Genomic DNA, 54256 nt, shown 5'->3' on the forward strand with positions numbered 1-54256 from the left:
CGGTGGAGAGCAGCACCGACAGAATCAGTGCAATCGGAATGGTGCGTTGCGGGTTCTTCACTTCGCTGGCCACCGAGATGATCGGCGTGAGACCCAGGTACGCGAAAATCACCCCGCCAGCGGACACCGCCATTTCAATGCCCGACAGGCCGAACGGCGCAAAGCCTTGGGTATGGAAATTCTCTGGCTTGAAGAAGGTGAACAGCACGCCGATCACCAGCAACGGCACGATGAACTTGAACACGCTGACCAGGTTATTGGCCATGGCGAAGGTCTTCACGCTGCGGTAGTTGAGGGCGAAAAACAGCGAGAGCAGCGCAAACTGCACGAACCAGCCGAGAACGGTGGGGTTGCTGGAACCCACCTGCGTCAACTCGGGAAACCAGGCCGCGGCGTATTGGCGCGAGGCGACCACTTCAATCGCCACCAGGCTTGAAAACGCGATCAGCGTGATAAAGCCCATCAGGTAGCCCAGCAGCGGGCCGTGGGAGTAAACCGGATAGCGCACCACGCCACCGGCGCGGGGCAAGGCCGCCCCCAGTTCGCAGTACACAATGCCCAGCAGCAATACGGCGAAGCCGCCCAGCAACCAGGAAAAGATCCCCGCCGGCCCGGCGATGGCAGAGACGTGACTGGCCGCGAACAGCCAGCCCGAACCGAAGATCGCTCCCAGTCCGATAAAGGTGAGGTCGATCAATGAAAGCTGTTTCTTGAACTTGCCTTGGGCTGACATGGCGGCGCCTTCTTGTGGGTTATTGGATAGGCATGCAGTGGCCATACAGTGAACCCATCAACGGCGCCGCGATTGATGTTTTGCGCAGGCTGCGATGACGAAATCAGCACAGTTTCGAGCGCTCGACACGCAGGCGGCCATGGGGCAATCTGCTCGCCAGGCACCGCCCGCCGGGCGTCTGGCCTATCCGCTGAAAGCAGGAGAAAGCGTCATGATGCAGAGCGCGTTCGCAACCCTGTGCCAAGGGAGCGAGTCCGACCGTCCGCACACCATCGAAGAATTACTGGCCGGGGTCGGGCTGCTGTTGCCGATGCTGGACGTGATTCCCAATGCCGCGATCTTTATCAAGGATGTGCAGGCGCGCTACGTATTGGCCAACCGCACCCTGGTGCAACGGTGCGGTTTGAAGCACTTGCAACCGTTGCTCGGGAAAACCAGTGCCGAGGTCTTTCCCGCGCAGTTGGGGCCCGGCTATACCGAACAGGATCGACGGGTGCTGGAGCAGGGATTTGTGCTGGAAGACCAGTTGGAACTGCACCTCTACGGCACCCGCGAGCCGGGTTGGTGCCTGACCCACAAATGGCCGCTGTACAGCCGCGACGGCGCGATCATCGGCCTGGCGGGCATCTCGGTCGACCTGCAAACCGCCAGCGAAACCCACCCGGCTTATCAACGGCTGGCGGCGGTGGACGAGTACATCCGGGCGCATTTCAATCGGCGTGTCACCCTGGGTGAATTGACGCGGATTGCCGGGATTTCAGTGGCGCAGTTGGAACGCTACTGCAAGCGCGTATTCCACCTCACGCCGCGCCAGATGATCCAGAAGGTACGCCTGGAGCATGCGCACCGGCTGCTGCATACCGAGCTGCCGATCACTGACGTGGCGTTGCAGTGTGGGTACACCGACCACAGTGCGTTTACCCGGCAATTCAAGGCATTGACCGGGTTTACGCCGCGCCAGTATCGGCAGGCGACCAGTGGGCAGTGATGTCTGATTGGATCTACGTGAATGTCATGAGCAGCGGTGGCGCCAACAAGGGGGGCGCCAACGCTCTTCGCAGTTGCGCAAATGTGGTCAGTTTTATCCCTGCCGTTGGCGCGACTTATCAAGTCATCCAGTCCGTGCCCGTGAGTGGCTGCGTGCTGGATATCACCGACAAAAGCACCGGGCGCTCTCCTGATTCGTTCAGAAGGGAAGCGGTCATCGGTGGGTGTTAGCCTTGACTGGACGGGCGCGTGCCTGCTGTTAAACATAGGCGTCTTCAAACGATCAGGAGTCCAACGAGATGGAATCGGGTATAGAGTTATCTTTCGACGTTACCGAACAAGAACGCCAGGCCATTCTCCAGCCGCTAAGGGATTACAACATCAGCCATTGCGGTAAGAACCCGTTTGAGACCTTCGGGCTGTTGTTGCGCGACCCCGTCAGCCAGGAAGTGGTGGGTGGCCTCTATGGTCAAATTTCCTATGGCTGGATGTTCATTGAACTGTTGAGCGTGCCTGAGTCAATGCGCACCCAAGGCACGGGTTCACACCTGATGCGCTCGGCTGAGGCGCTGGCACGGGAGAAAGGCTGTGCGGGGATCTGGCTGGATACCTTCAGCTTCCAGGCGCCCGGCTTTTATCGAAAACTGGGCTTCAGCGAGTTCGGGCATATCGCCGACTACCCGCCAGGGCACAAGCGCCACTTTTTCCAGAAGCATCTGGGCTGAGGGCTAGCGGGTCACCGACCGCCAGGTCACCAGGCCGTCCAGGCCATGATCGGACTTCAAGTACCGAAGCACATTCTGCGCCTGGGCCTTCTCTTCAAACGGGCCGACAAAGGCGTGAGGTGCCTCATCGAGCACGGTGGGTACATCGAGCGCCTGCAACTGCGCAACCAGCTCGCCAAACGCTGTGTCGGTATCGGCGGTAAGGCGCACGACCCAGCCGCTGCGATGTTTCAGGGGGATGGGCTCTACCTCGGCGCCACAGTGCTTGCAGTGCGCGGCGGCGGCTTTGATCGGGCTGGAACAGGCAGGGCAGGGGCGCAGGTCTTCGTGTACCAGGGCGTCCACACCGGTCTTGGGAACGCGTGGCATCAGCAGGAGGACGATCAGCGGGATCAAGGGCACGAACAGCCCTATCGCAAACCATCTTGGCCCTGATCTGCCGCGCTGGCTGGCGATGTAGGCGGTCACGGCGGTGAGTGCCAGCCAAAGGGAAAGGTAGATGCTCATGTGCACGTCCTTGTCTTGATTCAGCGGGAGTGATAGCGACGCTGAGCCTGTTCAGCCCAGCGTCGCCATCGGCAGTGCAAACAACAGGGATGCCGCCAGGTGCTTACTGCGCCTTGGCGTTCTTGATGTCCGCAATCACCTGCTTGGCAATCGCCTGGACCTGCTTCTGGGTCATGGCAGACGCCACGCCTTCCCAGGCTGATGACTCGGTTTCATAAGTCCGTGCGCCCAGCGGTGCACCGGATTTCAAGTCGGAAAAGTCAGCCTTCGAGAACACCCAGGCATTACCCACCAATGCCCCCGCAGCGTAGCGGCTGCCGGCCGTCAGGTAACGGAACTTGCTGACGTTAATGGTGATGCCCACCCCGTCGGCACTGCCGGTGTTGATGGTGGGTGTTTCCTTGAGGCTATAACCGGCTTGTTGCGCCTCGGTTTGCAGGGCCGCGCCCCATTGTTGCTTGAGCAGTGGCCAGTCCTGGTTTTGCTCGACAGTGGTGTTGCCCTTGAAGCTCACGACCAGGTTTTGTTTAGCCGATTCCGGGATGGCCAGGGTGTCTGCACCACCGCTTTTTACCTTGGCTGCACAGCCACCCAGCATCGAGAGGGCAACAGCGAACGACAGGGCGTAAAGCGCCTTGGAGGTTTTCATTGAATTTCCGTATCCACAACAATTGAGAAAGGGGACCCACCGTATCGGATGGGGCGGCTACGATGCTTGAACCTCCCGGCGTCTGGCAAGCGATGACTGCCAAATGCCCTCTAACACTTCAAACACCCACAAACTTTATTGGATTGCAGCAACAATTTTTCTTGTTGGACACCTCCCTCCCCAAGCAGCAAAGATGCCGCCACTGACGCTCGACCTTCCAGGTCAACAATAAAAAATCGAGCCGGGCTGCACGCCGTTTTCTTGCAGTGAACCCTTTGTTCACTACCTGCTTTACTGGCGCCGCAGCGCGCACTTAAGGACCTCACCACCATGCAAACTGTTGTGAACCTATGGCCGCTGATTGGCGTACTCGTCATCGTGGTCGGCTTTGTGTTGCGCTTCAATCCGCTGCTGGTCGTGACGGCGGCGGCGATTGCCACCGGGTTTGCCGCCCACTTCCCGCTGGAAAAGATCCTCGCCACTATGGGCGACGGCTTCCTCCAGACCCGCGCCTTGCAATTGATCCTGTTGTTGCCCCTGGCTGTCATTGGCTTGCTGGAGCGTCATGGCTTGCGCCTGCATGCGCAAAACTGGATCGCGCGTTTTGAGCGGGCCACGGTCGGGCGCTTGCTGATCATCTATCTGTTTGTGCGTGAATCCACAGCGGCCATGGGCCTGACGAGCCTGGGCGGGCACCCGCAGATGGTGCGCCCGTTGCTGGCGCCGATGGCGGAAGGCGCGGCGGAAAAACGCTATGGCAAACTCCCCGACAAGCTTCGCCACAAGGTCCTGGCCATGTGTGCCGCGACCGATAACGTAGGGCTGTTTTTTGGCGAGGATATCTTCGTCGCCTTTGGTGCGATTGCGCTGATGCACACCTTCCTGCTGGGTTCGGGGATTGACGTCGAGCCTCTGCACATTGCGGTCTGGGGCATCCCGACGGCGATCTGCGCCTTCATCATTCATGCCATCCGCTTGCACCGTTTTGACCGAATGCTGACCCGAGAGCTGTCACCGGCCAAGCAAGCGGAGGCGGCGCAATGATCATTTCCATTGAATACCTGTACTGGCTGGCCGGCGTGCTGCTGGTCATCACCTCCGGGATGATCCTGATGGATCGCACCCACCCCAAGCGCTGGTCGAGTTCGTTGTTCTGGCTGCTGTTTGCCATTCCGTTCCTGGTGGGGGAGCGTCTGCCCTCGGTAGTGGTCGGCGTGGGCGTGGTGGTGATGGCGCTCATCGCGGGCCTGGGCGGCGTAGGCCGCGGCGCGCATGCCCAGTTGCATGACAAGGCCGCACGGGCCAGCGCTGGTCGCCTGGGGCATAAATTGTTTATCCCGGCATTGGCTATTCCGTTGACCACGGTGATTGGCTCGGTGCTGCTCAAGCACACCGAAATCGGCGGCGTGCCGCTGCTGGACCCGAAGAACACCACCTTTGTTTCCCTGGGCATCGGCTGCCTGATTGCACTGGCGCTGGCCTGCTGGCTGACGCGGGACACCCCGGTGCAAGCCCTTCGCGAATCCCGGCGCCTGACCGAAGCACTGGGCTGGGCGATGGTGCTGCCGCAGATGCTGGCGATGCTCGGGCTGTTGTTCAACGAAGCGGGCGTGGGCACGGCGGTGGCGCACATCACCACCACCTACATCAACCTGGATTACAAGCTGGTAGCGGTGATGGTGTATGTGTTGGGCATGGCGCTGTTTACCGTGATCATGGGCAATGGCTTTGCCGCCTTCCCGGTGATGACCGGCGGCGTGGGTGTGCCGGTGCTGGTGGGTATCTACGGCGGTAACCCGGCAGTGATGGCCGCCATTGGCATGTTCTCCGGTTACTGCGGTACGTTGATGACACCCATGGCGGCCAACTTCAATATTGTCCCGGCAGCGTTGCTGGAGCTGCCGGATAAAAACGCGGTGATCAAGGCGCAGATGCCGACCGCGTTGATGATGCTGGTGGTTAATATTGTCCTGCTCTACCTGCTGATGTGAGGCTGTAATGCGCACTGTACTGCTGACGGGTTTCGAACCGTTTGACCAAGACCTTATCAACCCGTCCTGGGAGGCGGTACGCCTGTTGGAGGGTGTGCAGTTGGGCGCTGATGTGCGGATTGTCGCGCGGCAGTTACCCTGCGCTTTTGCCACGGCGGGCGAGCGCCTGGCTCAGCTGTTGGCCGAACATCGCCCGCAGATGGTCATTGCTGTCGGGCTGGGCCCCGGGCGCAGTGATATTTCCATCGAGCGGGTCGCGATCAACCTCAACGACGCGCGGATCGCGGACAACCTGGGTCAGCAGCCTGTCGACACGGAAGTGGTGCCCGGCGGCCCTGCGGCCTACTTCGGTACCTTGCCGAGCAAGGCCATGGTGAGGGCCGTGCGCGAGGCCGGCATTGGGGCCAGCGTGTCTCAAACCGCCGGCACTTTCGGGTGCAACCAGGTGTTCTACCTCTTGCAGCACGCACTCGCCGGGTCAGGGGTACGTAGCGGTTTCATCCATGTGCCGTGGCTGCCCGAACAGGTGGCGGGCCGCGTACCCGAGCCGCCCTCGATGGCATTGCCGATGCAGGTTGAAGGGTTGCGGATTGCGCTGCTGACGGCCTGGAATACCCCGGTGGATATCACTGAAGCGGGTGGGCAAGTCAGCTGAGGTTTTCGGCTTCGCGTACCGGGAAAAACAACGCGAAGCACGTCACACCGTCCTCGCTGCTGACGCTGTAGCGCCCGTTGTGCAACTGCATGATGGTCGCGACGATGGACAGCCCCAGCCCATTGGAATGCGCCGAGCGTTCCCGGGATTCATCCACCCGATAAAACCGCTCGAACAGCCTCGGCAAGTGCTCCGCCGGAATGGTTGCCCCGTGGTTGGTCACCGTCAGGCTGATGCCCTCGGCGCCGGGTGTGGCCTGGATCAACAGCTCGGAACTCGGCGCACCATATTTGATGGCGTTGGCGCACAGGTTGGCCAGAGCGCGGCGCAACAGCATCGGTTCGGCCCAGATCACGCCTTCGCCCTGGGCAAGGATGCGGATGTCGACATCGCCCGCCAGGCCTTCGAAGTAGTCGGCCATGCGTTCCACTTCATCGGCCGCATCCAGTTCCTGGCGTTGGCGCAGGGCGCTGGCGGGGTCGGTACGGGCCAGGAACAGCATGTTGTCGAGCATGCGCGCCAGGCGTTCAAGCTCTTCGACGTTGGAGGCCAGCAGTTGCTGATAGGCCTCGACGCTGCGGTGTTGCTGCAACGCCACCTGGGTTTCCCCCAGCAAGTTGTTGATGGGCGTGCGCAGTTCGTGGGCCATGTCGGTGGAGACCTGCCCCAGTTGCACAAAACCCTTGGCCAGGCGTTCGAGCATGGTGTTGAACGAGTCAATCATCGGCAGCAGTTCTTTCGGTGCACCCTGGCTGTCGAGGCGCACGGCGAGGTTGCCGACGCCGATGCCCTGGGCATGCACCGCCAGGCGCCGTAACGGTAGCAAGCCGCGATGCACCATCAGGTAACCGACCACCGCCAGTACCAACGCGGCGATGCTGGCGAGGATGTAGACACTCAGTCGGTAGCTGGCAAGCACGGCGGTGCGCTCGGTCATCAGCCGCCCGGTGGTGACTTGCAGGCTGCCCAGATCGCCCGAATCGATGGTGGCGGCCAGGGTGGAGAAGGGCACGCCATTCACCCCCGGCAAGTGCTGCACGTCGGCGAACTCCAGGGTGTGGTCCCTGGGTACCGGTGTCACGGTGGGCATGTCGATGTTGCCGGGGTTCACCTCCAGCAGCGGCTTCTGCCCGGGCGCGGCGATGCTCAGCACCGACTCGCGGTTGCCGAGCATGTTCTGGAACAGCTCCGGCTTGGTCTTGATCAGGTCCAGGGTGTTGCTGTCGTTCAGCAGGTTGCGCAGTTGGTCGACGCGGTAAATCAGCGCGGCATCGTCCCGGTGGACCAGCTCGCGCTCAAGGTCGCGGTACAGCGCCACGCCAAGGGTCGCCAGCAGGGCGAACGCCAGCAAGGCAAAGATCAGCGCCAGGCGCAGTGTCAGGGAATAATGCCGAGGTTTGCTCATGGCTGCGTATCAAAGCGGTAGCCAATGCCGCGCACGCTGTGGATCAGCTTGAGCTGGAACGGGTCGTCGATTTTCAGGCGCAGGCGGCGCACGGCCACGTCGACCACATTGGTGTCGCTGTCGAAATTCATGTCCCACACCCGCGAGGCGATCAGCGAGCGCGACAGTACCTGGTCCTGGTGGGTGGCGAACAAGTGCAACAAGGCGAACTCCTTGTTGGTCAGGGTGATGCGCACACCGCCGCGGGTGACGCGGCGCTTGAGCACGTCGATCTGCAGGTCGGCGATCTGCAGTTGTTCTTCTTCACGGCTTGGTCCGCGCCGGGTCAGGGTGCGCAGGCGCGCCACCAGTTCGGCGAAGGAAAACGGCTTGATCAGGTAATCGTCGGCGCCCAGTTCCAGGCCCTTGATGCGGTCGGCAATGTCGTCCCGGGCGGTGAGGAACAGCACCGGCGTATCGGCTTCCTTGCGCAGGCGACGCAGCACTTCCCAGCCGTCCATCTTCGGCATCATCACGTCCAGCACGATCACGTCGAACGGGGTTTCCAGGGCCTGGTGCAAACCGTCCACACCATCGCGGGCGAGGCTCACGGAGTAACCCTGTTCCTGCAGGCCGTTAAGCAGGTAGTTGCCCGCCTTGGGCTCGTCTTCGACTACGAGGATGTTCATGGGAGTTGCCCTGGTGATGTGCCGGTGTTTCGTGGCGTAAGTGTAGCCCTATCAATTGTCATTGGGGCAGCCGATGCCCTGTACTTGATAGTCCAGCACGTGTTCGCGGCCCTGGCTGTCGAGGTAGTCGAGGCGGGCGGGGACGATGCCGCACTGGCCGTAGGTGTCGGTGCTCGACAGCACTTTGGCCACGTCCATGTGCATGAAGAAGCCGGGCGTGTCATGGATGACCGGGGTGGTATCGGCAAACGCCGAGCCGGTGGCGAGGAGGGCAGCAAAGCCGAGGATAAACAGTTTCATGGCGGTATCTCTCTTTAAGGGTTGGCTGCCGGTATCCGGCAGTGAGTTCACAGTAACCAGGCGACACAAACAGCCAACCAACAGGATGATGACAAGATCGTAATGAAGGGATCAGGGCTGGCGGCCGGAGGCTTCGAGGATCAGGTCGGTGATTTCTTTGGCGTGGGAAACCAGCGACAAGTGGCTCGACGGCACTTCGATGGTGGTGGCGTTCATGCGCTTGGCGAGAAAGCGTTCCAGGTCCGGGTTGATGGTCTGGTCGTTGCTGGACACCGCATACCAGGACGGCTTGGTGTGCCACGCGGCGTTGACGGTGCGGCCGCTGAACAGGGTCTTGGCGATGGGTTGTTGTACGGCGTACAACTCCATGGCCTTGGCGCGGGGTACGTCGGCGGCGAAGTACTTGAGGAAGGCGTCCTGGTTCAGGGTCAGGTAGCCGTCGTGCTCCACCACACCGGCCCGTACGGGTGTGCTCGGGTACTTGGCGGACAGGGCGACGAAGTCTTCGTTGGCGTCCGGTGCGCGGGCGGCGACGTATACCAGGGAACTGACCTTGGGGTTGGCCCCGGCGTCGCTGACCACGGTACCGGCGTAGGAATGGCCGACCAGCACGGTAGGACCGTCCTGCTGATCGAGTACGCGGTTGGTGGCAGCGACGTCATCCGCCACCGAGGTCAGCGGGTTTTGCACGGCGGTTACATGCAAACCGGCGGCCTGCAGGCGGGTGATCACTTCGGACCAGCTGGAACCGTCAGCCCAGGAGCCGTGTACCAGCACTACGTTATTGGCTTTCACTGGTGCAATCGGGCCTGCGACGGCAGCGCCGGTACCCAGCATCAACAGGCTGGTGGCGATCAGGCAGAGTTTGCTTGCAGGTTTCATCGGGCGGGCTCGCTTCTTTATCAGTGGGAAGTTGGGTCACCCGCGGTGGGTGACTGACGACTTCACTGTATGAAGTGAGGGGGCTGGCAACACTGACAGCTTAATGACAAGTTTGTAATGCAATGGGCAGCCTGGGAGCTGCCCTTGTTGGGCTGCGGCCCATCAGACCGTACGGGCTGCCTGCAGGCGTTCAGCGCCACCTTCCGCCATGCCGCGTTCGTGCAGCCGATCGGCGCCACCCTCGGCGAGCAGGTGGGGTGGCTGGTCTTTGACCGTGGCGGCGTGGGTGTTGGCCGACGCCATGGATGACAGCCCGAGGCCCGCGACGACAGCGAGGCCGAATACCAGGGATGACGCTTTCAAGAGATTGAACATGATGAGGCTCCTACGCGTGAGTCAGCCGGATTGGCTGGTGGTCGTAGTTAATCGCCGGGGTGTATCTGCCATGTGTGCCCAGGCGTGGCGAAATGCGGGTTCGCGTATCCAGGCAGGGTTCCCATACAGTCCGATACAAACCACGGGAAGGTTTACAGCGTTTGGGGCGATCCGTAGATTGCATCGGGCAAGTGGTTCGTCAGCACCCAAGACCGGGTGACGAAAACATGAGGAAGCCGAGCAGTGTCCACCCGCGATTCAGCTGTATTCGCCAACCGTTACCGCGCCTTCCTGTTCGATATGGATGGCACGCTCCTGAACTCCATTGCCGCCGCCGAACGGGTATGGGCGACCTGGGCTGAACGCCATGGACTGGATGTCGCGGCCTTTCTGAAGACCATTCATGGCGCCCGGGCCATCGATACCATCACCCGTCAGGCATTGCCCGGGGTTGAGGCGCAGGTAGAGGCGCAATGGATCACCGAGGCTGAACTCGAGGATGTAGAAGGGGTGGTGGCGATTGCCGGTGCGGTGGAATTTCTCAACACCCTGCCCGGCGATCAATGGGCGCTGGTCACGTCCGCACCCAAGGCACTGGCTCTGCGCCGCATGCAGGCGGCCGGAATCAATCCACCGGCGGTGTTGGTCACCGCGGAGGATGTCGCCAGCGGCAAGCCGGATCCAGCCTGTTATGTGCTGGGTGCCCAACGGTTGGGAGTACCGGTGCAGGACTGCCTGGTGTTTGAAGATGCCAGCGTCGGGATTCGTGCCGCAGAGGCGGCGGGGGCCGACGTGATGGTGGTGACCTCGACGCACCATACGCCTATGGTCACGGAACACCCCTCGATTGCCGGGTACGAGCATTTACAGGTTTTGCGGGACGAAGCCGGGCTGTTGCACCTGCAGCGCCTGACGTAAAAAAGGCCGATCCGGTTAACCGGATCGGCCTTCTTCATAAACGGACGGTTCCACAGACGGTCAGGACGAGGCTTTCCGGCGATCACTGCGAGGGGCGCGCCGACATAATTTTCGATGAATGGCTGCCTGGAGGGGCTGGAGACAGAAGACGAACAAGTACGCGCCCAGGAACAGCGTCAGGTCCAGCCAGGAGTAGGCATTATCGGAGATGCCCTCCATTTCGTACCGCACGGCATACTCCAGCCCGAAAAAGACCACGGCGATCAGCCCGGCGATCGTCCAGGACTTGGATAAAGAAGGCTGTTTATCAGGACGCCTCATCAACGTGCTCCTTGGCGCGCTGCAGACTGTAAAAGATTTGTCACGAGATTCGGCTCTGGAAAACTCAACAAGTTCCATTTGTATGCAAGCTGTTTCATGCGTAAAGGGCACCCAGCGGCTATTACTGTGAAGGGTTCCTGCCGTCCGTCATGCAAAGGGAGTACGCCTTATGTTCGTTCAGTGGTTTCTTGCCGCCGTCCATTTACTGGCATTTGCCATGGCGTTGTCGGCCGTGCTGGCCCGAGGCAAGGCTTTGCGCAGCTTGGTGGAGAGTGAACCATCCACTGTGCGTCGCGTATTGATCACGGACAACATTTGGGGAATCAGCGCCCTGGTGTTGCTGGTAACCGGTGGCCTGCGGGCCTTTGGCGGCTATGAAAAAGGCAGTGATTATTACCTGCACCAGCCGTTGTTTCACGTGAAGATGACGCTGCTGGTATTAACTCTGTTACTGGAACTCGCGCCGATGATCCGCTTTATCAAATGGCGCATCGCTTTGGCTCGCGGCGCGCATCTCGATTTGCACCAGGCAGGTCTTTTTGCGCGCATCAGCCACCTGCAGGCGTTGCTGGTGGTGCTGATGATGATTGCAGCGACGGGAATGGCACGTGGCGTAGGTCTGGGGTAACAGTGGGCTGGCGCTGGAATGAGGGAATAGGGCACGCTGGCCACGGGAAGCCGCGAGCAGGCTAAAGGAGGTTTTCGCCAGCCGTTACAGTGAACGAAAGGGCTGGCTACTGGAGGCGCTTCAAGGTGTCTGGTTTTTATCCGGAGCCGTCAGGCCCGCCTGGATACGTTGGTAGATCTCCTCGCGATGCACGGCAACGTCCTTTGGAGCATTGATGCCGATTCTTACTTGCTGGCCGCTAACGCCCAGAATGGTGATCGTAATGTCATCACCGATGTTTATGCTTTCACCGACTTTGCGGGTGAGTATCAGCATGGACTTCTCCTTGATTGCTTTGAAGGACACATGTTTCAGACAGGGCAGATGTCGGATGTGTGTAGCTTACTGCGAAGCGCTTCCCTGTGGCTGCCTCTTTTAGGACGCATAGAGGCGGCATTAATTCCCATGGCGCCATCATACAGGTCTGCGATACATGATTCGCATTGTTTAAGCCAACGTTTATGACGGCCAGAATAGACAGTGAATGATAAAGTCGCCTCTTTGATCCTCTAAGGAGCAGGGTAGTGCGTAAAGTAGCGATGGCAATTGCGGTGTTGGCATTGGCCGGTTGCGGTGAAGGTAAAAATGTCGATGCCCCCAAGGCCAGGCCCGCCGTTGCCGAGGCGCCCGCCCAGGCCCAACCAGCGGTCGGTGCGATCGCCGCTCAAGAGTGGGATGTATGGGTCGGGCCGCCGGATCACAAGCTGCAAGCGATAACTGATTTGACCGCGTGGTTGCTGGAACACGGTTTCAGTTTCTATCTGACAAAGGAAGACGGTAAGGATCAGGTACTGCTGGGGCCGTTCAGCACCAAGGCCGAGGCCGAGGCCAAGCAGGTGCAGTTGACCGAGAAACTCGCCACTGCGAAGAAAAATGACACGGTGTCCGAGGTCATCGAACACAAGGTTGCGCAGTAAAGGATCGGCAAGCGGGAGTCCACGGCGCTCCCGCTTTTTACGTTCAGCCGCAGGCTTTCAAGTTCACCGGGCCGACAAACTCATTGCCGCGCCCCATCACGCACGCCACGGTTTGATTGCGCTGGCGTTCCCAGGGTTGTACCGGGTAGGTCTTGTTCCAGGCTTCGTAGAGTTGGCGGTCCTGCTTCGACAGGCGCAGGCCATACTGCTTGCTCATGTAGAAGTACGTACGGGCGATCATCCCGCGAATAGAAGGGCGGGGCATGACCTTCTTGGCCTTGAAATCCACCTGGGTCAGGCATGATCCATATTGCCCGCTTTGCACCGGCAGCCAGCCAAAACTGAAATTGTTCCGGTCGCCATTGACCTCGCCGATACTCGGCACCAGGTTGTGCAGGTCGGCCTCAGCGCGCTTGTACACCGCATCCTTGCGGGTGCAGTTCTTGCGCCCGCCATCCTGCCAGCACTGGCGCTGATGGCCGATCTGCCAGGCCGGAACAATGTGTTCCCATTCAATGCGTGCTGCCCGGTTGGCGTTCTTGCGCGGGACATAGCCGCAGGCTTTCAGGTCCACCCGGTTACCGTTGTATTTGCAGCCGCAATAAAACTCCGTGGATTGCGGTTCATACAGCTTCCAGGCGATTTTCTTGGCTTCGCTGAACGTCTTGGGCGCTTGGGCGTGAGCGGTAACAGCAAAAAACACAAACAACAGACTGATAAAACGGACACTCATTGACTCAATCTTCCTTCGGTACAACCCAGAAAATCTGCACGCCACCGTCATCGCGATAAGCGAGGGTGACGTTGTCGTTTTCTGCGATTTCCTCCAGTAGTCGTGCCCATTCGTCTTCCGGTTCCTCCGGCAAACGGAAGATCAACGCCGCCTTGTTCTTTTGGGCGTTGGTGGAATTGATGATTTTTTGCACGCGAACGGCCAGGCGTTGGTAGGCGTCAGGCGCTGCTGGTGCTGCGGAAGAGGGGTTTGCCACGGAGTATTCCTTATTAGGCTGTACGTGCATACAGTATTTAACTGTGGGCAATTTCGCAACTGCTTAAAATCCAAGAAGTTCTTCTGACAGTGGTTTTGCCGATTTGGTGTAGGAGGGCCTTGTTTCTCAAGGGTTTATTGCGCGGGGGGTAAAGCGGGGGAATTTGGACCCGCTCGCGGTGCGCCACGAGCGGGATGGCCCAACCGTTACCGGCCGGGCCTGGGAGCGATCAATATTCCCAGAACATCCGTTGCAGTTCCTTGCTGTCCTGGGTCTTGGTCAGGGCGACCATGGCCAGGATGCGGGCTTTCTGCGGGTTCAGATCATGGGCAACTACCCAGTCGTATTTGTCGTCAGGCTGTTCGGCGTTACGCAGAACGAAACCGCCGGCATTCACGTGGGAAGAACGAATGATCTGCACGCCTTGCTTGCGCAGTTCCTGCAGGGCTGGCACCACCTTGGACGATACCGAGCCATTGCCGGTACCGGCGTGGATGATGGCTTTCGCGCCGGCCTGGGCCAGGGCCTTGTAGGCGGTGTCGCTTACGTTGCCATAGGAGTAGGCGATTTCGACGTCCGGCAGACTTTTGATGGTCTTGATGTCGAATTCCGAGTTCATGGTGTGGCGCTTGGCTGGCAGGCGGAACCAGTAGGATTTGCCTTCCACCACCATGCCCAGCGGGCCCCATGGGCTCTTGAACGCTTCAGTCTTGATGTTGATCATTTTGCTGACGTCGCGACCCGACTGGATCTCGTCGTTCATGGTGACCAGCACGCCTTTGCCGCGGGCGTCTTTACTGCCGGCGACGGCAACGGCGTTGTACAGGTTGAGCATGCCGTCAGCCGACATGGCGGTGCCTGGGCGCATCGAGCCGACCACGACGATTGGCTTGTCGGTTTTTTCCACCAGGTTGAGGAAGTAGGCAGTCTCTTCCAGAGTGTCGGTACCGTGGGTGATCACGATGCCGTCGACGTCCTTGCTGTCGGCCAGCTCGGCGACGCGGCGACCCAGTTGCAGGAGGTTTTCGTTGGTGATGCTTTCGGAGGCAATTTGCAACACTTGCTCGCCGCGTACATTGGCGATCTGACTAAGCTCAGGAACACCGGCGATCAGTTGCTCGATGCCGACTTTGGCGGCCTGGTAGGTCGCGCTATTGGCCGCGCTGGCGCCAGCGCCGGCGATGGTGCCGCCGGTGGCAAGGATCACCACGTTGGACAGTTTTTGCTGGGTTTCAGCTTCTTTTGCCTGAGCGGCAACAGGGAACAACAGCAGGAGGGCTAACGCGCCCGGGACGAAAGTTTTCAACGCAGATTTCATTATTCTTCTCTCTAGTTTTTGATGAGTGCTGATGCAGGTTCATCTAGAAACACCCGGGCGGTTCTGAGCGCCACGAGGTGCTGAGTAAGAGCAGGATTTGTACCAGCGGTATTTTGTTTGGTAATAGAATTTAACCTATTGATTTATATCTATATTTATTTGATTTTTAAGCAAGGGACTTCGTCTTTTGTCCGGCTTTCCGAACAAAACGGCGTGCGAATGTTCGGTTGTCCGAAAAGGATGACGGAAAAGTTTGGTTTTAAACGCAGAAGGCACATCGCGACCTGTCGTTTCAGAGAACGATCAAGGGGCACCGATGTTTAGGGAGGACAGCCAATGGCTGCGAGGGCAGGGCGTAGAGCGGATTCATCAAAAGGCTGTTTTCTCCCGTTGACAAATCCCGACAAGCTTCTCATAGTTTGATCTAACGCAAACGTTTGCGAGATGTTTCACGGGCTGCTCTTGGCGTGTCGTGAAAGCTCGTATCAGTCGCCCGGGTGGGATGGCTGCCGAAGCGTTCTTCGGTGCAAGCGTTGCTCACAATAATCATAAGATCGGAGTGAACCCATGAAGCTGCCATTCGCTGGACGTCTTCTTGCTGTCGCTGTGCTTGCTGCCGCATCCGCTGCCCTGCCTCTTTCCTCTGCATTTGCTGCCGAGACCACCGCCAAACCCAAGGTCGGCCTGGTCATGAAATCCCTCGCCAACGAATTCTTCGTCACCATGCAGGACGGCGCCAAGTCCTACCAGAAAGAACACGCCGCCGATTTCGACATGATCACCAACGGGATCAAGAACGAAACCGACACCAGTGCGCAGATCGATATCGTCAACCAGATGATCCTCGCCAAAGTAAACGCCATCGTGATCGCGCCTGCGGACTCCAAGGCGTTGGTCACTGTGCTGAAGAAAGCCTCCGATGCAGGCATCAAGGTCGTCAACATCGACAACCGCCTTGATCCGCAAGTGCTGAAAAGCAAAAACCTCGATATCCCGTTTGTAGGCCCGGACAACCGCAAAGGGTCCAAGCTGGTGGGCGACTATCTGGCCAAGCAGTTGGCTGCGGGTGACAAGGTCGGCATCATTGAAGGTGTGCCGACCACCACCAACGCCCAACAGCGTACCGCAGGCTACAAAGATGCGATGGACGCCGCCGGCATGAAGATCGTCTCCACCCAGTCGGGTAACTGGGAAATCGACCAGGGTCAGAAAGTCGCATCCGCCATGCTGAGCGAATACCCGGACCTCAAGGCGCTGTTGGCCGGTAACGACAACATGGCGCTGGGCGCTGTCTCTGCCGTACGTGCGGCAGGCAAGGCCGGCAAGGTGTTGGTCGTGGGCTACGACAACATCGAAGCCATTAAACCCATGCTGCAGGACGGCCGCGTATTGGCGACCGCCGACCAGGCAGCTGCCCAGCAAGCGGTGTTCGGTATCCAGAACGCGCTCAAGCTGGTCAAGGGTGAAAAAGTCGACGCCAAAGACGGCGTAATCGAAACCCCGGTCGAACTCGTCCTCAAGAAGTAATTCCCCGGCAGCACCAAACAGCGTCCGCTCACTCGAGCGGACGCCTGGAGACGTTCCTATGTCATCTTCCGCACCGAACGCTGTCCTCTCGGTCAGCGGTATCGGCAAGACCTATGCCCAACCGGTTCTGTCCGACATCACCCTGACGCTCAATCGTGGGGAAGTGTTGGCGCTTACCGGTGAAAATGGCGCGGGGAAAAGCACCCTGTCGAAAATCATCGGCGGGCTGGTCACGCCGACCGACGGCCAGATGCAGTTCAATGGCCAGGCCTACACGCCGGGCAGCCGGACCCAGGCTGAAGAGCAGGGCATCCGCATGGTCATGCAGGAACTCAACCTGCTGCCGACCCTGACGGTCGCCGAAAACCTGTTCCTCGATAACCTGCCCAGCCACGGTGGCTGGATCAGCCGCAAGCAACTGCGCAAGGCCGCGATTGAAGCCATGGCCCAGGTTGGCCTGGACGCCATCGACCCGGATACCCTGGTCGGCAGCCTCGGCATCGGCCACCAACAGATGGTCGAAATTGCCCGCAACCTGATCGGCGATTGCCACGTCTTGATCCTCGACGAACCCACGGCGATGTTGACCGCCCGTGAAGTCGAGATGCTGTTTGAACAAATCATCCGCCTGCAGGCCCGGGGCGTGGCGATTATCTATATTTCCCACCGGCTCGAAGAGCTTGCCCGTGTCGCCCAGCGCATTGCGGTACTGCGTGACGGCAAGCTGGTGTGTGTCGAGCCGATGGCCAACTACAACAGTGAGCAACTGGTCACCCTGATGGTGGGCCGTGAACTGGGCGAGAAAATCGACCTGGGTCCGCGCACCATCGGCGAGCCGCTGTTGACGGTCACAGGCCTGACCCGCTCGGACAAGGTCCGCGACGTGTCCTTTGAAGTGCGTGCCGGCGAAATCTACGGCATCTCCGGCTTGATCGGTGCTGGCCGTACAGAATTGCTGCGCCTGATCTTCGGTGCCGATATCGCTGACAGCGGCACCGTGGCCCTGGGCACCCCCGCGCAAGTCGTCAGCATTCGTTCGCCTGCCGACGCGGTGGGTCATGGTATCGCCCTGATCACCGAGGACCGCAAGGGCGAAGGCCTGCTGCTGACTCAATCCATCGGCGCCAATATTGCCTTGGGCAACATGCCGAAGGTCTCCAGCGCTGGCCTGATGAACAGTCGTGACGAAACCGCCTTGGCCAAGCGCCAGGTCGACGCCATGCGCATCCGCAGTTCCAGCCCGGCGCAGTTGGTGTCGGAGCTTTCGGGCGGTAACCAGCAGAAGGTGGTGATTGGCCGCTGGCTGGAGCGCGACTGCGCGGTGATGCTGTTCGATGAGCCGACCCGGGGCATCGACGTTGGCGCCAAATTCGATATTTATGCGTTGCTCGGCGACCTGACCCGCCAGGGCAAGGCGTTGGTGGTGGTGTCCAGCGACCTGCGTGAGTTGATGCTGATCTGCGACCGCATCGGTGTGCTTTCCGCCGGGCGCCTGATCGAGACTTTCGAGCGTGACAGCTGGACCCAGGACGAATTGCTTGCCGCTGCTTTTGCCGGCTATCAGAAACGTGATGCGCTGCTCAACGACGCAGCGCCTAGGAATACCCCATGAAAACCACTTCTTCCCCCGCAAAACATGGCGGCAACTTCTACGGCCTGGGCACTTACCTGGGTTTGGCCGGTGCTTTGCTGGCGATGATCGCGTTGTTCTCGTTCCTGAGCGATCACTTCCTCTCGTACGACACCTTCAGCACCCTGGCCAACCAGATTCCCGACCTGATGGTATTGGCGGTGGGCATGACTTTCGTGCTGATCATCGGCGGCATCGACCTATCGGTGGGGTCGGTGTTGGCCCTGGCCGCCTCGGCCGTCAGCGTGGCGATTCTCGGCTGGGGATGGAGCGTGTTGCCGGCAGCCATACTGGGCATGGGCTGCGCCGCGTTGGCCGGCACCATTACCGGCTCCATCACCGTGGCGTGGCGCATCCCGTCGTTCATCGTGTCCCTGGGCGTGCTGGAAATGGCCCGCGGCGTGGCGTACCAGATGACCGGCTCGCGCACTGCATACATTGGTGATTCGTTTGCCTGGCTGTCCAACCCGGTGGCCTTCGGGATTTCGCCTTCGTTCATCATCGCGTTGCTGGTGATCATCGCCGCGCAGCTTGTGCTGACGCGTACTGTGTTCGGTCGCTACCTGATCGGCATCGGCACCAACGAAGAGGCCGTGCGTCTGGCGGGCATCAATCCAAAACCCTACAAAATCCTGGTGTTCAGCCTGATGGGCCTGCTGGCCGGCGTGGCGGCACTGTTCCAGATTTCGCGCCTGGAAGCGGCGGATCCAAACGCCGGTTCCGGCCTGGAGCTGCAAGTTATCGCTGCTGTGGTCATCGGCGGTACCAGCCTGATGGGCGGGCGAGGTTCGGTGATCAGTACCTTCTTCGGCGTGCTGATCATCTCGGTACTCGCGGCAGGGCTGGCGCAGATTGGCGCCACCGAGCCGACCAAACGTATCATCACCGGTGCCGTGATCGTGATCGCGGTGGTGCTGGATACTTACCGCAGCCAGCGCGCCAGTCGGCGAGCCTGAGCCATGGCAACGATCAAGGATGTGGCGGCGCTTGCGGGGATTTCCTACACCACGGTGTCCCATGTGGTGAACAAGACGCGCCCGGTCAGCGAGCCGGTACGGATCAAGGTCGAAGCGGCTATCAAGCAGCTCGACTACGTGCCCAGTGCGGTCGCGCGGTCGCTGAAAGCCAAGACCACCGCGACCATCGGCCTGCTGGTGCCCAACAGCCTCAACCCGTATTTTGCGGAGCTGGCCCGAGGCATCGAGGATTACTGCGAGCGTAATGGCTATTGCGTGATCCTCTGCAACTCCGACGATAATGCCGAAAAGCAGCGCAGCTACCTGAGGGTGCTGCTGGAGAAACGCATTGACGGTCTGATCGTGACCTCCGTGGGCGGTGACGACAGCGGCCTGGCAACGGGCCTGAAAGCGGTGCGTACGCCGATGGTCATCGTCGACCGCGCGCTGGACGGGATCGATGTGGACCTGGTGCGCATCGACCACGAACACGGCGCCTACCTGGCGACCCGTCACCTGTTGGATTTGGGGCACCGCGACATTGCCTGCATTGGTGGCCCGAGCCATACCCGCGTGGCGCAGATGCGTATGGCGGGTTATTACCGCGCCCTGGCTGAGGCCGGGCTCGAAGTGCCGGCCGGCCGTGTGCTGGAGAGTGACTTCACCAGCACCGGTGGTTACGCGGCGGCAGCGCAATTGCTGGCGGATAATCCCCCCAGCGCGATTTTTGCCGGCAACGACATGATCGGCTTCGGCGTATTGCGCGCGGCTGCCGAACGTAATATCCGCGTGCCCGGCGAGCTGTCGGTGATCGGGTTCGATGATATTCAAATGAGCCAGTACGTGTACCCGGCGCTGACCACGGTGGGCCAGTCGATCCTGCAACTGGGAGAGATGGCGGCCGAGATTTTACTGCGACGAATTGCGACACCCCAATTGCCGATCGATCAACGCATCGTGACGCCGAGTATTGTCCTGCGCGAGTCAACGGCGCCACTGGCCGGTGTGTTCGCCCAATACCGCTGAACCGAATTGATGAGTACTGATGTATGCCAGCAAAAGTAGTGGTAATAGGCAGCCTGAACATGGACCTGGTCACCCGGGCCAGCCGGCTGCCCCGCGCCGGTGAAACCCTGATCGGCCAATCGTTTTCCACCGTCCCCGGCGGCAAGGGCGCAAACCAGGCGGTCGCTTCGGCGCGTCTTGGGGCCGAAGTCGCGATGGTCGGCTGCGTGGGTACCGATGCCTATGGCGCGCAATTACGCGACGCATTGTTGGTGGAAGGCATCGATTGCCAGGCCGTCAGCACCGTCGACGGTTCCAGCGGTGTGGCGCTGATCGTGGTGGACGACAGCAGCCAGAATGCGATCGTTATCGTCGCCGGTAGCAATGGCGAGTTGACCCCGGCCAAATTACAGACCTTCGACAGCGTGCTGCAGGCTGCCGACGTGATTGTCTGCCAGCTTGAGACGCCGATGGACACTGTCGGCCATGCCCTCAAGCGCGGTCGCGAACTGGGCAAGACGGTGATCCTCAACCCGGCACCGGCCAGCGGCCCGCTGCCTGAAGATTGGTACGCCGTCATCGATTACCTGATTCCCAACGAAAGCGAAGCGTCGGCCTTGAGCGGCGTGGTGGTGGATTCACTGGACAGCGCCAAGGTCGCCGCCACGCGCCTGATCAAGGCCGGTGCCGGCAAAGTCATCATTACCCTCGGCTCCGAGGGCGCATTGTTTGCCGATGGCCAGGGCTTTGAACACCTGGTGGCGCCCAAGGTCAAGGCGGTCGATACCACGGCTGCCGGTGACACCTTCGTCGGTGGTTTTGCGGCAGCGCTGGCCAGCGGTAAAAGCGAGGCCGAGGCCATTCGTTTTGGCCAGGTGGCTGCTGCGCTGTCGGTCACCCGTGCGGGTGCGCAGCCCTCCATTCCTACATTGCATGACGTCCAAGGTTTTGTGCCCTCATGAAAAAGACTCCCTTGCTTAATATCGCGCTGTCGCGGGTGATTGCGTCCCTTGGCCATGGCGACATTCTGGTGATCGGTGATGCCGGCCTGCCGGTGCCGCCCGGTGTTGAGCTGATCGACCTGGCGCTGACCAAAGGCATCCCGGATTTTGTCAGCACCTTGCGCATTGTTCTCAGCGAAATGCAGGTGGAAAGCCACGTGCTCGCGGAAGAAATCCTGCTCAAGCAACCGCCGGCTCTGGCTGATCTCAATACCCTGACCGAACAGGCCGCCCTCGGCGAGCGCCGCCTGCTCAGCCATGAAGAGTTCAAGCAACTCAGCCGCAAGGCAAGGGCGGTGGTGCGCACCGGTGAGTGCCAGCCTTACTGCAATATCGCGCTGGTCTCCGGCGTAACGTTCTAGAATTCCCAACGACAAGGAGTGCGTCATGCAACGTGGTACCCAAACCCTGCGACACCTTTTCCGGAGTGTGCTGCTTTTGTCCTTCCTGACTGCTGCAAGCGCCCACGGGGCGGAAAAAATCGACCTGATCATCGATACCGACCCCGGCGCGGACGATGTGGTGGCCTTGCTGTTCGCCATGGCTTCGCCCGATGAACTGAGCATCCGCGCGCTGACTACCGTTGCCGGTAACGTGCGCCTGGACAAGACCTCCCGCAATGCGCGCCTGGCTCGTGAGTGGGCAGGGCGCGAGGACATCCCGGTATACGCCGGTGCACCGAAACCGATGCTGCGCACGCCGATCTACGCCGAAAACATCCACGGCAAGGAAGGCATCTCCGGTGTCACCGTGCATGAGCCGAAAAAAGGCCTGGCTGAAGCCAATGCCGTTGATTATCTGATCAAGACCCTGAGCACCGCCAAGCCCCACAGCATCACCATTGCCATGCTCGGTCCACAGACCAACCTGGCGCTGGCGTTGACCCAGGCACCGGAGATCACGCAAGGCATCAAGGAAGTGGTGGTGATGGGCGGCGCGCACTTCAACGGCGGCAATATCACGCCGGTGGCCGAGTTCAACCTGTTCGCGGATCCGATCGCGGCCGAGATCGTGCTCAAAAGTGGCGTCAAGCTGACTTACCTGCCATTGGACGTGACCCACAAGGTCCTGACCAGTGATGCACGCCTGAAGCAAATCGCTGCGCTGAACAACAACGCGAGCAAGGTGGTGGGCGATATTCTCAATGAATACGTCAAAGGTGATATGGAGCACTACGGCATCCCGGGTGGCCCGGTGCATGACGCTACCGTCATTGCCTACCTGCTCAAGCCTTCTCTGTTCAGCGGCCGTGAGGTCAATGTGGTGGTGGACAGCCGTGAGGGCCCGACCTTCGGCCAGACCATCGTCGACTGGTACGACGGCTTGAAACAACCGAAGAACGCGTTCTGGGTTGAAAACGGCGATGCCCAGGGCTTCTTCGATCTGCTGACCGAACGCCTTGGCCGTCTGAAGTAAGCGCTTTACCGGCCGACGTTCGTTGGCCGGGTCTTATTCGCGCTCGGGGTCTGGTGCCCCCATGTGATCGGCCGGGTATTTCTCGAATACCTGGCCGATAAATGCCTGCGCGGCCTGAGTCCCCAGTTCCTTGACCAGCAGGTCGATACCGATGATTGCCAACTCCTCCGGGCTGCCCGGGCTGTAGGAGCTTTGCCCGTGGGGCCACTTGGCTTTGATGTCGGCGTGGATCGTGACGATGGTCATGGGTGTCTCGCGAGGCTGAAAGGCGGTTGGTGCGTTATCTGGCGTGTGGAGTTAACCATTTTGCGCAGCGTTTGGCACTGCTACTTAGGCATGAGGGGAGGGCTGTGCGACACTGTCTGCCCGTTTAATGGTCAGGGCAAACCGCGTGCAGATCGATTTGAACAACTCCGAGAACCTGACGCTGGACGCGGTGAGGCAGTTACTTGCCAGCGCCAGTGACAACGTTCACACCCAATTGCGCGTCACCAAGGCCGGCATTGCCTACATCTCTTCGGGAGTGGTGGGCGGCGTTGATATTGACGGGCTGCTATTTCGCCTGGAGACCTGGGCGGCGGGTTCCGGTTATGTCGGTAACGTCGCGGCCAGCGATGAAGTGTGGGTGATGCAGATTTTCAACGCGCTCAAGCAGAACTGGCCAAAACCGCCGTTTGATTACATCGACATCTACTGAGTGCGTTCATATTTGGTGACGATTGATTCGCCAGCGCCAGGCGCCGACTCAGGCAGACTGGCCTGCAGCCAATTGTGACAATTCTGAAACCAATCGGCCAAACCACGGTCGCACGATCTCTGTCTGTTTTTTCTCAAAGGAGGCTTCATGCCTTGGAAGCTCGCATCATTCGGTACTTTGTTGGCTGCGCTTGTCTTGACGGGTTGCAGCACCCCGGGTACCTCTGAGCCAGCCAAAGACACTGCCGTGACCGATGCTGGTCATAGCCGCTGTGAGGCGAAGGCTGCCGAGTTCGCAATCGGCCAGAAGGCTTCGCCGCAACTGCTGGAACAGGCCCGTAGCCGCGCCGGTGCGCAGAACGCCCGTATTCTCAAGCCAGACGACATGGTCACGCTGGAATACCGCTCCGATCGCCTGAACCTCAATACCGATGACAACCTGGTGATCAATCGCGTCAATTGCGGCTGATGGCTTCAGCGCTTTTCTCCAGGCCATAAAAAACCCCGTCACATGGACGGGGTTTTTTTAGTTCGGCGCAGAATTACTCTGGGCGAACCTGTGCAGCTTGCATACCCTTTTGGCCTTTCTCAGCCACGAAGGAAACGGTTTGGCCTTCTTTCAGGCTTTTGAAACCGTCGCTTTCGATAGCTTTGAAGTGTACGAACAGGTCGTCACCGCCACCTTGAGGAGTGATGAAGCCGAAGCCTTTTTCATCGTTGAACCATTTAACGGTGCCGGTTTGGCGATTAGACATGGTGTATCTCCAAGAAACATATATTTTCAGTAGTGCTGTGCTGCTCAGGCCAACTGGGCACACCGAGCTATCATAGTCGAAATGTTCGGCTTGGGAGCCCCCCCAAGGCATTGTTTGCTATCCAATCGCGTTGCGTTTCATGCCTTGGTTGGCTGAGAGCCCCGATCTACGGGGCTTTTAAGCGAAATATCAGCTAGCAAAAAAAGCCGTAAAAGCTGCGTAATTTGTGAGAAATGGCAGTTTTCAGGGCGATTTTTGGTCCTTTAGCCGGTCTGGCAGGGTGTAAAAATTACTTTTTCTTCACGACTTTGCAGGACGAAATAGCCGCGACAGCTTTGTTTTTCAGCGCGGGATCTGCGTTCTGGTTGGTCATGAGTTCCTTGATCTCGGCACTGCTCAATTCGGCATTGATCTTGTCCGCGCCACATTCGCAATGGTCTTTGGCGGTTTTGGCATCAACGCTTTGCTGGGCGGCTGCACTGCAATCCTTGATGAAGCTGTCCCGTGCACCGGCAGGCCAGTTCGACGGGGCTGCGGCGTGCGCACCCAGGGACATGAGGGTCAGGGATGCAGCAAGGGCGAAAGTCGAGGTAAAACGCATAATGAAATGCTCCTGGAGTCATGGACGAACGGTGATTCTCGGTGTGTTTGAGGCTCGCCGTACAGTTCAAGTTCACTTTTGCCCCTAAAAGCCGGGAATTTGCGTTTCATTAAGCGGCGCCGGCGCCATGACCGTTCATCTGTGCTAGCATCTTTCGCTTGGCTATTTTCCGGCGCGCCTATGCCGCCTTGCCAAGGTCTTTTTTGTTTAACTCCAGTCACTCTGGTTCGATTACCGGTTGGCCGAAAGGCTCCTGCCGCTGTAAGGCAGGCGTTCATCATTGAACGGCCTGGTGTTGGATCTTGTACTGGCTCATCCCAACCCACGTGACCTTTGGTAGGGGTCACCACTAGGAGAGGAGGCGCCATGCCAACTATTACTCTTCCCGACGGCAGTCAACGTTCATTCGATCATTCGGTTTCCGTAGCCGAGGTCGCCGCATCCATTGGTGCTGGCCTGGCCAAGGCCACCGTGGCCGGCAAGGTCGACGGCAAGCTGGTTGACGCCAGCGACCTGATCACCGGCGATGCCAGCCTGCAAATCATTACGCCCAAGGATCAAGAGGGGCTGGAGATCATTCGCCACTCTTGCGCGCACCTGATTGGCCATGCGGTCAAGCAGCTGTACCCAACCGCCAAGATGGTCATCGGCCCGGTCATCGACGAAGGCTTCTATTACGACATCGCCTATGAGCGTCCTTTCACTCCGGACGACCTGGCGGCCATCGAGCAGCGCATGCATGCGCTGATCGAAAAAGATTACGACGTCATCAAGAAAGTCACTCCGCGCGCCGAAGTGATCGACGTGTTCACCGCCCGCGGCGAAGACTACAAGCTGCGTCTGGTGGAGGACATGCCGGATGAGCAGGCCATGGGCCTGTATTACCACGAAGAATACGTCGACATGTGCCGTGGTCCGCACGTGCCGAACACGCGCTTCCTCAAGTCGTTCAAGCTGACCAAGCTGTCCGGTGCCTACTGGCGCGGTGACGCGAAGAATGAACAACTGCAGCGGATCTACGGCACTGCCTGGGCCGAAAAGAAGCAGCTGGCCGCCTACATCCAGCGCATCGAAGAAGCCGAAAAACGCGACCATCGCAAGATCGGCAAGCGCCTGAACCTGTTCCACCTTCAGGAAGAAGCGCCGGGCATGGTGTTCTGGCACCCGAACGGCTGGACCCTGTACCAGGTGCTTGAGCAGTACATGCGCAAGGTTCAGCGCGACAACGGCTACCTCGAGATCAAGACGCCGCAAGTCGTTGACCGCAGCCTGTGGGAGAAATCCGGGCACTGGGCCAACTACGCCGACAACATGTTCACGACTCAGTCGGAAAACCGCGACTACGCCATCAAGCCGATGAACTGCCCGTGCCACGTACAGGTGTTCAACCAGGGCCTGAAGAGCTACCGCGAGTTGCCGATGCGCCTGGCCGAGTTCGGTGCCTGCCACCGTAACGAGCCATCGGGTGCACTGCACGGCATCATGCGTGTACGTGGCTTCACTCAGGATGACGCCCACATCTTCTGCACCGAAGAGCAGATGCAGGCCGAATCCGCCGCGTTCATCAAGCTGACCATGGACGTGTATCGCGATTTCGGCTTTACCGAAGTCGAAATGAAGCTGTCCACTCGTCCGGAAAAACGCGTGGGTTCCGACGAGCTGTGGGATCGCGCCGAAGCAGCACTGGCCGCAGCACTGGACAGTGCGGGGCTTGCGTACGACCTGCAGCCGGGCGAGGGCGCGTTTTACGGTCCGAAGATCGAGTTCTCGCTGAAAGATTGCCTTGGCCGCGTCTGGCAGTGTGGTACCCTGCAGCTCGATTTTAACCTGCCGATCCGTCTGGGAGCCGAATACGTCTCCGAAGACAACAGCCGTAAACACCCGGTTATGCTGCACCGGGCGATCCTCGGCTCGTTCGAACGGTTCGTCGGGATCCTGATCGAGCACTACGAGGGTGCATTCCCTGCGTGGCTGGCTCCGACCCAGGCAGTGATCATGAATATCACTGATAAACAGGCAGATTTTGCCGCTGAAGTTGAAAAAACTCTCAATGAAAGCGGATTTCGTGCCAAGTCCGACTTGAGAAATGAAAAGATCGGCTTTAAAATCCGCGAGCATACTTTGCTCAAGGTTCCCTATCTTTTGGTTATCGGAGATCGGGAAGTCGAGATGCAGACTGTCGCTGTGCGTACTCGTGAAGGTGCTGACCTGGGCTCGATGCCCGTCGCCCAGTTCGCTGAGTTCCTCGCGCAAGCGGTTTCCCGGCGTGGTCGCCCAGATTCGGAGTAATTATTATTAAGCGTGAAATGAGACAAGATAAACGAGCTGCACCGAAAGCCCCGATCAACGAGAATATCTCGGCACGCGAGGTTCGGTTAATTGGCGCTGACGGCGAGCAGATTGGCATCGTCTCGATTGATGAAGCGCTTCGTATTGCTGAAGAGTCCAAATTGGACCTGGTGGAAATCTCCGCCGATGCAATCCCACCCGTTTGCCGGGTGATGGACTACGGCAAGTCGATCTTCGAGAAGAAGAAGCAGATTGCCGCGGCGAAGAAGAACCAGAAGCAGATTCAAGTAAAAGAAATCAAGTTTCGTCCAGGGACGGAGGAAGGGGATTACCAGGTAAAACTGCGCAACCTGGTACGTTTCCTGAGTGATGGGGACAGGGCCAAGGTATCCTTGCGATTCCGCGGCCGTGAGATGGCCCACCAGGAGCTGGGGATGGAACTCCTCAAGCGGGTTGAAGCTGACCTGCTCGAGTACGGTTCGGTCGAACAGCATCCTAAGATGGAAGGACGCCAGCTTATTATGGTCATCGCCCCGAAAAAGAAGAAGTAATCAATAGGGCACGGCAGGCCTTCTGATTATGTTTATCAACTGAATGCGGAGTACCGAACATGCCAAAGATGAAAACTAAAAGTGGTGCTGCTAAGCGGTTTCTGAAAACTGCTAACGGTATCAAGCACAAGCACGCTTTCAAGAGCCACATCCTGACTAAAATGTCGACCAAGCGTAAGCGTCAACTGCGCGGTAGCAGCTTGCTGCATCCGTCTGACGTTGCAAAAGTCGAGCGCATGCTGCGCCTTCGTTAATTTTAGTCAAGAATAGAGGAAGTAACTCATGGCTCGTGTAAAGCGTGGCGTCATGGCGCGTAAGCGCCACAAGAAAATTCTGAAACTTGCTAAAGGCTACTACGGCGCGCGTTCACGCGTATTCCGTGTTGCCAAGCAAGCGGTTATCAAGGCTGGCCAATACGCCTACCGTGACCGTCGTCAGAAAAAACGTCAGTTCCGCGCTCTGTGGATCGCTCGTATCAATGCTGGTGCACGTGTTAACGGTCTGTCCTACAGCCGTTTCATCGCTGGCCTGAAAAAAGCGTCCATCGAGATCGACCGTAAGGTTCTGGCTGATCTGGCAGTGAACGAAAAAGCGGCGTTTGCTGCGATTGTCGAGAAAGCTAAAGCCACCTTGGCTTAAGTACCCCCGACAGTCACCCTGGGTCGCTTCCGCGGCCCAAGGTGTTAAACGTCTTAAATAGGGGAAGAGCCTTCAAGCTCTTCCCCTATTTTGTATCTGGAGTCTGTACATGGAAAACCTGGATGCGCTGGTCTCTCAAGCACTAGAGGCTGTGCAAAGCGCAGAAGATATCAATGCCCTGGAGCAAATCCGGGTTCACTACCTTGGCAAAAAGGGTGAATTGACTCAGGTGATGAAGACCCTGGGGAATTTGCCGGCTGAAGAGCGTCCGCAAGTCGGTGCGTTGATCAACGTGGCCAAGGAGCGTGTTACAGAGGTTCTCAATGCGCGCAAGGCGTCGCTCGAGGAGGCCGATCTTGCGGCCAGGCTCGCCGCCGAATCCATTGACGTGACCCTGCCTGGCCGTGGCCAGACCTCGGGCGGCCTGCATCCGATTACCCGGACTCTGGAACGTATCGAGCAGTTCTTCACCCACATCGGCTACGGCATTGCCGAAGGCCCTGAGGTCGAAGACGACTATCACAACTTCGAGGCGCTCAACATCCCAGGCCACCACCCGGCCCGGTCGATGCATGACACCTTCTATTTCAACGCGAACATGCTGCTGCGCACCCATACCTCGCCGGTACAGGTCCGCACCATGGAATCGCAGAAGCCGCCGATCCGCATCGTCTGCCCAGGCCGTGTGTATCGCAGCGACTCCGATATCACCCACTCGCCGATGTTCCACCAGGTCGAAGGCCTGCTGGTTGATCGCGACATCAACTTCGCCGACCTCAAAGGCACCATCGAAGAGTTCCTGCGGGTGTTCTTCGAGAAGGAGCTGGCGGTGCGTTTCCGTCCCTCGTTCTTCCCGTTCACCGAGCCATCCGCTGAAGTCGATATGGAATGCGTGATGTGCAGCGGTAAAGGCTGCCGCGTCTGCAAACAGACCGGCTGGCTGGAAGTGATGGGTTGCGGCATGGTTCACCCCAACGTGCTGCGCATGTCCGGGATCGACCCGGAAGAATTTTCGGGCTTTGCCTTCGGCATGGGCGTTGAGCGTCTGGCCATGCTGCGTTACGGCGTGAACGACTTGCGTCTGTTCTTCGACAACGACTTGCGGTTCCTCGCGCAATTTCGCTAGTCGTAACGGATCTTTAGGAGAGCAGGATGAAATTCAGTGAACAATGGCTGCGTGGCTGGGTAAGCCCGCAGGTAAGTCGCGACGAGCTGGTTGCTCGTCTGTCGATGGCCGGCCTCGAGGTCGATAGCGTGACGCCGGCCGCCGGTGTTTTCAGTGGCGTGGTAGTGGGCGAAGTGCTGAGCACCGAGCAACACCCGGATGCTGACAAATTGCGTGTGTGCCAGGTCAGCAATGGCGCGGAAACTTTCCAGGTCGTGTGCGGAGCGCCAAACGTGCGCCCGGGCCTGAAAATCCCGTTCGCCATGATCGGTGCCGAGCTGCCAGGCGACTTCAAGATCAAGAAGGCCAAGCTGCGTGGCGTTGAGTCCAACGGCATGCTGTGCTCCCAGGCGGAGCTGCAGGTCGGTGAAGGCAACGATGGCTTGATGGAACTGCCGGCCGATGCGCCAGTGGGTCAGGACATCCGTGTTTATCTGGAACTGGAAGACGCCAGCATCGAGGTCGACCTGACCCCGAACCGCGGCGACTGCCTGTCCCTGGCCGGCCTGGCCCGTGAAGTCGGCGCTCTGTACGCCGCGACCGTCAGCCGTCCGGTGGTTGCCGCCGTACCTGCCGTGCACGACGAAGTGCGTTCGATCGAAGTGCTGGCTCCCAACGCCTGCCCGCGTTACCTGGGTCGTGTGATCCGTAACGTCGACCTGTCCAAGCCAACCCCGCTGTGGATGGTTGAGCGCCTGCGTCGTTCGGAAGTGCGCAGCATCGATGCTGCCGTCGACATCACCAACTACGTGATGCTGGAACTGGGCCAACCGCTGCACGCTTTCGATCTCGCTGAAATCAATGGCGGCATCCGCGTGCGCATGGCCGAGGAAGGCGAGAAGCTGGTACTGCTCGACGGCCAGGAAGTCAGCCTGCGTGCCGACACCCTGGTGATTGCTGACCATTCCCGCGCCCTGGCGATTGCCGGCGTGATGGGTGGCGAGCACAGCGGCGTGTCCGCAACCACTCGCGACATCTTTCTCGAAAGTGCCTTCTTCGATCAGATCGTCATCGCTGGCAAGGCCCGTTCCTACGGCCTGCACACCGACGCCTCGCACCGCTACGAGCGTGGCGTGGACTGGCAACTGGCCCGTGAAGCCATGGAGCGCGCCACTGGCTTGCTGCTGGAAATCACCGGCGGCGAAGCCGGCCCGATCATCGAAACCGTCAGCGAGCAGCACCTGCCGTCGGTTGCACCGATCGTCCTGCGTGCCAAGGCCGTTGAGCAAATGCTTGGCCTGGTGATCGACCCGGTTGAAATCGAGCGCCTGCTGTCGGCACTCGGCCTCGGCATCTCGGCCGGTGAAGCAGGGCAGTGGCACGTAGAAGTGCCAAGCCATCGCTTCGATATCAGCCTGGAAGTCGACCTGATCGAAGAGCTGGCCCGCCTGTACGGCTACAACCGCCTGCCGGTTCGTTACCCGCAAGCACGCTTGGCCCCGCAGCCGAAAGCTGAAGCCCGTGCACACCTGCCGGAACTGCGTCGCCTGCTGGTTGCCCGTGGTTATCAGGAAGCGGTGACCTACAGCTTCATCGATCCGAAGCAGTTCGAACTGTTCAACCCAGGTGTCGAGCCGCTGTTGCTGGCTAATCCGATCTCCAACGACATGGCCGCCATGCGCTCGTCGTTGTGGCCTGGTTTGGTAAAAGCGCTTTCCCACAACCTGAACCGTCAACAAGACCGTGTGCGCCTGTTCGAAAGTGGTCTGCGTTTTGTCGGTCAGTTGGACGGCCTGAAGCAAGAGCCAATGCTGGCTGGCGTCGTCTGCGGCAGCCGACTGCCTGAAGGCTGGGCACAAGGCCGCGACACCGTCGACTTCTTCGACGTCAAGGCCGATGTGGAAGCGGTGCTGGGCTTTGCCGGTGCGCTGGACGCCTTCACGTTCACCCCTGGCAAACACCCGGCGCTGCACCCGGGCCAGACTGCACGTATCGAACGTGAAGGTCGCCTGGTGGGCTTCGTTGGCGCGATTCACCCTGAACTGTCGAAAACCTTGGGGCTGGACCGTCCAGTCTTCGTTTTTGAGCTAGTCTTGGCTGAAGTGGCCTCGGGCAAAATGCCTAAATTCAGCGAGTTGTCGCGTTTCCCTGAAGTACGACGTGATCTGGCGTTGATTGCCGATCAAGGTATTGCGGCCAGTGCTGTTCTGGACGTAATCCGTGAAAATGCAGGGGAATGGCTGACAGACCTCAGGCTATTTGACGTCTATCAGGGTAAAGGCATTGATCCGCATAGAAAAAGCCTTGCAGTTGGCTTGACCTGGCAGCATCCATCGCGCACTCTTAATGACGATGAGGTGAATACGACGACGCAAAATATCCTCACCTCGCTCGAACAAAGGTTGAACGCCACGTTAAGGAAGTGACGTATGGGGGCTTTGACGAAAGCTGAGATGGCGGAACGTCTGTATGAAGAGCTGGGCCTGAACAAGCGCGAGGCCAAGGAATTGGTCGAGCTGTTTTTTGAAGAAATCAGGCACGCTCTTGAAGACAACGAACAGGTCAAATTGTCCGGTTTCGGCAATTTTGACCTGCGGGACAAACGCCAGCGGCCTGGCCGCAATCCAAAAACGGGAGAAGAAATCCCGATCACGGCTCGCCGTGTGGTCACCTTTCGTCCAGGGCAGAAGTTGAAGGCCCGAGTTGAGGCTTATGCTGGAACCAAGTCATAACGACGAACTGCCCGTCATCCCAGGCAAACGCTACTTCACCATTGGTGAAGTCAGCGAGCTCTGTGCGGTAAAACCGCACGTGCTGCGCTATTGGGAGCAGGAGTTTCCTCAACTCAACCCCGTCAAACGCACCGGGAACCGTCGGTATTATCAGCGCCAGGATGTGCTGATGATCCGACAGATCCGCGCATTGCTGTACGACCAGGGGTTCACCATCAGTGGCGCGCGCCAGCGTATGTCCGGTGATGAAGCCAAAGACGACACCACCCAATACAAGCAAATGATCCGCCAGATGATCTCCGAACTCGAAGATGTGCTGGTGGTTTTGAAGAAGTAATTCCGGCTTTTAAAATACTTCCACATTTCAAAAGCTTGCGGTATATTCCTGATCGCTTCGTTGCGAAGCGAACCCAGTAACACGCCTAGTCGGGGCGTAGCGCAGTCCGGTAGCGCACTAGCATGGGGTGCTAGGGGTCGAGTGTTCGAATCACTCCGTCCCGACCATATAATTCAATGACTTAGCCCAAGCGGTAACGCTTGGGCTTTTTCATGCCTGCAAAATTACTCCCTCACCACAGCCCCATGCCTCATTCACCAAATCCAATAATAGCCTTGGTTTCCAGATACTCCTCAAACCCCTGCACGCCATACTCCCGGCCATTCCCCGAGCGCTTGTAGCCACCAAACGGCGCCATCGGATTCCACGCGGGGTAGTTCAGGTGCACTTGCCCCGCACGAATACGCGACGCCACGGCACGTGCCTGCGTCAAGTCGTGGCCCTGAACGTGGGCGCCCAGGCCGTATACCGTGTCGTTGGCGATGGCGACGGCTTCATCCACCGTCTCATACGCAATGATGCACAGCACCGGGCCGAAGATTTCTTCCTGGGCAATGCGCATGGCGCTGGTCACCTCGGAGAAAACCGTGGGGCGGGTATAGAAACCCTTGTCAAAGCCCGGCACACGCCCAGGCCCACCGCATACCAGTTTCGCACCCTCGTCGAGGCCTGCCTGGATCATCGCCTGGACGCGGTTGAACTGGGCTTCGTTGGCGATGGGCCCCAGTTGCGTGTCTTCCGATTGCGGGTCGCCAACGATCAGAGCATTTGCGGTCGCCGCCGCCAGGGATTCGACCTCGGCCAAGCGGTTTTTTGGCACGATCATGCGGGTCGGCGCGCTGCACGATTGCCCGACGTTGCGAAATGCGGACATCACCCCCAGCGGTACAGCCTTGGCGAAGTCGGCGTCGGGCAGCAGCACATTCGGCGATTTGCCCCCCAGTTCCTGGGTGACGCGTTTCACCGTCGGGGCTGCCGCTTGGGCAACCAGCGCGCCTGCGCGGTTGGAGCCGGTGATCGAGATCATGTCGATATCCGGATGTGCCGCCATGGCTGCGCCAACCTGGGCACCGCTTCCATTGACCAGGTTGAACACCCCGGGCGGCAGGCCTGCGTCATGCACCAGTTGTGCAAACAGCAGGGCGCTCAGCGGCGACAGTTCGCTGGGTTTCAAGACCACGGTGCAACCGGCAGCGATGGCCGGGGCGACTTTGGCGGTGATCTGATACAACGGCCAGTTCCACGGCGTGATAAGACCGCAGACGCCTATGGGTTCGCGCTGGATGGCTGTACCGCCTTCCACCGTCTGGAAGCAATAGCTGGACAGCAAGTCACGAGCGACCCGAACGTGTTCGGCCGCCAACGGCACTTGCATCGCCCGAGCGAAGCCGATGGCGGCGCCCATTTCCAGGGAGAGCGCCTGTGCAAGCTGCTCTTTGCGCTCAAGGATAAGCGCGTGGATTTTCCCAAGCATCAACGCCCTGGACGCCGCGGGCGTTGCAGACCAACCGGCAAACGCCGCACGTGCTGCCGCAACGGCACGATCCACATCCTCGGCAGACCCGCTTGCGACCTGTGCAACCACCTCCTCACTGGCCGGGTTGACCACCGGCAAACTGGCGGCAATGGTCGGGGAAACCCAGCTGCCGTCGATGTAAAGCTGCTGAGACGTTTTGTTCGAAACGTGTATGGTCATCCAACTGGCTCCCTGGAGCGGCAATAGGCGCTGCGAACAGCAAGGCCCGGTGTCTCGCTAAGCTAGCAAAAGGTCTCAGCCCGAAGATGCCGTTATTCAACGCTCCAAGGGATAATCTGCTGAATCTGGCAGGCTGACGTTGCGACCTAGCCGATTGCTTGCGTCACCAGCGCAAACTGGTTGATGCCGCCGCTTGATTGCGGGGGCACACCCAAGACCATTCGCGGCGCTTTGTCGATGCATGGCAGCCCCAGGCTTTCCAGCCAGTCGGCCAACCCGCAGGCGGTGGGAATGTCGAAGCGCACGAACTGACCCGGAATCAACCGCAGCAGGTGAGTGATCAACTGTCGGGCCTGTTCCTGATTGTGTGCAACGACAGGACCAATGATATGGCCCCGACCAAATCGGCGGAGCAGGGCGCAACCGTTGAGTTGCCCTTCGACCTCGATGCCAACCACATGCTCGGCAGTGGGCAGCAGGTCGTTGAGTACCTCGGTGCGGTCCAGGCCGCTGCCGGCATTGGCCAGTTCGATCACCGTGGGGTAATCAGCCAGGCTCAATACGCGACAGTGGGCATGCCGGGTCAACGGCATGGGTGCCGGAGCTTGCGGTACGCCCTGATGTTGCTGAATGCGCGCAAAGTCGACGAAGCCCAGGCTGGTGTACAACGGCGCCCCTGACTCGGTTGCGTTGAGGATCGGCGTACGTGGGGCCGTAGCGTCCAGGCACAGGTTCATCAACTGGCGCCCGATGCCTTTGCCCTGGTGTTGCTCGCTCACAATCACCAGGCCGATGGAGGAATAAGCCCCCTGATGGCAGGCGAATGCCACGCCCACTAATTTGCCGTCATGTTCAGCGACAAAGCCTTCGGACGTGCGTTGCACCATCGCCCAATCTTCCTCGCGGTGAGGCCATTTCAGGTGCACGGACAGCGCGTGGGCGGCGGGCATGTCGGCGGCGGTGACTGTGCGATAAACGTAGGCGTGGCTCATATCAGTTTTCCTGTAGTGGGGGCGTTTGCAGGCACCGCAGAGGGTTGGGTAAACCGTCGGATATCGAAGGGGCTGATCAAGGTGCTGGTGCTGCCGGTGCTGATCAGCTCGGCCATGACATCCCCCACGCCGGGGCCAAGCTGGAAGCCGTGCCCACAGAAACCGAAGGCATAAAACAACCCGTCCACGCTGCCGCTCGGGCCCATCACCGGTAGGGAGTCTGGGGTGTAGCTCTCGATACCGCTCCACACGCGGATGATGTTCAGCTTCTCGGCCCCCGGTAACAGTCGCCGCATTTGGCGCATCTGGTTGAGCAGGCTTTCGGGTTTGAAAAACGCCCGTCGGTTGATCATGTCCGGCGTACAGCGGTTGCCGCCGCCGATGATGATATTGCCGCGCGGGATCTGGCGTAAGTAGATCACCTCTTCCTTGATTTTGGTGAACACACCGATCACGGTCGGCAAGGCGTAGGGCACCGGTTCGGTGACCGACATCTGCGGGCCGTTGGGCTCCAGCGGTACCGGCTCACCAAAGCGCTCGGACAAGCGGGCAGCCCAGGCACCGGCGGTAATCAACAGCTGCTCGGCGACGAACAACTGCCCGTCGGTGGTGGTGACGTGGAATAAACCATTGACCTTTTCCACGTCGGCGACTTCGGTCTTTTCCTCGATTCGTGCCCCGAGACGCCGGGCTGCACGGGCAAACGCCGGCGCTGCGAGGCGCGGGTTGGCGTGACCATCGTGAGGCGCATAGGAGCCGCCTTTCACCTCCGGGCCGAGGAAACCAAAGCGCCGGTGCAGCTCGGCGCCGCGATAGATTTTCAAGTCCAGTTGCGCGGCTTCCGGCGCGGCGGCGTAGGCCTCAAGTTCAGCGATTTCCTCTTCGCGATAGCACACGCGCATGTGGCCACTGGGGATGAACTCCAGGTCGTCATCGATCAGCTCGGGCAGGCGTTTCCACAACGCCCAAGATCGATTGGCCAGCTCCAGTTGCCCCAGGTAGCGGCCCTGGCGGCGCACGTTGCCGAAGTTCACACCGCTGGCGTACTGACCGATCTGGTCGCGTTCCAGCAGCGTGACCGAGCAGCCGCGCCGCCGCAGGAAAAACGCCGACGAGGCGCCCATGATGCCGCCACCGATAATCAGCACCTGGCTTTTCGAACCTGATTGATTACCAGCCATGGAGGCGGCTCCAGATGTGTACGCCGCCTTTGGCGTCCACGGCGTGATAGTCCGGGAACTGCGCGCCGGTGGCGCAGGCGTGGTTGGGGAGGATGCGCAGCCGGCTGCCAATGGGGAAGCGCGTAACAAGGTCGCCACTGGCGGCGGTGCCCAGGGTGACGATGCCATGTTCCTGATTGGCGCCCGTGACCAATGCACCGTCGATCCAGTCGCCGGCTTCGGTACACACTTGGCCATAACCGAAGTCCTGGCGCTGGCGCTGTGTGCCACGGTCACGGCTCATGGCCATCCAGCCGGCGTCAGTGATGATCCAGCCTTTGTCCGGCTGATGGCCGATCACCGTGGTCAGTACGCTGAGTGCCAACTCGTCGGCCTGACACACGCCAATGTTGCGCATCACCAGGTCAAAGAACACATACACGCCCGCCCGCACTTCGGTGACACCGTCCAGGTTCAGGGCCGAGAGGGCCGTGGGGGTTGAGCCGATACTGACCTCGGCGCACGCCAGTCCGGCTTCGCGGAGGGTGCGGGCGGCGCTGACGCAAAGCGCACGTTCCTGTTCGGCCAGCGCCTGCAGGGCTTCGAGGGTGTCCAGCTCGTAACTGGAGCCCGCGTGGGTCATCACCCCCCGCAGGCGCATACCGCCGTCGTTGAGGAGGTGCGCCACCTCAATCAGCACAGGGTCTTGCGCGGCCAGGCCTGAGCGATGGCCGTCGCAATCGATCTCGATCCAGACGTCGAAGTGTTCGTCATGTTGCTGTGCGAACGCGACGATGGCGCGGGCGCCTGAGACGCTGTCGGTGAGCAGGCTCAAGTTGCAGCCCTTGCGCCGCAGGGCCAGGGCCTGAGGCAATTTGCCCGGGGCTATGGCGACGGCGTAGAACACATCGCGGATGCCTGCGGCGAAACAATGCTCGGCTTCTTTGAGGGTGGAAACCGTGACGCCGCAGGCGCCTGCGTCAATCTGTGCCTGGATCACCGGCAAGCACTTGCTGGTTTTGATGTGCGGGCGCAAACGTACGCCAAGGGTGCCCATGCGCGCTTGCATACGCTGGATGTTGTGCTGCATTCGCGTAAGGTCGATGAGTGCGACAGGTGTGTCTAGGGAGGCAATCTGCATGGACATGGCGGAACTCGAGTGACTGGGTATGGGCGGCACTCTACTCAGCTGCACTTAAGTTGTGGTTCAATCATGGCTAATCAATCATTAAGTAAAATTGAATGATTTCCATCGAAGACCTGCGTCTGGCCGTCACCCTTGCGCGCTCTGAATCACTGAGCGCTGCGGCCCGAGCCCTGAACGTCACTCCGCCGGCGCTCTCCATGCGCCTGCGTAAACTGGAGACCTTCCTGGGGCTGACCCTGGCCAATCGCGATGCCCGACGCCTCAGCCTTACGGCAGATGGCGAGCGGTTCTCGCGAGAAAGTGCGCTGCTGCTGGAGCAGCTCGAAGCGCTGCCGGAGTCCTTCAGGCAAAAGGATGAAACGCTGGTGGGCACCTTGAGGTTGGCGGCGCCATTTGGCTATGGTCGGCAGCGAATCGCACCGCTGTTGGCGCGTTTTGCCAGGATGCACCCCCAGCTGTGCCTGCACCTGGATTTACGCGAGACCCCGTGGCCTGATCGTCATGACAGCGATGCGGTGATTCACATCGGCCATCTCAACGACAGCCTGTGGACGGCGCGGTCGCTCACGCCAAATGAGCGCTGGTTATGCGCGAGCCCAGCCTACCTGCAAGCCCACGGTGTACCGTCATCACCGGACGAACTGGCGTCCCATCGCTGCATTTGCATTCGTGAAAATGATGAGGACGTTACGCTGTGGCACCTGCGCAAAGGGCAGGGCCGCAAGACGCTGCGCGTGGAGCCGGCGTTGCTGAGCAATGATGGCAGCGTTGCCCGGCGCTGGGCCGAGCAAGGCTTAGGGTTGGTGTTGCGTTCGCAGTGGGATGTCAGCGACGCCGTAGCCAGCGGCAGCCTGGTGCGCGTGCTGGCGGATTGGAGTTTTGACAGCGCTCCGATCATCCTGCTGGTGCCGTCGCGCAAACTTCGCAGCCCGCGCGTCCAGGCATTGGTGGCGTTTATGGAGGAGGCGCTGAAAGCCTGATTTGTGCCTTATTTCACGGCGTAAACCTTGCGTACGTACACCGTGCTGGTCCATGCGCACGGTGCGCCTTTGGCCACAAATACCGTGTCGCCACGGTTGACCGTCACCGCAACTCCCTCGTCGTCTTGCAGCGTGACGCTGCCTTCGAGCAGGTGCATCAATTCATGCAGTTTGTGCGGGCGGCCGTGGCGGGCGTAGGGCGTTGAGTCCCAGATGCCAATGCGCAACTCGGTGACCTCATCGTCGAACAGGTTGCACGCGCGGCACTGTGGGGTTGGGCCGATCAGGATCTGTGGCTCGGGCGCGGCGGAGGGATTGAGCAAGGTATGCGGGGCAAGCGAGGTCAGGCCCGGGCGCGCCGGAGCATCGGCTTGGTCGACGGCGCAGAACGCCCATTGGCTGCCTGCGCTTGCCTGCACCGTAAGGCGTGTGCCACGGCCGATCACGGCGCTGCTGCCGACCCCCAGTTCCAATGTCTGTTCTGCACTGCCCAGCACCACATGGCCGGCGTGCACCACCAGTGTTTCGCTGTGGGGGAAGTCTTCGATCACGGCTTCGCCGCTAAAGGTCACCAGCCCTGCGGACACGCCATCGTCGCCCAGCCAGGCGAGTTGGCGGGTGTCGCCGAAGGGGTCCAGCGCGCTCAAGGCACCGGTATTGAAAGACGTGGCAACGCGGCTGCCGTCGGCGCGAGCCAACAGCAGGATACGGGGAGAGGACATGGGAATGCTCCGGGAGGAAAGTCAGCCGATCGCCTGGGTGATCAGGGCAAAAGGGAGTACGCCTTGGCTGGCACGGGGCGGTGGGCCCAGTGCCATCTGCGCGACGGTGTCGATGTTCTTCAGGCCGGTGCTTTCGAGCCAGTCGCTGAGGCCGCAGGCGACGGGAATGTCGATGCGGACAAAGGCATCCGGCACCTGGGCCAGCAGTACCGCGATCAAGTGCTTGGCCTGATCGATGTTTTCGGCAACCACCGGGCCAATGCAGCGCCCACGACCAAACGGCCGCAGCAGGGCGAAGCCGCGTAGCTGGCCATCGCGCTCGATGCCTACCGCGTGTTCCACCTGCAGGTCACGCAGTACTTCGCGGCGGTCCAGGCCACTGGCGGCTTTGGCCAGCGCGAGCAGGCTGGGGTGGTCGTCGGCGTGCAGGGCGCGGCAGGTTTCGCCATCGGCCAGTCCCGGCAGGGCGGGCACCAACGCCTGGCCCTGATGTTGCTGCACTCGCCCAAACTCGACAAACCCCTGGCTGGTATACAGCGGGGCGCCGGCGAGGGTGGCGTTGAGGACCGGCGTGCGCGCATCGCAGGCGGCGAGGGCTTTTTCCATCAAGCGACGGCCGATGCCCTGGCCCTGGTAGTCATTGCTGACGATCACCAGGCCGATGGTGGCGTAGTCGCCCTGGGGGCAGGTGAAGGCGCTGCCGATCAGACGCTCGCCATCCATCACCACGAAACCGTCGCTGACACGTTGCAACATGGCCCAGTCTTCCAGGCGGTGAGGCCATTTGAGTTGCACCGACAAGGCATGGGCGGCCGGCAAATCGGCCACGGTCATCGGGCGGTATACATAAGCAGGGTGTGGCAGGGCGGACATGGCGAGCCTCCATAGAGCGTATTGTTCAGCACGAGGGTGCTTGTATCCCACCTGTTTTATAGGCTGGCAAGTGGGTCGGGAATATTCGGCAGATTCCTTGGGCTGTGTGTTGCGCGGCCACAGTTACTACTTAATTGGGGTAGGGGAGCAGCAGCAAATGCCAAGGGTGTTTTCCGGGTACATCTCCATCGCGCGGTCACGGCCATGCAAGCAATCCCGGCCAGCCACACTTTCTGCCGCCCCCACCCCCGTCCTTAAGCCTTTCTGCCCCCAAAAGCCCCCTAAAAGCGCACAAACACAGGCCCTGCCCAAGCCTGGCGCGCACCGCAAAGTCTGCTGAGCCCGGCCACCAAAACGGTGGTTTGTATTGAGCGAAGGTCTTTTTAGACGGCATATGCTGATTTCACAGTGGTGTAATGAACCTGTGCTGCAACGAGGCGGAGCCGCCGCCAGGGCAGTGAACGCTTGTCACACTCAACGAACTTCAGGACCGCACTCCATGAGCTTTCTTCGTCCCAAATTCATTACGTTCGACTGCTACGGTACGCTGACCAACTTTCATATGGGCACCATGACCCGCGAGCTCTTCGCCGATCGCATCACCCCTGAGCAGATGGACCAATTCGTCAAGGACTTCTCGGCCTATCGCCTCGACCAGGTCATGGGCGACTGGCGCCCCTACGACGAAATTCTCAAGACCGCCCTGGCCCGTACCTGCAAGCGCTGGGGTATCGAGTATCGCGAGGAAGGCCAGCTGTATTACGACGCTGTGCCGACCTGGGGCCCCCACGCGGACGTGCCGGCCGGCCTGTCGAAGATTGCCGACAAGATTCCCCTGGTGATCTTCTCCAATGCCAGCGACAGCCAGATCATGTCCAACGTCGACAAGCTCGGCGCGCCATTTCACAAAGTATTCACTGCCGAACAGGCCCAGGCCTACAAGCCGCGCCTGGCCGCCTTCGAATTCATGCTCGATAACCTGGGTTGCGGTCCGGACGACATCTTGCATGTGTCTTCCAGCTTCCGTTATGACCTGATGCCGGCCCATGACATGAAGATCAAAAACAAGGCGTTCGTTGCCCGTGGCCACGAAGTGCCAGGCAATGCGTTTTACGGTTACCAGCAGATCACCGATATCGGTGGGCTGCCAGCGTTGGTCGGTCTGTAACAGCACACCAAGGGGTAAAGCATGGGCAGTGAATCCTATTGGCTCGACACCGCACCGGCGTTCACCGGTGCCCAACTGGGCAGCTTGCCCGGGCAGGTCGATGTGGCTGTGGTCGGTGGTGGCTTCACTGGCCTGGCGGCGGCGCGTGCGTTGGCGAGCAAAGGGGCGAGTGTGGTGGTGCTCGACGCCGGCCGTGTAATCGGCGAGGCCTCGGGGCGCAACGGTGGCCAATGCAACACCGGCGTGGCCCAGGATTATGCCGGGCTGCACGCCAGCCTCGGTGCCGCCAAGGCGCGCGCCTATTACCAGGCCTATGAAAGCGCGGTGCAGACCGTCGTTTCGTTGGTCGAGCAGGAAGGGATTGCCTGCGACCTGGTGCGCAACGGCAAGCTCAAGCTGGCGGCCAAGCCCCTGCATTATGAAGGCCTGGCCCGCACCTGTGAGCTGATCCGCCAGGAGGTGGATGCCGATGTCGCGTTGCTCAGCGCCGAACAGACCCGTGCCGAAGTCCACTCGACCCAGTTCCACGGCGGCTTGTTGCAGCGCAACGGCGTGCAGATGCATGTCGGTCGCTTCGGGGTGGGCCTGGCCGAGGCGGCCGCGCGGCGCGGCGCGATGATCTACGAGCACACTGCCGTCAAGGACTGGAAGGCCCAGGCCGGTGGCTATCAGGTCAACACCGCCAAAGGCTCGCTGCACGCCGGGCAAGTGCTGCTGGCCACCGGCGCCTGCCAGCATGGCGACCTCGGTTGGTACCGTCGGCGCATTGTGCCGGTGGGCAGTTTTGTCATTGTCACCGAAGTCTTGCCCCAAGCGTTGATCGATCAGTTGCTGCCGCTGCGCCGCGCCTATGTGACCAGCCGCATGATCGGCAACTATTTTCGCCTGACCCCGGACAACCGCCTGCTGTTTGGCGGGCGTGCCCGGTTTGCCATGTCTGACAGCGTCTCCGACGCCAAGAGCGGCAAGGTGCTGCAGGCGGCGATGTTGAACATGTTCCCGCAGTTGGCGCACGTGAAGATCGACTACTGCTGGGGCGGCCTGGTGGACATGACGTCCGACCGCCTGCCCCGCGCCGGCCAGCATGGCGGCGTGTTCCATTCCATGGGCTACAGCGGCCATGGCGTGCAGATGTCGGTGCACATGGGCCAGGTCATGGCTGACGTCATGGCGGGCAACGCGGCGGCCAATCCGTGGGGTGAACTGGAATGGCCGGCGATTCCCGGGCATTTCGGCAAACCCTGGTTCCTGCCGTTCGTGGGCGCCTATTACCGTTTCCAGGACTATTTGCACTGAGTTGCCGTTGTTGCGTGACCGTCGTTTGCGTTTCCAGGACGCTCCGGACATCCGTGAGCACTCGATTCTTCCGATTATCGACAGGTAGCCTTGCTATGACTGACAACAAAAACACACCCGAGCTCATCTCCGGCCAGGAAAGCCTGCGGGTGTTCGAAAGTCTCAACCGTGGCATGTCGCGCCGCAATGCCCTGCAAATGCTCGGCGTTGCGGGCGTCGCCGCCGCTGGTGCGGGCAGCCTGTTCGGCGCCGCCGGCAAATTGTTCGCCGATGAAGCGGCCACCGAGGGCAAAGGCAAGCCGGGCGGCAAGATCCGCGTGGCCGGCATGTCCAGCTCCACCGCCGACACCCTCGACCCGGCCAAGGGCGCGCTGTCCACCGACTATGCACGCCACTACATGTTCTACAACGGCCTGACCCGTTTCGATAAGCACCTGGTGCCGCAACTGGAACTGGCTGAGCGCATCGACAATACCGACGCCACGGTGTGGACCATCACCCTGCGCAAAGACGTGACCTTTCACAACGGTAAGGCCCTGACCGCCGCCGACGTGGTGTTCTCCCTGAACCGCCACAAAGACCCGCTGACCGGCTCCAAAGTCATGCCGCTGATGGAGCAGTTCGCCGAGATCAAGGCCAGCGGGCCGAACGAGGTGCAAATTCGCCTTAGCGCGCCCAACGCCGAGTTGCCGTCGATCCTCGCCGTGTCGCACTTGTTGATCGTTCCCGAGGGCACCACCGACTTCAACAAAGGCATCGGCACCGGCCCGTTCACTGTCGGTGAGTTCAAGCCGGGTGTGCGCTCGATTGCCGTGCGCAACAAGAACTACTGGAAACCGGGCTTGCCGTACCTCGACGAGATCGAGTTCATTGCCATCGCCGACGAGCCATCGCGGGTCAACGCGTTGCTGTCGGGCGACGTGCACATGATCAACGAGGTCAACCCGCGTTCCACCACGCGCATCGCCGCGAGTACCAAGCACCGGGTCGTGGATGCGCCGTCGGGCAACTACACTGACTTGATCATTCGCCAGGACCAGTTACCCGGCAAAAGCCCGGAATTCACCCAGGCCATGAAGCTGCTGCTCGACCGTGAGCAGGTCAAGTCTGCGGTGTTCCGTGGGTTTGCCGTGGTGGGCAACGACCACCCGATCGCGCCGGGTTCACGTTACTTCAACGCCGACTTGCCGCAGACGGTCTACGACCCGGAAAAAGCCAGGTTCCTGCTGAAGAAAGCCGGCATGGAAAGCATCACCATGCCGGTCATGGCATCGCCTGCCGCCACCGGTTCGGTGGACATCGCCGTGCTGTTGCAGCAATCGGCGAAACAGGCCGGGCTCAAGCTGGACGTGAACCGCCTGCCGAGCGACGGCTATTGGTCCAACCACTGGATGAAGCACCCGTTGAGCTTCGGCAACATCAACCCTCGGCCGAATGCCGACGTGATGTTCTCGCAGTTCTTCCAGTCCAAGGCGCCGTGGAACGAATCCGGCTGGCAGAACGATCAGTTCGACCAGCTGCTGATGCTGGCCCGTGGCGAAACCGATGACGCCAAGCGCGCCAAAATGTATGGCGACATGCAGACCCTGGTGCACGACCACTGCGGTATCGGCGTGCCGGTGTTCATCAGCAACATTGACGGCGTGGACCAGCGCGTCAAGGGATACGGCACCAACCCGCTGGGCGGTTTCATGGGCTACATGTTTGCCGAGCAGGTGTGGTTGGACGCGTGAGGAGGGCAGTGCGATGAATGGCAATACACTGTGGTTGATCGCCCGGCGTTTCGGCGCCGGGGCCGTGACCTTGTTGATCGTGTCCATGGTCGTGTTTGCGATCACGGCGGTGCTGCCGGGGGACGCGGCGCAGCAATCCCTCGGCCAGTTCGCGACCCCTGAGCAGGTGGCGGCACTGCGCCTGAAGCTGGGGCTGGACCAGCCCGGTGTGTTGCGTTACCTGCACTGGTTGATGAGCCTGCTCACCGGCGACCTGGGCGTGTCAGTGTCCAACGCCATGCCGGTGGGTGAACTGATGGCGGGCCGGGTGCCCAACACCCTGATGCTGGCGGGCGCCACGGCGCTGGTCTCGGTGCCGGTGGCACTGGTACTGGGTATCGGCTCGGCGATGGGCCGTGGCGGGCGCATCGACAGCTGCCTGAGCTTTATTACCCTGGCGATGGTCGCGGTGCCGGAGTTTCTGGTGGCCACCCTGGCGGTGCTGATTTTCGCGGTCAACCTCGGCTGGTTGTCGGCACTGTCTTACGCCAGCGACATCACCTCACCACTGCAATTCATGCGTACCTATGCCTTGCCGGTGATGACGCTGTGCTGCGTGATCGTCGCGCAAATGGCCCGCATGACCCGCGCCGCGGTGATCGACCAGCTCGACAGCCCCTACGTGGAAATGGCCCGACTCAAAGGCGTCAGCCCCATTCGCATTGTGCTGCGCCATGCCCTGCCCAATGCCATCGGGCCGATCGCCAATGCCATCGCCCTCAGCCTGTCGTACCTGCTGGGCGGGGTGGTGATCGTCGAAACCATCTTTAATTATCCCGGCATTGCCAGCTTGATGGTCGATGCCGTGACCAACCGTGACATGGCGCTGGTACAAGCGTGCACCATGTTGTTCTGCGCGGCCTACCTGGGGTTGGTGCTGATCGCCGACCTGTGCGCAATCCTGTCCAATCCGAGGCTGAGAAACCAATGAACCCGCTCATTGCGAAATCCAAGCCTGTGTCTTCCGCGCTGGCCCTTGCCAAGGTTTCCAGCGGCCCGTCCTGGTTGGGGCTGGTGGGCGCCGTGGTGTGCGTCGTCTGGTTGCTGGTGGCGCTGTTCGGCCCCTGGCTGGCGCCACACCCGGTGGGTGAAGTGGTGTCCGATAACATCTTCGAAGGCTTCAGCCTCACTCATCCGTTCGGCACCGACTACCTGGGGCGCGACATGCTCAGCCGGGTATTGGTAGGCGCGCGATTCACCGTCGGGCTGGCGCTGGTGGCGGCCCTGTTGGCCAGCACCTTCGGCACCGGGTGTGCGCTGCTGTCAGTGGTCTCGCCCAAGTGGCTGGACGAGATCATCAGCCGCATCATGGATGCCTTTATCTCGATCCCAAGCAAAATGCTTGCGCTGATCATGGTCTCGGCGTTTGGCTCGTCAGTGACGCTGCTGATCTGCACGGCGGTTATCAGTTATATCCCAGGCTCGTTCCGCGTCGCCCGCAGCATGGCGGTCAATATCGAGGCCCTGGAGTACGTGCAGGTTGCGCGCACTCGCGGCGAAGGCCGGTTGTACGTGGCGTGCATGGAAATCCTGCCGAATATGCTCAACCCGGTATTGACCGACCTGGGCCTGCGGTTCGGCTACATCGTGCTGTTGCTCAGCGGCATGAGTTTTCTCGGCCTCGGCGTACAACCGCCAGACGCCGACCTCGGCTCGCTGGTGCGCGAAAACATCGGCGGCCTCAATCAGGGTGCGCTGGCCATCATCATTCCGGCGTTGGCCATTGGCACGCTGACCATCGGTGTGAATCTGCTGATTGATTACTTGTCATCACGACGCAGTCGACGCACGGGAGGCCATTGAAATGACCCAATTGATTCGCGTCGAAGACCTGCGTGTCGTTGCTGGAGACGAGCGCGGCGAGGTGGAAATCGTCAAAGGCGTGAGCTTTTCCCTTGAAAAAGGTGAAGTGCTGGCGCTGATTGGCGAGTCCGGCTCGGGCAAGACCACCATCGCCCTGGCGTTGCTCGGCTATGCACGGCGTGGCTGTCGCCTGTCCGGCGGGGTGGTGCAGGTCGGTGAACACGACATGCTCGCCTTGAGCGAAAAACAGCTGCAGGGCCTGCGCGGCAATCGCGTGTCCTATATCGCCCAAAGCGCCGCAGCGGCTTTCAACCCGGCCAAGAAACTCATCGACCAAGTGGTGGAAGGCGCGTTGATCCATGGCCTGGGCACCCGGGTCGAGCTGGAAGCCAAGGCCATCGGCTTGTTTCGCGACCTGGCCCTGCCCAATCCCGAACGTATTGGCCGGCGCTACCCGCACCAAGTCTCCGGCGGGCAACTGCAGAGGGTGATGGCGGCGATGGCGCTGATCAGCGACCCGTTGCTGGTCGTACTCGACGAGCCGACCACGGCCCTGGACGTGACCACCCAGATCGATGTGTTGCGCGCGTTCAAACGCGTGGTGCGTGAGCGTGGCGCCACGGCCGTTTACGTGTCCCATGACTTGGCGGTGGTCGCGCAAATGGCCGACCAGATCGTAGTGCTCAATGGCGGGCAGATTCTCGAGCAAAGCGCCACGGCGCCGCTGCTCAAGGCGCCGGCCCACGAGTACACCCGCAGGCTGCTGGCTGCTGCGCGGCCAGACACCACCATCCGCCCGCCCAGCGGGATTGCCGAAGACGTGCCGCTGCTGACCATCAGCGGCCTCACCGCCGGCTATGGCAACAAGAACATGCAAGGCATGCCGGCGATTCGGGTGCTGGAAGATATCGACCTGACCGTGCGTCGTGGCCAGGCCATCGGTGTGATCGGTGAGTCGGGCTCCGGCAAGTCCACCTTGGCGCGCGTGGTCGCGGGGCTGTTGACTCCGGCCCTGGGGGGGCTGACGTTCGATGGTCAGCCGCTGGGCGGCCACCTGTCTGAGCGCACGCCGGAGCAGTTCCGGCGGATCCAGATGGTGTTCCAGAACGCCGACACCGCGCTTAACCCGATGCACAGCGTGGCGACCATCCTCAGCCGCCCGCTGAAGATGTATTTCGGCCTCAAGGGCGCTGCCTTGAAGGCGCGCGTCGGTGAGTTGCTGGACCTGGTGCGCCTGCCGCGCACCCTGGCTGAACGTCGTCCCAACGAGCTGTCCGGCGGGCAAAAGCAGCGGGTCAACCTGGCCCGCGCGCTGGCGGCCAAGCCCGACCTGATCCTGTGCGATGAAGTGACCTCGGCCCTCGACACGGTGGTGGGCGCGGCGATCCTCGAACTGCTGCGGGACCTGCGCCAGCAACTGGGGGTGTCGTACCTGTTTATCAGCCATGACATCTCCACCGTGCGTGCGTTGTGCGATGACATTGTGGTGATGTACAGCGGCCACAAGGTGCAGGCCGGCAACCGCCAGTCGTTTGCCGAGCCACCGTTTCACCCCTACACCGACCTGCTGATTCACTCGGTGCCCGAGTTGCGCCAGGGCTGGCTGGAAACCTGCGGCACCACGTGCGAAACGCTGCCAGCGATTGGCGAGCGGGCCAATGTGCCGGAGCTGTGCACCTTCCTCAATCGCTGCCCGGTACGCGTCGACGGCCTGTGCAACCGCACTGCGCCGAGTCGCCGAGCCCTCGACAACGGCGGTGAAATCCTTTGCCACCACGACAGCGCCCAGTTGCTGAATACCCAGCGGGGCGTCACCACCACCAGCTTGGGAGCCTATGCATGAAGGGGCGTTTTGTGAGGTTGGCCGAACAGGGCCGGCCGACGGTCAGCCTGACCGTGGATGGTGCAGCCATCGAGGCCTTGCAGGGCGACACCTTGATGGTGGCGCTGCTGACCCAGGGCCATGCGCTGCGCCAGTCGGAATTCGACAGCGGGCGCCGCGCCGGTTTCTGCCTGATGGGCGCGTGCCAGGACTGCTGGGTATGGACCCGCAGCGGTGAACGCCTGCGTGCCTGCTCCAATGAAGTCCGTGACGGGCTGGACATCGTTACCACACAACCGGAGGCGACATGGCCACTGCACGGGTAGTTATTGTGGGCGCCGGACCTGCCGGGGTGCGCTGCGCCGAAACCCTGTTGGCGGCGGGTATCAAGCCGATCCTGATTGATGAAAATCGCCGTGACGGTGGCCAGATCTACCGCCGCCAGCCCGACGGGTTCACCCGCGACTACACCACCCTGTACGGCAGCGAGGCTGCCAAGGCCCAGGACCTGCACCAGAGTTTCGATCGCCTGCGCGGCGCCATTGACTACCGCCCCGACACCCTGGTGTGGAACCTCACGCCGGGGCAACTGTGCTGCGTGAGCCAGGGCCGCCATACCACCGTGGAGTATGACGCGCTGATCCTGTGCACCGGCGCCACCGACCGCTTGATGCCCGTCGAGGGTTGGCAACTGGCGGGCACCTATAGCTTGGGCGGGGCGCAGATCGCCCTGAAAAACCAGGCCGTGTCCATCGGTCATCGCGTGGTGTTCATGGGCAGCGGGCCGTTGCTGTACCTGGTTGCCAGCCAATACGTGAAGGCCGGCGCCGAGGTGGCGGCCGTGCTTGATACCTCGCCACTGAGCCTGCGCCTGAAAGCCATGCCCAAACTGTTGGCGCGGCCTGGCGTGCTGTTCACCGGGATCAAGCTGCTGGCGCAACTGTACCGCGCCAAGGTGGCGGTGCACCTGGGGATCAAGCCGCTGCAAGTCATGGGCGACGCCGCCAAGGGTGTGATGGGCGTGCGGTTCACCACGGGCAGTGGGCGGGTGGTCACGGTGCAGGCGGACGCCGTTGCGCTGGGTTATCACCTGCGCCCCGAGACGCAATTGGGCGATCTGGCCGGGTGCGCCATGGCGTTTGATCAAGCCTCCAGCCAATGGTGGCTGGCCACCGATGACGCCGGACGCACCTCGGTGAAGGGCGTGTATGCAGCCGGTGACGGTTCGAAGATTCGCGGCGCGGATGCCGCCGAGCACGCCGGGCGCCTGGTGGCGTTGGCACTGCTGGAAGACCAGCAACAACCGGTGGACACCGGCTTGCGTGATGAACAACAACAGGCCTTGGCAGTGATGGACCAGTTCCGCCTCGGCCTGGCCCAGGCGTTCCCTTGGCCCAGTGAACAGGCCAGGGCCCTGCCGGACAGCGCCATCGTGTGCCGCTGCGAGATGATCAGCGCCGGCGAGTTGCGCCGCACCGTGAAGGAGAAGGGCGCCTGCGAGGTCAATCGCGCCAAGGCGTTCAGCCGCGTGGGCATGGGCCGTTGCCAGGGGCGTTATTGCTCCCAGGCCGGGGCTGAAGTGATCGCCGCCGCTGCCGGCGTGCAGGTCCAGGAGGTGGGGCGCCAGCGCGGCCAGGCGCCGGTCAAACCCTTGTCGATGCTGATCACCGAGGAGGTGCCTTCATGAGTGTACAAAAAGCCGATGTAGTGATTGTCGGTGGCGGCGTGATGGGCTCGGCCACCGCGTTTTTTCTGCGGCGTCGCGGGCTGTCGGTGATCCTGCTGGAGCGCGACCAGATCGGTCAGTACGCCAGTGGCGTCAACTTCGGCAACGTGCGCCGGCAAGGGCGCTTCCTTGGTCAACTGGCCCTGGCCAACCGCTCCTGGGCGCTGTGGAAGCGCCTGCCGGAACTGATCGATGATGACCTGGAGTTCATTCCCAGTGGCCACATGCGCGTGTGTTACCGCGAAGATGAAATCGCCGAGCTGGAAGCCTACGCGGCCGCGCCGGAAGCTGAACAGCTGGACCTGAAAATTTATCGTGGCACCGAGCTGCATCAACGCTTCGGCTTCCTCGGCCCGGACGTCAAGGGCGGCTCCTATGCGCCCCACGATGGCCACGCCAACCCGCGCCTGGCCGCGCCGGCCTTTGCCCGGGCTGCACGACGCCTGGGGGCGCAAATTGAAGAGCGCACTGAAGTCGCCGAGGTGCAGAAGGTCGGCGCTGACTTTCAGGTCTCCACCACCGACGGCCGCCAGTTCCACGCCGCGCAACTGTTGATCACCGCCGGCGCCTGGGGTCAGAAACTCTCGGCGCAGTTCGGTGAGCCGGTACCGCTGGACACCCACGGCCCGCAAATGGCGGTGACCGAGCCGGTGCCCTATTCATTGCCGACCGTGATCGGCGTCTACACCAAGATCCCGGAAGAAGTGATCTACTTCCGTCAGATTCCCCGGGGCAATATCGTCATCGGCGGCGGTTACCGCAGCAAGCCCGACATGCTCAACCGCCGCGCCTATGTGGAACCGCGCAGCATCCTCAACCAGGTCAGCCAGATGCGCCGCCTGCTGCCGGGCGTGGGTAACCTGAATATCATCCGCGTGTGGAGCGGCATCGAAGGCTACCTGCCGGACTCGCTGCCGGTGATGGGCGCCAGCGGCACCGTCGACGGCCTGTTTTATGCCTTCGGTTTTTGCGGCCACGGCTTCCAGCTCGGCCCGGGCGTCGGCGATGTGATGGCCGAACTGCTTGGCACCGGGAGCACCAGTACCCCGATCGAACCGTTCTCCATCACCCGGTTCGCCCCACCTGTCGAGCAACGGAGCCAAGCCTCATGAAACCCCGGGTTCTCGAGATTCTCAAACAGTTGATGGCTTTCGACACCGTGTCGTCGGAATCCAACCTGGCCCTGATCGACTACGTGCGCGACCTGCTGCTGACCAAAGGCATCGAGTCGCTGATCGTCAAAGACCAGAGCGGCAAGAAGGCCAACCTGTTCGCCAGCACCGGGCCCAAGGAGCAGCCCGGGGTGTTGCTGTCCGGGCACACCGACGTGGTGCCGGCAGCGGGGCAGGCCTGGACCTTTCCCGCCTTCGCCGCCACCGTGCAGGATGGGCGCATCTATGGGCGCGGCAGTTGCGACATGAAGGGCTTTATCGCCCTGGCCATCGACGCCATGCTGGATGCCGCCGACCACCGCCTGAACCGCCCGCTGCAACTGGCCCTGTCCCATGACGAAGAGATCGGTTGCGTCGGCGTACGGCGCCTGCTCGACGTGCTGCACCTGGCGCCGGTGCGGCCGTTTCTGTGTGTGATCGGAGAACCCACCAACATGCAGTTTGTGCTGGGCCACAAGGGCAAGGGCTCTTACCGCACCTATTGCCGGGGCCAGGAAGCCCATTCTTCCCTGGCGCCACGCTCGGTCAATGCGATTCATGTGGCGTGCGACTTTATCGCTGCCCTGCGCGATAGCCAGCAGCAACTGCAACGCCACGGCGCACAGGACAGCGACTACGACGTGCCCTATAGCACCGTGCATGTAGGGCAGATTGTCGGCGGCAAGGCGCTGAATATCGTACCTAACCTGTGCACCCTGGATTTCGAAGTGCGCAACCTGCCGGCCGACGATCTGGACCTATTCCTGGAGCAGATGCGTGAGCGCGCTGAAGTGATCGTGCGCGAGGCACAGAAGTTGTCCAGCGTGGCGGCCATCGAAATCGAAACCGTCAATGTGTATCCCGGCCTCGACACCCACCCCAGCGTCGAAGCCGTACGTTTTCTCAAGCAATTCGCCGCGCCAGGTACCGGCACTTCCAAGGTCTCGTTCGGTACCGAGGGCGGCCTGTTCAAGCAGCGCCTGGATGTGCCGGTGGTGGTGTGCGGGCCGGGTTCGATCGAGCAGGCGCACAAGCCCGACGAGTTTATCGAGATCAGCCAAATGGACGCCGGCGAGCGCTTTTTGCAAGGTTTGCTGGGTTCGCTTACGGCCTAGCAGAGCCTGCCGTCCTGGGGGCAATTTCAGCACGGGACGCTGCTGAAGCTGCGCTTTCGGCATCCTGATTCGCGTCACCTCCCTAGACTGGAGCGTGTCTCGGATCAGGACTCGACCATGCTCAATAATCGCTTGCAAGACCCCAGCCTCCTGGCTGAACTCGCCTATGTGGATGGCCAGTGGATCGCTGCCGACAGCGGCGCCACCCTGGACATCCGCGACCCCGCCACCGGCCACCTGCTGGCGCGGGTGCCGGCCATGGACGCCGTGGATACCCACCGCGCCATCGCCGCCGCCGAACGGGCCTGGCCCGCCTGGCGCGCACGCCCGGCAGCAGAGCGTGCGGCACTGCTGGAACGTTGGTTCCAGGCCATGCTCGACAACCTCGATGACCTGGCGCTGATCATGACCTGGGAACAGGGCAAGCCGCTCGCTGAAGCCAAGGGCGAGATTCGCTACGGTGCCGGTTTCGTCAAATGGTTCGCCGAGGAAGCGCGCCGGGTCTATGGCGAAACCATGCCAGCGCCCAGCGGCGACCGACGCCTGCTGACCCTCAAGCAGCCGGTGGGTGTGTGCGCGGCCATCACGCCGTGGAACTTCCCCAACGCGATGATCACCCGCAAATGTGCGCCGGCGCTTGCCGCTGGTTGCCCGATCATCGTCAAGCCGTCGGACCTTACCCCGTTGTCGGCATTGGCCCTGGCGGTGTTGGCTGAGCGAGTCGGCATTCCGGCCGGGGTGTTCAACGTGATCACCGGGTTGCCTGCCGGCATCGGCGAGGCGCTGACCGGCAACCCGGCGGTGCGCAAGATCTCCTTTACCGGTTCCACCGCCGTTGGCCGCTTGCTGATGCGTCAGAGCGCCGAGCACATCAAGCGCCTGAGCCTGGAGCTGGGCGGCAATGCACCGTTTGTCGTATTTGACGACGCCGACCTGGAGCAGGCCGTGGCCGGGGTGATGCTCAGCAAGTTCCGCAATGCCGGGCAAACCTGCGTGTGCGCCAACCGCATCCTGGTACAGGCCGGTATCTACGCGCGTTTCGCCGCGCGCCTGGTGGAGGAGGTGAGCAAGCTCAAGGTCGGTAACGGTCTGGAGGAGGGCGTGACCATCGGCCCGCTGATCAACCCGGCGGCGGTGAACAAGGTCGCACGGCATATCGACGATGCCCTGAGCCAGGGCGCGAAGCTGTTGTGTGGCGCGATCCCCACGGGTGACAGCCAGTTTGTGCAGCCCACGGTGCTGGGTGACACCCACGCCGGCATGTTGCTGGCCAATGAAGAAACCTTCGGCCCGGTGGCACCGCTGATGCGCTTTACGGATGAAGCCGAGGCGCTGGCCCTGGCCAACGCCACGCCGTATGGCCTGGGCGCCTACTATTTCACCCAGGACCTGCAGCGTTCGTGGCGTTTTGGCGAGGCGTTGGAGTTTGGCATGGTCGGGCTCAATACCGGGATCATCTCCATGGAAGTGGCGCCGTTTGGCGGTATCAAACAATCGGGCCTGGGGCGCGAGGGCAGCAAGTACGGCCTGGACGAATACCTTGAAGTCAAAGCCTTCCATATCGGCGGCTTGAACTGAATTTTTGCGAGGCACGCACCATGAGCAAGGCATTCAGAATCGCCGCGATTGCCGGCGATGGCATTGGCAAGGAAGTGCTGCCCGAAGGGCTGCGGGTACTGGAACGGGCGGCCAGTCTCTGGAACTTGAACCTGAGCATCGAGGTGCTCGACTGGGCTCACTGCGATTACTACCTGGAGCACGGGCAGATGATGCCTGAGGACTGGTTTGAGCAGCTCAAGGGCTTTGACGCGATTTACTTCGGCGCCGTGGGCTGGCCGGACAAGGTGCCCGACCATATTTCCCTGTGGGGCTCGTTGCTCAAGTTCCGCCGCGACTTCGACCAGTACGTGAACATCCGCCCGGTGCGGCTGTTCCCTGGGGTGCCGTGCCCCTTGGCAGGGCGCGAGCCGGGGGACATCGATTTTGTGGTGATCCGCGAAAACACCGAGGGCGAATATTCGTCAGTGGGTGGCAAGATGTTCGAGGGCACCGAGCATGAATTCGTGCTGCAGGAGTCGGTATTCACCCGGCGCGGCGTCGACCGCATCCTCAAGTTTGCCTTCGCCCTGGCCCAGTCCCGCCCGCGCAAGAAGCTCACGGCGGCGACCAAGTCCAACGGCATTTCCATCAGCATGCCCTACTGGGATGAGCGCACCGCATTGATGGCCGCCAACTACCCCGAAGTGAGCTGGGACAAGCAGCACATCGACATCCTGTGTGCGCGGTTTGTGCTGCAACCGGACCGGTTTGATGTGGTGGTGGCGTCAAACCTGTTCGGCGACATCCTCTCCGACCTCGGGCCGGCGTGCGCCGGGACGATCGGTATTGCGCCGTCGGCCAACCTCGACCCCGAGCGGCGCTTTCCGTCATTGTTCGAGCCGGTGCACGGTTCGGCGCCGGATATTTATGGGCAGAACATTGCGAATCCCATAGCGATGATCTGGTCGGGGGCGTTGATGCTGGATTTCCTTGGCAATGGGGATGAGAGGTATCGGGCGGCCCACGACGGGATCCTGCGGGGGATTG

The 54256-nt window shown here is 60.9% G+C and carries 60 protein-coding genes and 1 tRNA gene (2 of these 61 only partly in view); 39 read left to right on the forward strand and 22 right to left on the reverse strand.

Features of this window, described 5'->3' with window-relative positions:
• Positions 1-733, reverse strand: the start of a protein-coding gene (locus D109_RS0122315) for an APC family permease (protein WP_017478816.1). 884 nt of this gene lie to the left of the window's left edge; the window shows 733 of its 1617 coding nt (coding positions 1-733); the start codon lies at positions 731-733; the stop codon falls past the left edge of the window.
• Between the two features lie 211 nt (positions 734-944).
• Between D109_RS0122315 and D109_RS0122320 the strand changes: the two genes are divergently transcribed.
• Both D109_RS0122320 and D109_RS0122330 read left to right on the forward strand, forming a co-directional pair.
• Complete coding sequence (locus D109_RS0122320) at positions 945-1721, forward strand: AraC family transcriptional regulator (protein WP_017478817.1); 777 nt, start codon at positions 945-947, stop codon at positions 1719-1721.
• Between the two features lie 298 nt (positions 1722-2019).
• The gene (locus tag D109_RS0122330; protein WP_017478819.1) at positions 2020-2445 is read left to right on the forward strand and encodes a GNAT family N-acetyltransferase; all 426 of its coding nucleotides are present in this window, start codon (positions 2020-2022) and stop codon (positions 2443-2445) included.
• A gap of 3 nt (positions 2446-2448) precedes the next feature.
• Here D109_RS0122330 and D109_RS0122335 read toward each other — a convergent pair whose 3' ends face one another.
• Together D109_RS0122335 and D109_RS0122340 are read right to left on the reverse strand one after the other, a co-directional pair.
• Positions 2449-2952, reverse strand: a complete 504-nt coding sequence (locus D109_RS0122335; RefSeq protein ID WP_017478820.1) for an SPOR domain-containing protein — start codon at positions 2950-2952, stop codon at positions 2449-2451.
• A 103-nt stretch (positions 2953-3055) separates the two neighbouring features.
• Positions 3056-3601: a DUF4410 domain-containing protein gene (locus D109_RS0122340; protein ID WP_017478821.1), complete on the reverse strand. Its 546-nt coding sequence runs from the start codon at positions 3599-3601 to the stop codon at positions 3056-3058.
• Positions 3602-3931: 330 nt separating this feature from the next.
• Between D109_RS0122340 and D109_RS0122345 the strand changes: the two genes are divergently transcribed.
• From D109_RS0122345 to pcp, 3 genes are read left to right on the forward strand one after another with little or no spacing between them, the layout of a single operon-like run.
• The gene (locus D109_RS0122345) at positions 3932-4645 is read left to right on the forward strand and encodes a DUF969 domain-containing protein (protein WP_017478822.1); all 714 of its coding nucleotides are present in this window, start codon (positions 3932-3934) and stop codon (positions 4643-4645) included.
• Positions 4642-5592, forward strand: a complete 951-nt coding sequence (locus D109_RS0122350; RefSeq protein WP_017478823.1) for a DUF979 domain-containing protein — start codon at positions 4642-4644, stop codon at positions 5590-5592. The genes D109_RS0122345 and D109_RS0122350 overlap by 4 nt, the downstream gene beginning before the upstream one ends.
• Before the next feature lie 7 nt (positions 5593-5599).
• Positions 5600-6247: a pyroglutamyl-peptidase I gene (gene pcp / locus D109_RS0122355; protein WP_017478824.1), complete on the forward strand. Its 648-nt coding sequence runs from the start codon at positions 5600-5602 to the stop codon at positions 6245-6247.
• Here the strand turns inward: pcp and D109_RS0122360 are convergent.
• The 5 genes from D109_RS0122360 to D109_RS0122380 all read right to left on the reverse strand — a co-directional run bounded on the left by D109_RS0122360 (position 6240) and on the right by D109_RS0122380 (position 9877).
• Positions 6240-7652 (reverse strand): heavy metal sensor histidine kinase, encoded by a 1413-nt coding sequence (locus D109_RS0122360; protein ID WP_017478825.1) that lies wholly within the window; start codon positions 7650-7652, stop codon positions 6240-6242. The genes pcp and D109_RS0122360 overlap by 8 nt on opposite strands.
• Positions 7649-8320 carry a heavy metal response regulator transcription factor gene (locus D109_RS0122365; protein WP_017478826.1) on the reverse strand — a complete coding sequence of 224 codons (672 nt, stop codon included), beginning with the start codon at positions 8318-8320 and terminating at the stop codon, positions 7649-7651. Before D109_RS0122365 ends, D109_RS0122360 begins: the two co-directional genes overlap by 4 nt.
• Positions 8321-8371: 51 nt before the next feature.
• Entirely contained in the window at positions 8372-8620 is a 249-nt protein-coding gene (locus D109_RS0122370; RefSeq protein WP_017478827.1) for a DUF2790 domain-containing protein, read from the reverse strand.
• A gap of 111 nt (positions 8621-8731) precedes the next feature.
• The gene (locus D109_RS0122375; protein WP_017478828.1) at positions 8732-9502 is read right to left on the reverse strand and encodes an alpha/beta fold hydrolase; all 771 of its coding nucleotides are present in this window, start codon (positions 9500-9502) and stop codon (positions 8732-8734) included.
• Between the two features lie 162 nt (positions 9503-9664).
• Positions 9665-9877, reverse strand: coding sequence for a hypothetical protein (locus D109_RS0122380; RefSeq protein WP_017478829.1), 213 nt, complete (start codon positions 9875-9877; stop codon positions 9665-9667).
• Positions 9878-10120: 243 nt separating this feature from the next.
• Between D109_RS0122380 and D109_RS0122385 the strand changes: the two genes are divergently transcribed.
• Positions 10121-10795 carry an HAD-IA family hydrolase gene (locus D109_RS0122385; protein WP_017478830.1) on the forward strand — a complete coding sequence of 225 codons (675 nt, stop codon included), beginning with the start codon at positions 10121-10123 and terminating at the stop codon, positions 10793-10795.
• 60 nt (positions 10796-10855) lie between these two features.
• Here D109_RS0122385 and D109_RS0122390 read toward each other — a convergent pair whose 3' ends face one another.
• Positions 10856-11116 (reverse strand): hypothetical protein, encoded by a 261-nt coding sequence (locus tag D109_RS0122390; protein ID WP_017478831.1) that lies wholly within the window; start codon positions 11114-11116, stop codon positions 10856-10858.
• A 169-nt stretch (positions 11117-11285) separates the two neighbouring features.
• On the opposite strand from D109_RS0122390, the gene D109_RS0122395 reads away from it, so the two are divergent.
• Positions 11286-11744, forward strand: coding sequence for a DUF2214 family protein (locus D109_RS0122395; RefSeq protein ID WP_017478832.1), 459 nt, complete (start codon positions 11286-11288; stop codon positions 11742-11744).
• 120 nt (positions 11745-11864) lie between these two features.
• On the opposite strand, the gene csrA is transcribed toward D109_RS0122395, so the two are convergent.
• Positions 11865-12059 (reverse strand): carbon storage regulator CsrA, encoded by a 195-nt coding sequence (csrA, locus tag D109_RS0122400; protein ID WP_003192511.1) that lies wholly within the window; start codon positions 12057-12059, stop codon positions 11865-11867.
• Between the two features lie 263 nt (positions 12060-12322).
• Between csrA and D109_RS0122405 the strand changes: the two genes are divergently transcribed.
• A complete protein-coding gene (locus D109_RS0122405) occupies positions 12323-12700 on the forward strand; it encodes a hypothetical protein (protein WP_017478833.1) in 378 nt (125 codons plus the stop codon).
• A 43-nt stretch (positions 12701-12743) separates the two neighbouring features.
• On the opposite strand, the gene D109_RS0122410 is transcribed toward D109_RS0122405, so the two are convergent.
• The 3 genes from D109_RS0122410 to D109_RS0122420 form a co-directional block, all read right to left on the reverse strand.
• Entirely contained in the window at positions 12744-13433 is a 690-nt protein-coding gene (locus D109_RS0122410) for an endonuclease (protein WP_017478834.1), read from the reverse strand.
• A gap of 4 nt (positions 13434-13437) precedes the next feature.
• Positions 13438-13689 carry a DUF1654 domain-containing protein gene (locus D109_RS0122415; RefSeq protein WP_017478835.1) on the reverse strand — a complete coding sequence of 84 codons (252 nt, stop codon included), beginning with the start codon at positions 13687-13689 and terminating at the stop codon, positions 13438-13440.
• A gap of 229 nt (positions 13690-13918) precedes the next feature.
• On the reverse strand, positions 13919-15007 hold the full coding sequence (locus D109_RS0122420; RefSeq protein ID WP_003219965.1) for an asparaginase: 1089 nt from the start codon (positions 15005-15007) through the stop codon (positions 13919-13921).
• Positions 15008-15574: 567 nt separating this feature from the next.
• Here D109_RS0122420 and D109_RS0122425 point away from each other — a divergent pair.
• The 7 genes from D109_RS0122425 to D109_RS0122455 are packed head-to-tail and all read left to right on the forward strand — an operon-like array spanning position 15575 to position 22542.
• A complete protein-coding gene (locus tag D109_RS0122425) occupies positions 15575-16534 on the forward strand; it encodes a sugar ABC transporter substrate-binding protein (protein ID WP_026078154.1) in 960 nt (319 codons plus the stop codon).
• A 58-nt stretch (positions 16535-16592) separates the two neighbouring features.
• Positions 16593-18146, forward strand: a complete 1554-nt coding sequence (locus D109_RS0122430) for a sugar ABC transporter ATP-binding protein (protein WP_017478837.1) — start codon at positions 16593-16595, stop codon at positions 18144-18146.
• Positions 18143-19120 (forward strand): ABC transporter permease, encoded by a 978-nt coding sequence (locus D109_RS0122435; protein WP_017478838.1) that lies wholly within the window; start codon positions 18143-18145, stop codon positions 19118-19120. The genes D109_RS0122430 and D109_RS0122435 overlap by 4 nt, the downstream gene beginning before the upstream one ends.
• A 3-nt stretch (positions 19121-19123) precedes the next feature.
• The gene (locus D109_RS0122440) at positions 19124-20146 is read left to right on the forward strand and encodes a LacI family DNA-binding transcriptional regulator (RefSeq protein WP_017478839.1); all 1023 of its coding nucleotides are present in this window, start codon (positions 19124-19126) and stop codon (positions 20144-20146) included.
• Between the two features lie 23 nt (positions 20147-20169).
• Positions 20170-21087 (forward strand): ribokinase, encoded by a 918-nt coding sequence (gene rbsK, locus D109_RS0122445; RefSeq protein WP_026078155.1) that lies wholly within the window; start codon positions 20170-20172, stop codon positions 21085-21087.
• Positions 21084-21488, forward strand: coding sequence for a D-ribose pyranase (gene rbsD / locus D109_RS0122450; protein WP_017478841.1), 405 nt, complete (start codon positions 21084-21086; stop codon positions 21486-21488). The genes rbsK and rbsD overlap by 4 nt, the downstream gene beginning before the upstream one ends.
• 25 nt (positions 21489-21513) lie before the next feature.
• Positions 21514-22542, forward strand: a complete 1029-nt coding sequence (locus D109_RS0122455; RefSeq protein ID WP_017478842.1) for a nucleoside hydrolase — start codon at positions 21514-21516, stop codon at positions 22540-22542.
• A 33-nt stretch (positions 22543-22575) separates the two neighbouring features.
• Here the strand turns inward: D109_RS0122455 and D109_RS0122460 are convergent, their stop codons facing one another.
• Positions 22576-22788, reverse strand: coding sequence for a hypothetical protein (locus D109_RS0122460; RefSeq protein ID WP_003219951.1), 213 nt, complete (start codon positions 22786-22788; stop codon positions 22576-22578).
• 145 nt (positions 22789-22933) lie between these two features.
• On the opposite strand from D109_RS0122460, the gene D109_RS0122465 reads away from it, so the two are divergent.
• Positions 22934-23239, forward strand: coding sequence for a hypothetical protein (locus tag D109_RS0122465; RefSeq protein WP_026078156.1), 306 nt, complete (start codon positions 22934-22936; stop codon positions 23237-23239).
• A gap of 147 nt (positions 23240-23386) precedes the next feature.
• On the forward strand, positions 23387-23707 hold the full coding sequence (locus D109_RS0122470; protein ID WP_017478844.1) for an I78 family peptidase inhibitor: 321 nt from the start codon (positions 23387-23389) through the stop codon (positions 23705-23707).
• A 73-nt stretch (positions 23708-23780) separates the two neighbouring features.
• On the opposite strand, the gene D109_RS0122475 is transcribed toward D109_RS0122470, so the two are convergent.
• The gene (locus tag D109_RS0122475) at positions 23781-23993 is read right to left on the reverse strand and encodes a cold-shock protein (protein ID WP_003179963.1); all 213 of its coding nucleotides are present in this window, start codon (positions 23991-23993) and stop codon (positions 23781-23783) included.
• A gap of 289 nt (positions 23994-24282) precedes the next feature.
• Positions 24283-24597, reverse strand: coding sequence for a hypothetical protein (locus D109_RS0122480; protein WP_026078157.1), 315 nt, complete (start codon positions 24595-24597; stop codon positions 24283-24285).
• A 363-nt stretch (positions 24598-24960) separates the two neighbouring features.
• Between D109_RS0122480 and thrS the strand changes: the two genes are divergently transcribed.
• The 9 genes from thrS (at position 24961) to D109_RS0122525 (ending at position 32414) form a co-directional block, all read left to right on the forward strand.
• The gene (gene thrS / locus D109_RS0122485) at positions 24961-26883 is read left to right on the forward strand and encodes a threonine--tRNA ligase (RefSeq protein WP_017478846.1); all 1923 of its coding nucleotides are present in this window, start codon (positions 24961-24963) and stop codon (positions 26881-26883) included.
• Entirely contained in the window at positions 26883-27434 is a 552-nt protein-coding gene (gene infC, locus D109_RS0122490) for a translation initiation factor IF-3 (protein WP_169875357.1), read from the forward strand. Before thrS ends, infC begins: the two co-directional genes overlap by 1 nt.
• Positions 27435-27493: 59 nt before the next feature.
• Complete coding sequence (rpmI, locus tag D109_RS0122495; RefSeq protein WP_002553160.1) at positions 27494-27688, forward strand: 50S ribosomal protein L35; 195 nt, start codon at positions 27494-27496, stop codon at positions 27686-27688.
• Positions 27689-27716: 28 nt separating this feature from the next.
• Positions 27717-28073 carry a 50S ribosomal protein L20 gene (gene rplT / locus D109_RS0122500; RefSeq protein WP_003219940.1) on the forward strand — a complete coding sequence of 119 codons (357 nt, stop codon included), beginning with the start codon at positions 27717-27719 and terminating at the stop codon, positions 28071-28073.
• Between the two features lie 109 nt (positions 28074-28182).
• Positions 28183-29199 (forward strand): phenylalanine--tRNA ligase subunit alpha, encoded by a 1017-nt coding sequence (gene pheS, locus D109_RS0122505; RefSeq protein ID WP_017478847.1) that lies wholly within the window; start codon positions 28183-28185, stop codon positions 29197-29199.
• Between the two features lie 26 nt (positions 29200-29225).
• Complete coding sequence (pheT, locus tag D109_RS0122510; RefSeq protein WP_017478848.1) at positions 29226-31604, forward strand: phenylalanine--tRNA ligase subunit beta; 2379 nt, start codon at positions 29226-29228, stop codon at positions 31602-31604.
• Between the two features lie 3 nt (positions 31605-31607).
• Positions 31608-31910, forward strand: a complete 303-nt coding sequence (ihfA, locus tag D109_RS0122515; protein WP_002553164.1) for an integration host factor subunit alpha — start codon at positions 31608-31610, stop codon at positions 31908-31910.
• Positions 31891-32247, forward strand: coding sequence for a MerR family transcriptional regulator (locus D109_RS0122520; RefSeq protein ID WP_003219935.1), 357 nt, complete (start codon positions 31891-31893; stop codon positions 32245-32247). The genes ihfA and D109_RS0122520 overlap by 20 nt, the downstream gene beginning before the upstream one ends.
• Before the next feature lie 90 nt (positions 32248-32337).
• Positions 32338-32414, forward strand: a tRNA-Pro gene (locus D109_RS0122525).
• An 83-nt stretch (positions 32415-32497) separates the two neighbouring features.
• Here D109_RS0122525 and D109_RS0122530 read toward each other — a convergent pair.
• The 4 genes from D109_RS0122530 to D109_RS0122545 all read right to left on the reverse strand — a co-directional run bounded on the left by D109_RS0122530 (position 32498) and on the right by D109_RS0122545 (position 37242).
• The gene (locus D109_RS0122530) at positions 32498-33943 is read right to left on the reverse strand and encodes an aldehyde dehydrogenase family protein (RefSeq protein WP_017478849.1); all 1446 of its coding nucleotides are present in this window, start codon (positions 33941-33943) and stop codon (positions 32498-32500) included.
• A gap of 146 nt (positions 33944-34089) precedes the next feature.
• Complete coding sequence (locus D109_RS0122535; RefSeq protein WP_017478850.1) at positions 34090-34935, reverse strand: GNAT family N-acetyltransferase; 846 nt, start codon at positions 34933-34935, stop codon at positions 34090-34092.
• Positions 34932-36116, reverse strand: coding sequence for an FAD-binding oxidoreductase (locus D109_RS0122540; RefSeq protein ID WP_017478851.1), 1185 nt, complete (start codon positions 36114-36116; stop codon positions 34932-34934). The genes D109_RS0122535 and D109_RS0122540 overlap by 4 nt, the downstream gene beginning before the upstream one ends.
• The gene (locus D109_RS0122545) at positions 36106-37242 is read right to left on the reverse strand and encodes a DSD1 family PLP-dependent enzyme (protein WP_026078158.1); all 1137 of its coding nucleotides are present in this window, start codon (positions 37240-37242) and stop codon (positions 36106-36108) included. Before D109_RS0122545 ends, D109_RS0122540 begins: the two co-directional genes overlap by 11 nt.
• A 95-nt stretch (positions 37243-37337) precedes the next feature.
• On the opposite strand from D109_RS0122545, the gene D109_RS0122550 reads away from it, so the two are divergent.
• A complete protein-coding gene (locus D109_RS0122550) occupies positions 37338-38222 on the forward strand; it encodes a LysR family transcriptional regulator (RefSeq protein WP_017478853.1) in 885 nt (294 codons plus the stop codon).
• Between the two features lie 8 nt (positions 38223-38230).
• Here D109_RS0122550 and D109_RS0122555 read toward each other — a convergent pair whose 3' ends face one another.
• Entirely contained in the window at positions 38231-38944 is a 714-nt protein-coding gene (locus tag D109_RS0122555) for a cupin domain-containing protein (protein WP_017478854.1), read from the reverse strand.
• Positions 38945-38965: 21 nt separating this feature from the next.
• Positions 38966-39817, reverse strand: a complete 852-nt coding sequence (locus D109_RS0122560) for a GNAT family N-acetyltransferase (RefSeq protein ID WP_017478855.1) — start codon at positions 39815-39817, stop codon at positions 38966-38968.
• A gap of 499 nt (positions 39818-40316) precedes the next feature.
• On the opposite strand from D109_RS0122560, the gene D109_RS0122565 reads away from it, so the two are divergent.
• From D109_RS0122565 to D109_RS0122620, 12 genes are all read left to right on the forward strand, one after another.
• Entirely contained in the window at positions 40317-40985 is a 669-nt protein-coding gene (locus D109_RS0122565) for a haloacid dehalogenase type II (RefSeq protein WP_017478856.1), read from the forward strand.
• Positions 40986-41006: 21 nt separating this feature from the next.
• Complete coding sequence (locus D109_RS0122570) at positions 41007-42281, forward strand: FAD-binding oxidoreductase (protein ID WP_017478857.1); 1275 nt, start codon at positions 41007-41009, stop codon at positions 42279-42281.
• Positions 42282-42376: 95 nt separating this feature from the next.
• Positions 42377-44014 (forward strand): ABC transporter substrate-binding protein, encoded by a 1638-nt coding sequence (locus D109_RS0122575; protein WP_017478858.1) that lies wholly within the window; start codon positions 42377-42379, stop codon positions 44012-44014.
• 13 nt (positions 44015-44027) lie between these two features.
• Positions 44028-44984 (forward strand): ABC transporter permease, encoded by a 957-nt coding sequence (locus D109_RS0122580; protein ID WP_017478859.1) that lies wholly within the window; start codon positions 44028-44030, stop codon positions 44982-44984.
• Positions 44981-45856, forward strand: coding sequence for an ABC transporter permease (locus D109_RS0122585; protein WP_017478860.1), 876 nt, complete (start codon positions 44981-44983; stop codon positions 45854-45856). Before D109_RS0122580 ends, D109_RS0122585 begins: the two co-directional genes overlap by 4 nt.
• Before the next feature lies 1 nt (position 45857).
• Positions 45858-47699 (forward strand): ABC transporter ATP-binding protein, encoded by a 1842-nt coding sequence (locus D109_RS0122590; RefSeq protein WP_017478861.1) that lies wholly within the window; start codon positions 45858-45860, stop codon positions 47697-47699.
• Complete coding sequence (locus tag D109_RS0122595) at positions 47696-48004, forward strand: (2Fe-2S)-binding protein (RefSeq protein ID WP_017478862.1); 309 nt, start codon at positions 47696-47698, stop codon at positions 48002-48004. Before D109_RS0122590 ends, D109_RS0122595 begins: the two co-directional genes overlap by 4 nt.
• Positions 47986-49365: an NAD(P)/FAD-dependent oxidoreductase gene (locus D109_RS0122600; protein ID WP_017478863.1), complete on the forward strand. Its 1380-nt coding sequence runs from the start codon at positions 47986-47988 to the stop codon at positions 49363-49365. The genes D109_RS0122595 and D109_RS0122600 overlap by 19 nt, the downstream gene beginning before the upstream one ends.
• Positions 49362-50516 carry an FAD-binding oxidoreductase gene (locus D109_RS0122605; protein ID WP_017478864.1) on the forward strand — a complete coding sequence of 385 codons (1155 nt, stop codon included), beginning with the start codon at positions 49362-49364 and terminating at the stop codon, positions 50514-50516. Before D109_RS0122600 ends, D109_RS0122605 begins: the two co-directional genes overlap by 4 nt.
• Positions 50513-51670, forward strand: coding sequence for an acetylornithine deacetylase (argE, locus tag D109_RS0122610; protein WP_020480191.1), 1158 nt, complete (start codon positions 50513-50515; stop codon positions 51668-51670). The genes D109_RS0122605 and argE overlap by 4 nt, the downstream gene beginning before the upstream one ends.
• A 117-nt stretch (positions 51671-51787) precedes the next feature.
• A complete protein-coding gene (locus tag D109_RS0122615; RefSeq protein ID WP_017478867.1) occupies positions 51788-53248 on the forward strand; it encodes an NAD-dependent succinate-semialdehyde dehydrogenase in 1461 nt (486 codons plus the stop codon).
• A gap of 20 nt (positions 53249-53268) precedes the next feature.
• On the forward strand, positions 53269-54256 hold the 5' portion of the coding sequence (locus tag D109_RS0122620; protein WP_017478868.1) for a tartrate dehydrogenase. Its footprint extends 98 nt past the window's final position; the window shows 988 of its 1086 coding nt (coding positions 1-988); it begins with the start codon at positions 53269-53271; its stop codon lies off the right edge, out of view.

The sequence above is a fragment of the Pseudomonas sp. PAMC 26793 genome, from assembly GCF_000313235.1.
Taxonomy (GTDB): Bacteria; Pseudomonadota; Gammaproteobacteria; order Pseudomonadales; family Pseudomonadaceae; genus Aquipseudomonas; species Aquipseudomonas yamanorum.

What these genes read in the sequence shown, in the direction of transcription:
- D109_RS0122320 (WP_017478817.1), top strand. Translation starts at nt 945, where the DNA reads ATGATGCAGAGCGCGTTCGCAACCCTGTGCCAAGGGAGCGAGTCCGAC.
- D109_RS0122330 (WP_017478819.1), top strand. Translation starts at nt 2,020, where the DNA reads ATGGAATCGGGTATAGAGTTATCTTTCGACGTTACCGAACAAGAACGC.
- D109_RS0122335 (WP_017478820.1), bottom strand. Translation starts at nt 2,952, where the DNA reads ATGAGCATCTACCTTTCCCTTTGGCTGGCACTCACCGCCGTGACCGCC.
- D109_RS0122340 (WP_017478821.1), bottom strand. Translation starts at nt 3,601, where the DNA reads ATGAAAACCTCCAAGGCGCTTTACGCCCTGTCGTTCGCTGTTGCCCTC.
- D109_RS0122345 (WP_017478822.1), top strand. Translation starts at nt 3,932, where the DNA reads ATGCAAACTGTTGTGAACCTATGGCCGCTGATTGGCGTACTCGTCATC.
- D109_RS0122350 (WP_017478823.1), top strand. Translation starts at nt 4,642, where the DNA reads ATGATCATTTCCATTGAATACCTGTACTGGCTGGCCGGCGTGCTGCTG.
- pcp (WP_017478824.1), top strand. Translation starts at nt 5,600, where the DNA reads ATGCGCACTGTACTGCTGACGGGTTTCGAACCGTTTGACCAAGACCTT.
- D109_RS0122360 (WP_017478825.1), bottom strand. Translation starts at nt 7,652, where the DNA reads ATGAGCAAACCTCGGCATTATTCCCTGACACTGCGCCTGGCGCTGATC.
- D109_RS0122365 (WP_017478826.1), bottom strand. Translation starts at nt 8,320, where the DNA reads ATGAACATCCTCGTAGTCGAAGACGAGCCCAAGGCGGGCAACTACCTG.
- D109_RS0122370 (WP_017478827.1), bottom strand. Translation starts at nt 8,620, where the DNA reads ATGAAACTGTTTATCCTCGGCTTTGCTGCCCTCCTCGCCACCGGCTCG.
- D109_RS0122375 (WP_017478828.1), bottom strand. Translation starts at nt 9,502, where the DNA reads ATGAAACCTGCAAGCAAACTCTGCCTGATCGCCACCAGCCTGTTGATG.
- D109_RS0122380 (WP_017478829.1), bottom strand. Translation starts at nt 9,877, where the DNA reads ATGTTCAATCTCTTGAAAGCGTCATCCCTGGTATTCGGCCTCGCTGTC.
- D109_RS0122390 (WP_017478831.1), bottom strand. Translation starts at nt 11,116, where the DNA reads ATGAGGCGTCCTGATAAACAGCCTTCTTTATCCAAGTCCTGGACGATC.
- D109_RS0122395 (WP_017478832.1), top strand. Translation starts at nt 11,286, where the DNA reads ATGTTCGTTCAGTGGTTTCTTGCCGCCGTCCATTTACTGGCATTTGCC.
- csrA (WP_003192511.1), bottom strand. Translation starts at nt 12,059, where the DNA reads ATGCTGATACTCACCCGCAAAGTCGGTGAAAGCATAAACATCGGTGAT.
- D109_RS0122405 (WP_017478833.1), top strand. Translation starts at nt 12,323, where the DNA reads ATGGCAATTGCGGTGTTGGCATTGGCCGGTTGCGGTGAAGGTAAAAAT.
- D109_RS0122410 (WP_017478834.1), bottom strand. Translation starts at nt 13,433, where the DNA reads ATGAGTGTCCGTTTTATCAGTCTGTTGTTTGTGTTTTTTGCTGTTACC.
- D109_RS0122420 (WP_003219965.1), bottom strand. Translation starts at nt 15,007, where the DNA reads ATGAAATCTGCGTTGAAAACTTTCGTCCCGGGCGCGTTAGCCCTCCTG.
- D109_RS0122425 (WP_026078154.1), top strand. Translation starts at nt 15,575, where the DNA reads ATGAAGCTGCCATTCGCTGGACGTCTTCTTGCTGTCGCTGTGCTTGCT.
- D109_RS0122430 (WP_017478837.1), top strand. Translation starts at nt 16,593, where the DNA reads ATGTCATCTTCCGCACCGAACGCTGTCCTCTCGGTCAGCGGTATCGGC.
- D109_RS0122435 (WP_017478838.1), top strand. Translation starts at nt 18,143, where the DNA reads ATGAAAACCACTTCTTCCCCCGCAAAACATGGCGGCAACTTCTACGGC.
- D109_RS0122440 (WP_017478839.1), top strand. Translation starts at nt 19,124, where the DNA reads ATGGCAACGATCAAGGATGTGGCGGCGCTTGCGGGGATTTCCTACACC.
- rbsK (WP_026078155.1), top strand. Translation starts at nt 20,170, where the DNA reads ATGCCAGCAAAAGTAGTGGTAATAGGCAGCCTGAACATGGACCTGGTC.
- rbsD (WP_017478841.1), top strand. Translation starts at nt 21,084, where the DNA reads ATGAAAAAGACTCCCTTGCTTAATATCGCGCTGTCGCGGGTGATTGCG.
- D109_RS0122455 (WP_017478842.1), top strand. Translation starts at nt 21,514, where the DNA reads ATGCAACGTGGTACCCAAACCCTGCGACACCTTTTCCGGAGTGTGCTG.
- D109_RS0122460 (WP_003219951.1), bottom strand. Translation starts at nt 22,788, where the DNA reads ATGACCATCGTCACGATCCACGCCGACATCAAAGCCAAGTGGCCCCAC.
- D109_RS0122470 (WP_017478844.1), top strand. Translation starts at nt 23,387, where the DNA reads ATGCCTTGGAAGCTCGCATCATTCGGTACTTTGTTGGCTGCGCTTGTC.
- D109_RS0122475 (WP_003179963.1), bottom strand. Translation starts at nt 23,993, where the DNA reads ATGTCTAATCGCCAAACCGGCACCGTTAAATGGTTCAACGATGAAAAA.
- thrS (WP_017478846.1), top strand. Translation starts at nt 24,961, where the DNA reads ATGCCAACTATTACTCTTCCCGACGGCAGTCAACGTTCATTCGATCAT.
- rpmI (WP_002553160.1), top strand. Translation starts at nt 27,494, where the DNA reads ATGCCAAAGATGAAAACTAAAAGTGGTGCTGCTAAGCGGTTTCTGAAA.
- rplT (WP_003219940.1), top strand. Translation starts at nt 27,717, where the DNA reads ATGGCTCGTGTAAAGCGTGGCGTCATGGCGCGTAAGCGCCACAAGAAA.
- pheS (WP_017478847.1), top strand. Translation starts at nt 28,183, where the DNA reads ATGGAAAACCTGGATGCGCTGGTCTCTCAAGCACTAGAGGCTGTGCAA.
- pheT (WP_017478848.1), top strand. Translation starts at nt 29,226, where the DNA reads ATGAAATTCAGTGAACAATGGCTGCGTGGCTGGGTAAGCCCGCAGGTA.
- ihfA (WP_002553164.1), top strand. Translation starts at nt 31,608, where the DNA reads ATGGGGGCTTTGACGAAAGCTGAGATGGCGGAACGTCTGTATGAAGAG.
- D109_RS0122520 (WP_003219935.1), top strand. Translation starts at nt 31,891, where the DNA reads ATGCTGGAACCAAGTCATAACGACGAACTGCCCGTCATCCCAGGCAAA.
- D109_RS0122530 (WP_017478849.1), bottom strand. Translation starts at nt 33,943, where the DNA reads ATGACCATACACGTTTCGAACAAAACGTCTCAGCAGCTTTACATCGAC.
- D109_RS0122535 (WP_017478850.1), bottom strand. Translation starts at nt 34,935, where the DNA reads ATGAGCCACGCCTACGTTTATCGCACAGTCACCGCCGCCGACATGCCC.
- D109_RS0122540 (WP_017478851.1), bottom strand. Translation starts at nt 36,116, where the DNA reads ATGGCTGGTAATCAATCAGGTTCGAAAAGCCAGGTGCTGATTATCGGT.
- D109_RS0122545 (WP_026078158.1), bottom strand. Translation starts at nt 37,242, where the DNA reads ATGTCCATGCAGATTGCCTCCCTAGACACACCTGTCGCACTCATCGAC.
- D109_RS0122550 (WP_017478853.1), top strand. Translation starts at nt 37,338, where the DNA reads ATGATTTCCATCGAAGACCTGCGTCTGGCCGTCACCCTTGCGCGCTCT.
- D109_RS0122555 (WP_017478854.1), bottom strand. Translation starts at nt 38,944, where the DNA reads ATGTCCTCTCCCCGTATCCTGCTGTTGGCTCGCGCCGACGGCAGCCGC.
- D109_RS0122560 (WP_017478855.1), bottom strand. Translation starts at nt 39,817, where the DNA reads ATGTCCGCCCTGCCACACCCTGCTTATGTATACCGCCCGATGACCGTG.
- D109_RS0122565 (WP_017478856.1), top strand. Translation starts at nt 40,317, where the DNA reads ATGAGCTTTCTTCGTCCCAAATTCATTACGTTCGACTGCTACGGTACG.
- D109_RS0122570 (WP_017478857.1), top strand. Translation starts at nt 41,007, where the DNA reads ATGGGCAGTGAATCCTATTGGCTCGACACCGCACCGGCGTTCACCGGT.
- D109_RS0122575 (WP_017478858.1), top strand. Translation starts at nt 42,377, where the DNA reads ATGACTGACAACAAAAACACACCCGAGCTCATCTCCGGCCAGGAAAGC.
- D109_RS0122580 (WP_017478859.1), top strand. Translation starts at nt 44,028, where the DNA reads ATGAATGGCAATACACTGTGGTTGATCGCCCGGCGTTTCGGCGCCGGG.
- D109_RS0122585 (WP_017478860.1), top strand. Translation starts at nt 44,981, where the DNA reads ATGAACCCGCTCATTGCGAAATCCAAGCCTGTGTCTTCCGCGCTGGCC.
- D109_RS0122590 (WP_017478861.1), top strand. Translation starts at nt 45,858, where the DNA reads ATGACCCAATTGATTCGCGTCGAAGACCTGCGTGTCGTTGCTGGAGAC.
- D109_RS0122595 (WP_017478862.1), top strand. Translation starts at nt 47,696, where the DNA reads ATGAAGGGGCGTTTTGTGAGGTTGGCCGAACAGGGCCGGCCGACGGTC.
- D109_RS0122600 (WP_017478863.1), top strand. Translation starts at nt 47,986, where the DNA reads ATGGCCACTGCACGGGTAGTTATTGTGGGCGCCGGACCTGCCGGGGTG.
- D109_RS0122605 (WP_017478864.1), top strand. Translation starts at nt 49,362, where the DNA reads ATGAGTGTACAAAAAGCCGATGTAGTGATTGTCGGTGGCGGCGTGATG.
- argE (WP_020480191.1), top strand. Translation starts at nt 50,513, where the DNA reads ATGAAACCCCGGGTTCTCGAGATTCTCAAACAGTTGATGGCTTTCGAC.
- D109_RS0122615 (WP_017478867.1), top strand. Translation starts at nt 51,788, where the DNA reads ATGCTCAATAATCGCTTGCAAGACCCCAGCCTCCTGGCTGAACTCGCC.